We start from the raw sequence: 55766 nt of genomic DNA, 5'->3' as shown, positions 1-55766 counted from the left end.
GGCATCCCGCTGATCATCGACAACACCACGGCGACGCCGTATCTGTGCAACCCGATTGCGCTTGGCGCGACGCTGGTTGTGCATTCGGCGACGAAATACCTCACCGGCAATGGCACCGTCACCGGCGGCATCGTCCTCGATTCGGGCAAGTTCAACTGGTCGGAAAGCGATAAGTTTCCCTCGCTCTCGCAGCCCGAGCCCGCCTATCATGGCCTCGTGTTCCACCCGACTTTGGGCGGCATGGCCTATACCTTCCACTCCATCGCAGTCGGGCTCAGGGATCTGGGCATGACGATGAACCCGCAGGGCGCGCATTACACGCTGATGGGGATCGAGACGCTGGGTCTGCGGATGGAGCGTCATGTCGCCAATGCGAAGAAGGTCGCGGAATGGCTGGAGGCCGACCCCCGTGTCGAATTCGTCACCTGGGCCGGGCTGAAATCTTCGCCCTCGTATAAGAAGGTGAAGAAGATCACGCCGAAAGGCGCCGGGGCGCTGTTCACCTTCGCGCTGAAGGATGGCTACGACGCCTGTGTCAGCCTGATCAACAACCTGAAACTGTTCCGCCATGTGGCGAATCTCGGTGATACGCGGTCGCTGGTCATCCATTCCGCCTCGACCACCCATCGCCAGCTGACCGAAGAACAGCAGGTCAAGGCGGGGGCTGCGCCGAATGTGGTGCGGGTCTCGATCGGGATCGAGAATGCCGATGACATCATCGCCGATCTCGACCAGGCGATCACCGCCGCCACCGGCAAGAGCCGCTGACGTAAAGCCCTGCGGCGGGTTATCCCCGCCGCAGGATATTTGACAGGATCAGCCGCCGATTTCCCAGGTGATGGTGACGGTCGCCTGATAGCTGACATCGCCTTTTTGCACCGGGACCGAGGCGGCATCCGCCTTGAACATCGGCGCCGGGCCACCGCTATAGCCGCCGCCATCGGTCAGCGAGACCAGGTCACCCAGCTTGACCCCTGCCGCTTCTGCCAGGAGTTCGGCCCGCGCGCGCGCATCGGCCACGGCGAGCTTGCGCGCCTCGTCCAGCGCCGGGCGCGGGTCGACCAGGGCGAAGGTGACGCCGTTAAGGGTATTCGCCCCATCGGTCACAACCTGATCAAGGGTCGCGCCCAGCTTATCCAGATCGCGGATGCCCACCGTCAGGTAGTTCATCGCGGTAAAGCCGTCGATCTTCTGTGTACCCGAAGACGAATAGGAATTCGACCAGTTCGGATTGACCGAAAGACCCGAGGTCTGCATGTCACCCTCGGCCACGCCCAGCTCTTTCAGGCGCGCAATCACCTTCTCCATTTCGGCCGAGTTCAGCTTCAGCGCCGAACCCGCATTTTCCCCGACCGAGGTGACCCCGACCGAAATCGTCGCCATATCAGGCGCCTTCGAAACCGAGGCCTCACCATTGACGGTGATGACCGCCTTACCATCGGCCAGCACCGGCGAGGCCGCGATCAGCGCCGCGCCAAAGGCCGCGGCCGAAAGGGAGGTTTTGAACAAAGACCGCATACGCATGGAAGACTCCTTATCACTGCGACTGCTTACAGAACATTAACGCATGTCGAAGACCATTCCCTGGTCTGCTCACGGGTCTTTTTCTTTTATTCGGCGAAAAGCTGCTATAGGTAGGAGTGATCCCGTCCGGGCGCGTTTCCGCGCCCAGTTGTCCTGTGCTAGGCCTGTGGAATGAAACCAGATTTTGCCCTCAATTTCACCGATACCAGCATCGCGCTTCTGCACCGGACGGCGAAGGGCTGGCTGAAGATTGGTGAAACACCCTTCGACGCATCCGATCTTGAGGATGCGCTTGATTACATGCGCAAGACCGCTCTTGGCCTCTCGCCGGGCGGTTTTACAACCAAGCTGGTGATTCCGGCCTCGCAGATCCTTTATACCGAGGTGGATATCTCTGGCGGCGATGACGCCCGCACCGCGCAGGAAATCACCAATGCGCTTGTGTCGCGGACGCCGTACCGCCCGGATGAAATCGTCTGGGACTGGTTGCGGGGCGAAGGTCGCACCGCCCGGGTCGCCGCCGTGGCGCGCGAAACCCTGGCCGAGGCGGAAGCCTTTGCAACCACACATAAATTCAGCCCTGTTGCCTTTGTTGCTATCCCGGACGAGAGCGAATTCGACGGCGAGCCCTGGTTTGGCGAGACAGCGGATGCCCGCAATTTCCTCGCAGATGGCGAGGAGATCGAGCGCGACAGTGCCGCCATTTTGCTGATCGACGAGGCCCGCGCCGCCCGCCGCCGCGCGAAAGCCGCACGCCAGGCCGAGATCGAAGCCGCAAGCCAGAGCGAATCGCACCCCGAAGCCGAAGCGGAAAGCACTGGTGCCGCAGCCGCTGAACAGGACTGGTCTGCGACCGGCGCTCCTGCGACCGCCGAAGCAGAGCTGCCACTTGCGGCGCAACCGGCGGCAGAATCACTCCCCGAAGAGCCCAAAGCCTTCCCTTCTGTGGAAGAGGCACCGGAAGTCGCCTTTGGCGGGGCTCCGGCTGCTGCGGCTGATGCGGCTGCTCCACCGGCTGCGGCTGTTTCGACTGCCGCGCGCGAGGCGCAGGCTGAATTGCCCCTGCATTCCGACAAAGGCTTTGACGAACCAGCCCCCTTTGTCCGGGCGGCCGCGCCGGCACATGCCTCACCCCCCGTGGCTCAGGCGCCAGGCCCGCGCGTCACGATCACAGAAATCACGCCGCTTGGCAGTGTAGCCACCCCCGCCGTTGAGCCTTCGGCCGCGCCGGTCCCCCCCGCTGCCGCGTCGCCGCGGGTCAGCCTGACTGCCGGAGTGGTCCAGGCCCCCGTCACGCCAGCCGTTTCCGCCCCAGCCCCGGCTCCGGCCGCACCGGCGGCGTCCCCTGTTGAGGCGGACCCTGTCGAGGCGGACCCGGACGAGGCGCCCTTCGCGCATGTGCCGGAAAACACGTCCTTCCCCGAGACCGACGAGGCCCCGGATCTGCCCCCGCTGCCGCATCTGGCGCGCCGCATGGCAGGGCTTGCACCGGCGACAGGGCAACCGGCAGCGCCCGGGCCGCTCGCGCGGGCCTCGGCGCTGAACCAGGCTTCGGGGGGCCAGGCTTCGGGCCCGGCCTCCTCCCCACGTGTGCACCCCGCGGGTCAGACCGGTGTTGCCGGCAAATCGGCAGCTCCGATCGGCACCATTGACGACGACCTGCCGCCCGCGCCTTCGGCCGCAACCCTTGCCGCCTATGGCCGCTCGGGCAGGAACGCCCCCGTCAATGCACCGCGTACCGCCATTTCTTCCGCTCCGCCGGTGATGGCCGGAGATGACGCGCGGGCGGCTCCGACCGCCACACCGGCTGCGATACCGGGCGATCCTGTCGGGTTCGCAGCGCCAGTCCGCAACGGCGCAGCAACAGGCGCCGCTGCCAAGACCGCGCGCGGAGTTGGCAGCCTTGCCGGCCTTATCACCGCGCCATCAATCCCCGGCACCCGCAAGACCCGCGCGCAATCCGCTGCCGCAGGCCAGATGCCGGCCGGTGCCAGGCCCCGTGCGACCGACGGCACTGATGACGCAGCCCGCAGCCTCAGCCAGTCGCCCTTTGCCCCCCGCAACAGCAAGGGCAAACCGCGCTTTCTGGGCCTCATCCTGACCGCTATCCTGTTGCTTTGCCTTGCTCTTGTTGCGGCCTGGTCGTCTTTCTACCTCTCCTCCAACCGCACCTCCGGCGAGGAGGAGACCCAGTTCGCCGGCGCCTCTGCAGGCGAGGGCTCAACGGTCAGCGTGGATGACGAGATGCTGGCCGACGGGCTTGACCCCGAGGCAGAAGGCGAGACGGCGCACCAGGTTGCGACCGCCACCGAAGCCGCCGACGTGCCTGATGCAGCCACGGATCCGGCACCGGAAACCGCGCTGGAGAGCGAAAGCCCCGCAGCGGTTGCCTTGCTTGATGCCGAGGATGAGATCTTCCTTTCCAGCTCGGATGCGCCGCCGCCTGCCTTTGATGCGCTCTCGCTGCCCGGGCCCGACACCTCGGCCGAAGCGCCACCGGGGGCTCCGATGCCGCCGCCGCCCTTTGGCACTGTCTATCGTTATGACGAAAACCAGATGCTGATGCCAACCGCTGCGGGGCTGCCAACCCCCGGCGGTTATATGCTTTTCGAAGGTAAGCCGCCGCGCGTGCCACCGCCGCGCAGCGCCGCAGCCACCGCCGCAGCTGAAGCCGCCCGTGCCGCCACCGCAGCCGCCTCTGCCCCCGCAGCGGAAGCCGCCTCCGGAACCACTTCCGAATCCGCGCCGGGCACCGCCGCCACGACGCCTTTGGGCGAGACCACTGCCGCCCCGGCCGGAGCGGCGGGCAATCCGTCTCTGGCCGGAGGGGCTGTCGGCACCGCTGCGGCAACCGTCACCGCCGCCACGACGGAACCCGCAGCCCAGCCCGATCCCGAACTTGCCGACCGCCGCCCCCGCGCCCGTCCGGACCGGCCCGCAACCGATGATGACGCGGCTCTGCAGCCCGCAACCGCTCCGGTTGATTTCGCCAGCCTGCGCCCCCGGCAGCGCCCCGCCCTTGTCGAAGCCGCAAGTGCAAAGGCCCGTGCCGATACGGCTGCCGCTTCGCTTGCCAATGAAGAAGACGTCCAGCTTGCCTCGGCCACTGTCCCTGCGACAGCCGGGCTCAGCGCGGCCGAGTTGGCCAACCCGTCGCTCATGACAATCTCGCGGCGCCCCGCGGCGCGCCCGCAGGATTTCAGCCGTGCCATCGAGGCGGCAGTTGCCGCTGCAGTTCGTGCCCCGGAGCCCGCGCCCGCGCCGGTCGAGACCGCCTCTGCCCCTGCGCCCCAGCCGGCGCCAAAGGGCAAGGCCGCCGCGAAACCCGAAGAGCATGATGAGATTGACGAGCCGGAAGTTGCATCCGGCCCGGCACCGAGTATCCCGACCAAGGCCAGCGTCGCGAAACAGGCAACCTATGCCAAGGCAATCAATCTGTCGAAAATCAATCTGATCGGCGTCTATGGCCAGCCCTCCAAACGCTACGCTCTGGTGCGGACCGCGAATGGCAAATATCACAAGGTCTCGGTCGGCGACCGGATCGACGGTGGTCAGGTCAGGGCGATCACCCAGAATGAGGTGCGCTATCAGAAAGGTGGCCGGCTGGTCGCGCTGGAAATGCCCAAAGGCTGACAGCGCCAGACTGTTTAAGAACTGAAAAAGGGGCCGGATGATCCGGCCCCTTTTTCATGTCAGATGTTCGAAAAGGGCAAGCTCAGGCGCCGCTGACCCCGGCCTCGGCAAAGGTCGCCATGCCGGAATGGCAGGCCAGCGCCGCCCGGATCAGGCCAAGCGCGACCCCTGCGCCCGAACCTTCGCCAAGCCGCAGCCCCAGGGACAACAGCGGCTCTTTGCCAATCGCCTGCAAAAGCCTGCCATGCGCGCCCTCGGCGCTTTGATGCGCGGCCATACAGTGATCCAGCGCCCCTGGCTGCGCGCGTTCCAGCACCGCCGCCGCCGCACAGGCGATAAACCCGTCAAGCAGCACCGGCACCCGCAATAGCCGGGCATGCAGCACGGCACCGGTCATCGCGGCCACTTCCCGCCCGCCAAGCCGGCGCAGCGCTTCGAAAGGGTCGGCCAGATGACCGTCATGCAGAGCAAGCGCCAGTGCCACGGCGGCCTCTTTGCGCCGCAAACCGGCATCATCCAGCCCGGTGCCGCGACCGCACCAGCCCGCAATCCCGCCATCATGTCCGAAAAGCGCCGCTGACAGCGCCGCCGCCGATGTCGTATTGCCGATCCCCATTTCGCCCGCGATGTAAAGATCGGTGCCGGGCCGCACAGATTGCCAGCCGGCCTGCAGCGCAGCGACGAACTCCGCCTCCTCCATCGCGGGGGCTGCACAAAAATCCCGGGTCGGGCGGTCCAGATCCAGCGCGATCACCTCAAGCTCTGCGCCGAAGGTCCGGGCGAGCTGGTTGATCGCGGCCCCGCCCTGGCGGAAATTCTCGACCATCTGCACCGTCACCTCGGCCGGAAAGGCCGAAATGCCGCGCGCCGTCACACCGTGATTGCCGGCGAAAACCGTGATCTGCACCCGCCCGGCCTCGGGCACTGCCCGGCCCTGCCATGCGGCAAGCCAGCGGGTGATCTCCTCCAGCCGGCCAAGCGCGCCGGGGGGTTTTGTCAGAACGGCATCACGCGCCCTGGCCGCAGCAACGGCGCCCGCATCCGGGGCCGGCAGTACGGCACAAAGGGCACGAAACTCAGCGAGGGTGACCGGATCCGGGCTTTGCATGGAATTCTCCGGGAAAGCGGCGCCATTACAAGACGCCGGAAAAGGCGCAGGACAGGAGCGGGAGTTGATCCCGCCGCGCCCAGCGGTTACCCCATGATGATGCGCCGTTCCAGCCGGAAAGCCCCGATGACCAAAAACAGCCCGCAACCCGCGCGCTTCCCCGCCGGGCGTATCCTCCAGGACCTGCCTTCGGCCTTTGCGCTCCTGACCCGGCTGCCGGTTCCGGCGCATCGCCACAGCGGCGCGTCAAGCGCCTGGGCCTGGCCGCTGGTCGGCCTTATATGCGGGGCGATCGGCGTGGCAGTGATCTGGCTTGGAGAGGCGGCAAGGCTCTCGCCGGGTGTGATCGCCGCGATGGCGATGGCCGTGATGGCGATGGCGACCGGCGGGCTGCATGAAGACGGTCTCGCCGATACCGCCGACGGGCTTTTCGGGGGCCGCACGCGGGAACGCCGGCTCGAGATCATGAAAGACAGCCATATCGGCAGCTTTGGAACCCTCGCGCTGCTGCTGGTGACGCTGGCCGTCTGGTCGGCGCTCACCGCGCTGATCCGCACCGGGCAGGCGGTGCCGGCGCTGCTGGTGGCTGCCGCATTGTCGCGCGCGCCGATGGCAGCGATCATGGCGGCCTTGCCGCCGGCACGCCAGACCGGGCTTTCGGCAGCAAGCGGCCGTCCGGGGCTTGCTACGGCGCTGATGGCGGTGGTGATCGGGTGCGGGCTCGCGCTGGCGATTGGCGGGCGTCAGGCGCTCCCCGCGCTGCCGGCGGTGCTGATCATCTGCGGGCTGCTGGCCGCCTCGGCCGCACGACGCATCGGCGGCCAGACCGGCGATATCCTTGGCGCAAGTCAGCAGCTGGCCTTTGCCGCCAGCCTTGCGGTCTTCGCCTGACGCCACGAGAACAACCGCGCTGGCTCTTGCGTCTGCGCCCACATTGGCGCAAATGACCCGCCTGTGTTAAGAAGCCAAATGAACAGCGGAACGGCCCCATGACCTCGCGCGAAGAAAAACGCCAGATGAAATCGGCCGCGAGGCTCTACGCGGTTCAGGCCCTCTACCAGATGGAGATCTCTGGCCAGACGGTCAAAGCCGTGAGCCGGGAGTTCGAAGCTCATCGCTTCGGTGCCAGCTATGAAGAGGGCGATTTCGCCGAAGGCGATACCGATCTGTTCCGCAGCCTCGTCGAACATGCGGTCAACTGGCAGGCGCTGGTCGATCAGATGACCGATCGCGCGCTGGTGGCAAAATGGCCGATTGACCGGATTGATCCGGTGATCCGGGCGCTGTTCCGCGCCGCCGGGGCCGAACTGACCCAGATGGACACGCCGCCGAAAGTGGTGATCAACGAATTCGTCGACATTGCCCGCGCCTTCTTCCCCGAAGGCCGCGAGCCGGCTTTCGTCAATGCGGTCCTTGATCATATGGCGCGTGAGGCAAAGCCCGCGTCCTTCTGATCGGGCGCCCCCGGGCTTTCAGGAGCGGGTACTTCATGCCAGGCTGGAACCTGTCATGAGACCGGGAATCACCCGGAAGGAGATCAGATGCGCCCCTTCACTGCCTTGTCCCTTGTCCTGGCCACCAGCCTTACTTTCGCCGCAGGAGGTGCCATGGCCGCCGAAACCATAACCGGCGGCGAATGGCTTGTGATCGCCCAGGACGGCGTGCGGGTCAGCTATGAGGCCAGCTTTGCGATCGATGCAGACGGCCAGATCACCGGAAAAGCGCCCTGCAACCGCTATTTCGGGCCGAACCAGGCCGAGCTGCCGGCGCTTGCGCTGACCGCGATTGCCTCGACACGGATGGCCTGTGACCGGATGGCGGATGAGCATGCCTATCTGACAGCCCTTGGCGCGATGACCGGTGCCGAGATCCGGGGCGAGACACTGGTCCTGACCGGGCCCGATGACAGCAGCCTGGAATTTGCCCGTGATCCTGGGTCGAAATCACTGGTCTGTGATACCTGCGGCGGCTGATCCTGTCGTCCTGACCTCAGCCGAGCGCCGCCGAAAACAGGTCATGCGCGCTGTCATAGAACCGCGCGCGATGCTCGGGCGTCTCCATCGGAACCTCGTGACGCGCGCCGGGATAGAGATCCAGCCGCCCGCCCTGCCAGGCCCGCATCCGCCGCAGGATCGGGCCGGGCAAGACGATATGTTCACGGCTGCCAAGCGCCACCAGCGAGGGCAAAGCCGGCGCAGGGATCCGCGTCATCCGGGCGCATTCGCGCAACGCATCGCGCAACCAGCCCAGCGATGGCCCCCCAAGCCGCAGCCCCGGCTCGGTTTCCAGCTGCCGGCGCAGCCAGGACCAGGTGGGCGCATCTCCGGTCAGGTGATTCTTCTCGAAACTGGTGCGCAGGATATAGCTTTGCGCCGAGGTGCTGGGCGCATAGCCGCGATCCTGCGGCAAAGCGAGCGGCAGGCGTTGCATCAGCCCGGCCAGCGGCTTGCCCCAGATCGGGATGCGTATCCCCCACATCGGCGCCGAAAAGGCCGTGGCCCGGAACGGCAACCCCCGTGTCAGCGCCCGGAGCCCGATCAGCCCGCCCATAGAATGCGACATCTGCATCAAAGGGCCGCTCACACCCAGCCCTGCGCCCTCTGCGGCAATCCAGCTCAGCACAGCATCCAGATCGCGCTGATAATCGGTAAAATGCTCGACATGGCCCAGCATGGGATCAGGCAGCGCACGCGGCGACAGACCCTGGCCGCGCCAGTCCAGCGTGACCATCGACCAGCCACGCTGCTGCATCTCGCGCGCGGCGGGCCCGTATTTCTCGACATATTCGGTGCGCCCGGGCAGCAAAACCACCGTTCCAAGCGCCCCACCCGGCCAGTAACCAAGCCTTATCCGCACCCCGTCCGATGCCCGGAGCCAGACCGCGCGCCCCCCTTCGGGCCCATCGGCAAGACTGTCGAACAGGGGTGCTGCTTCGCTCACGACAGGGCGGATCCGAGCTTCATCGCCATGCCCATCGCGCCGTCAACCGAAAGCTTGCCGGTCATAAAGGCCATGGTCGGGTTCATATCGCCTTCGAGGATCGCCCGGAAGGTCTCGGCGCTGGCGGTCAGCGTGACATCCGCCTCTTCATCGCCTGCCCGCACCCCCTGGCCGTCCAGCATGATCGCCCCCTCGCCTGTGATGACGAATTTCGCCACGCCATCGAACCCGCCCGACAGTTTCGCTGCCAGCTTTTCGATAGCCTTGTCGATGAGGTCGCTCATGTCACGTCTCCCTTTCGTTACCCGGAGACCGCTGGCATTTTGCCACCGATCGGTTACGATCCCCTATATGAAAGCGCAGTTCCGGTTTCACAATCATATCGTTGCGGCAATATTTCCGCTGGTCCTGTCGCTTTTCGCGGCCCAGAGCGGATTTGCCCAGGATGCAGGCAAGCTCGACGATCTCTATAACCGGCTGAAGGACGCCGATGAAGGCGCCGCCCTCAGGATCGAAGGTGAGATATTCACCGAATCGGGCAAATCTGGCTCGGCAACCATCGACATCCTGATGCGGCGCGGCTCCGAGGCGCTGGAGGCCGGCAAGAGTGCCGCCGCAATCGAACATCTGACCGCAGCGGTCGATCATGCGCCGGATTTCATCGAGGCCCGCGCCACCCGCGCGGTGGCCTATTATTCCGATGGCGAGATCGGCCCGGCTATTGCAGATCTCGGCTGGGTGTTGGAACATGAGCCACGCCATTTCGTGGCCTGGTCCATCCTTGGCACCATTCTCGAGGAATCGAATATGCCGGAACGCGCCCTTGCCGCCTATCGGTCGGCTGCGGCCATTCATCCGCATATCCCCGAGGTGAAGGACGCCATCGGCCGGCTGGAAAAACAACTCGAGGGCCAGGCCCTCTGACTGCGGGAAACCTGATCTGATGGATGCCCGTAGTAAAGACGAGCGTGGCCGGGTAACGGCGCTGCTCGGACCGACCAATACCGGCAAGACCCACCACGCGATCGAGCGGATGCTGACGCACCGGACCGGTGTGATCGGGCTGCCGCTGCGTCTGCTGGCGCGCGAAGTCTATGAGCGTGTCGTGGCAAAAGCGGGCGTCAGCCGGGTGGCGCTGGTCACCGGCGAAGAGCGCATCATCCCCGATCGCACCCAGTACTGGGTCGCCACAACCGAGGCGATGCCGCTGGAGATCGGCGCCGATTTCGTCTGTGTCGATGAGATCCAGCTGGCCTCCGACCCCGAACGCGGTCACGTCTTCACCCACCGCCTGCTCCATGCGCGCGGCCTGATCGAGACGCTGTTTCTGGGATCTGACACGATGCGCGGCGCGATTGCCGGGCTGGTGCAGAACCACTCTTACGTCAAACGCGACCGTTTCTCGACTTTGACCTGGTCAGGTTCGAAAAAGATAAGCCGGATGCCGGAAAGATCGGCAATCGTCGGGTTTTCTGTTGAAAATGTATATGCGATTGCCGAGCTGATCCGCCGCCAGAAGGGCGGCTGCGCGGTGGTGATGGGCGCGCTTTCGCCCCGCACCCGCAACGCCCAGGTCGAACTTTATCAAAATGGCGATGTCGATTACCTGGTTGCAACCGATGCCATCGGCATGGGGCTGAACCTCGACATCAAACATGTGGCCTTTTCCTCGACCTCGAAATTCGACGGGCGGCGGATGCGGGCGCTCTTGCCGCAGGAGATCGCCCAGATCGCAGGCCGCGCAGGGCGCCATACCGAGAATGGCACTTTCGGCGTCACCGGCGAGGCGCGGCCGTTTTCTTCGGAACTGATCGACCAGATCGAGGCACATAAGTTCGCCCCCGTCAAAAAACTGATGTGGAGGAATGCCGATCTCGATTTCGGATCGGCCAGCCATCTGATCCGCTCGCTGGAGCAGCCAACCTTCAATGACTGGCTGTCGCGCGCCCGCGATGCCGATGACGTCGTGGCGTTGAAGGCCCTGTCTGCAATGCCTGAGGTCCAGGACAGACTGACCAGTCCGAAACGGGTGATGCTCCTCTGGGATGTCTGCCGCATCCCCGATTTCCGCAATATTTCGGAAACCGATCACCACACCCTGCTGGCGCGGATTTTCGACTTTCTCGTCGGGCGCGGCATTGGCGGCGGGCGCATCCCGTCGGACTGGCTGGCAAAGGCCGTGGCCCGGATCGACAAAACCGATGGCGATATCGACCAGATTTCGCGCCGCCTGGCACATATCCGCACCTGGACCTACGTTGCGCAGCGCAAAAACTGGGTGGATGACGAATCCCATTGGCGGGGAGAGACCCGCGCGGTAGAAGACCGCCTGTCAGATGCGCTGCACCAGCGGCTGACGCAACGATTTGTCGACCGGCGGACAAGCGTATTGCTTCGCCGGTTGAAGCAGAAGGAGGACCTCGTGGCAGAGGTGAATGACAAAGGCGAAGTGACCATCGAGGGCCAGTTCACCGGCAAGCTCGAAGGGTTCCGCTTCCAGCAGGACGCAAGCGCATCGGCAGATGAGGGCAAGACCCTCCGTCAGGCCGCAATCCAGGCGCTGAGGCCTGAATTCAGCCTGCGCGCGGACCGCTTTTACAACGCGCCCGACACCGAGATGGATTTCACCGAGCAGGGGGGCCTGATGTGGGGCAACTCGGCGGTGGGCAAGCTCGTGAAGGGCGCCGATCCGCTGAAGCCCTCGGTCGAGGCTTTCGTTGATGAGGAAGCCGGCGATGACGTGATCGAAAAGGTCCGCCGCCGGTTGCAGCATTTCATCGACCGCAAAGTCGCCGCGCTTTATGAGCCGCTGCTGGCGCTTGGCCGCGACGAGACGCTGACCGGGCTGGCGCGGGGCTTTGCCTTCCGCCTGACCGAAGCGCTTGGCGTCATCCCGCGCGAGCAGGTCGCGAATGAGGTCAAGGAGCTTGACCAGGAAGCCCGTGGTGCTTTGCGCAAGCATGGCATCCGGTTCGGCCAGTACACGATCTTCCAGCAGGCTTTGCTGAAACCGGCGCCGACCCGGCTGCGGCTTGTGCTCTGGTCCTTGTGGAACGGCCTCTCGGAATTCCCCGAAAGCCCGCCCCCGGGCCTCGTGACCATTCCGAACATCGCCGAAGTGCCGAAGGAGCATTATGCACTTTCGGGCTACCGCCCGGCGGGAACCCGCGCCATCCGCATCGACATGCTGGAACGCCTCGCCGATATCCTGCGCCAGAAAGACAGCCGCGCAGGCTTTGAAGCGGTGCCGGACATGCTCTCGATCACCGGCATGACGCTGGAGCAGTTTTCGGATCTGATGGGTGGTCTGGGCTATAAGGCCGAAAAGGGCGAGCGCCCGCGCGTAAAGGCGGCAACGCCTGCCGTGGCGCCGGAGGCCGAGGTGGCCGCCGCGCTGGAGGCCGCGATTGCCTCCGGTCAGCCGATCCCGGAAGAGGTCTCGCTGCTGGCGCCCGCGCCTGAGCCGGAGCCGGAGCCTGCCCCCGAGGCAGAGGTCGGGGCAGAAGGTGAGGCATCGGCCGAAGCCGCCGCACCCGAGATGGAGGTCTATTACACCTTCACCTGGGCCCCGAAGCCGCGCTTCCAGCGCCCTGAACGTGGTGCGCCGCGCGGGGATCGTCCGCAGGGGGACCGCCCGCAAGGGGATCGTCCGCAGGGCGAACGCCGCGAGCGTCCGCAGGGTGAGCGGCGGGACCGCCCGCAAGGCGAGCGCCGTGACGGCGAGAAGTCCGGTGAGCGTGGCCCCCGCAAGGAGTTCGGCAATCGCGACGGCGGCCGTGACAACAATCGTGGTGGCAAGCCGGATGGCAAGCATGGCGGCAAACACGGCAAACCGGGCCAGCGTCACGAAGGCGCCAAATCCTTCGAGGCCCGCCCGCCCCGGAAAGACAAGCCGATCGACCCCGACAACCCCTTCGCCGCGCTGCTGGCACTGAAGGGCAAGGTCTGAGCCTTGGCGAAGACCGGTGGCGGCAGATCGGGGGCCGGCAAAACTAAAGGAGGCCGGGGCGGAGACGCTCCGGCTTCGCTCGTTCCGGCCTCCGGGATCCGCGCGGGAAGCGAGCCGAAACTGCGGCTCGACAAATGGCTCTGGCAGGCCCGATTCTTCAAAACCAGGACCCTGGCGGCGCTGGTGATCGAAGAGGGCCATATAAGGGTGAACGGAACCCCGGTTTCGCGCCCGTCGCGAGAGGTCGGGCCGGGGGATGTGCTGACATTCCCGCAGGGAAGAAATATCCGCCTGATCCGTGTATTGGGAACAGGTGTTCGCCGCGGACCGGCCTCCGAGGCACAGGCGCTCTTTCTTGACCTCGATGCCCCTGTCGTGACACCTCAACGCCTTGAATGATCCGGCCCACTGGCTTAACTGACGCCTCAGAGAGTGTTCCGGAACCGTCCCATGACCTATGTCGTCACAGACAATTGCATCGCCTGCAAATTCACCGATTGCGTCGAAGTCTGCCCGGTGGACTGCTTCTACGAGGGCGTGAACACTCTGGTCATCCATCCGGATGAATGTATCGATTGCGGCGTGTGCGAACCGGAATGCCCGGCAGATGCGATCCGCCCCGATACTGAACCGGATATGGAGGAATGGGTCGCCTTCAACCGTAAATATGCCGAGATCTGGCCGGTGATCACCGAGAAACGCGATCCGTTGCCGGGCTATGCCGACCGGGATGGCGAGGCCGGCAAGCTGGAGAAGTACTTCGACCCGGCACCGGGCGAAGGCAGCTGAGACGCCAGGTCAATCCAGGCTTCATCCCGCAGGCTCACATTAAATCCCGATATATCCCGATCGCGTGAAATTCGGGCAGATCCTTCGCGTTTCGCGGCGTGGTGCTCTGACCTGACCGCTCAGGACGGTTGGAATCGGGGCGATTCTGTGTTATGGTTCTTTCATAAACCATCATGGATGCCTGATTCTGCCTCAGGACTGCTCGCCTGAGACAGCTATTCTTGTGACAATATTGCCCTTCACCACAGGCCCCCGGCAGCGGGCGCTGCCTGGGAAGGGTCTTGTTCGTCATGACGAATGGTTGTGCGTGCGGAATACCTGCATCTGACCGAGGAAGCGTCTGAATGACCAAGTCGAAGAAGCCTGATTTCCGCCCCAACGAGTTCGTTGTCTACCCTGCTCACGGTGTTGGCAAGATCATCTCTATCGAAGAGCAGGAGATTGCCGGTTTCAAACTGGAACTCTTCGTCATCACCTTCGAAAAGGACAAGATGACCCTGCGGGTTCCGACCAATAAGGCGACCGATGTGGGGATGCGCGCCCTCTCGGCCCCTGATGTGGTGACCAGGGCGCTGGAAACGCTGAAGGGCAAGGCCCGGGTGAAGCGCGCCATGTGGTCGCGCCGCGCGCAGGAATATGAGCAAAAGATCAACTCGGGCGATCTGATGGCGATTGCCGAAGTGGTGCGCGACCTGCACCGCACCGATGATCAGCGCGAGCAAAGCTATTCCGAGCGTCAGCTCTATGAAGCAGCACTTGAGCGCCTGACCCGCGAAGTCGCCGCTGTTTCGGGCGTAGACGAGGCCGGCGCACAGAAGAAAGTCGAAGAAGTCCTGGTTTCGCGCGCAGCCTGACCTCTCGGACTGAAATCGGTCAGAAATGCCAAACGGCGGCCTCATCCGGGGCCGCCGTTTTCAATCACCCGGCTCAGTCATGGGGGCGCCGAAATCTGTACAGATTTCGGGCCGGTTTCTGATCAGAAACCGGGGGCCAGGCGGAAAGTTTTGATCCCCTGCCCCGTTTCAGCGCCACTCTGCCAGTCGGGCTACATAGCGCGCCATCGTATCGACCTCGAGATTGACCAGATCACCCTCGGCCAGCTTGCCCCAGGTCGTGACCTTGCGCGTATGGGGGATGAAATTCACCCCGAAGTCACGCCCCTCGACTTCGTTCACCGTCAGGGACGTACCGTTCAGCGCCACCGAGCCCTTCTGCGCGATGTATTTGGCCAGCTCCTCAGGTGCGCGGAAGGTCACCCGCAGGCTGTCGCCCTCCGGGGCCATCCGCACCACCTCGGCCACGCCGTCGACATGGCCCGAGACGATATGCCCGCCAAGCTCATCGCCCACTTTCAGCGCCCGCTCCAGGTTGAGCCGCGCGCCCACATGCCAGCCGGAGAGATTGGTCTTCGAAACCGACTCGGCGCTGATTTCGACATCGAACCAGTTGCGCGGCTCTGTCCCTTTCTCGATGACCGTCAGGCAGACGCCCTCGCAGGCGATTGATGCGCCAAGGTCGATCCCCGCAGCCGGATAGGCGGTCGCGATTCTCGCACGCAGATCACCGCGTTGCTCCAGTTCGATGATTTCGCCAATATCGGTCACGATTCCGGTGAACATCGCCATCCCTCTTTGCCGCTTAAATCCTGACTGCAGGTCTATCCCCGCCGGCTTCCCGCTGGCAAGCCCCGCCACTGCCACCGGCGATTTAGGCCCATAGCTGCGACCATGACCGCGGCATGGCCCAGGCCGCGCCCTAATCCTGCCGCAAGCACCGGTAGAATTGCCCCATAGGCAAGTGCGGCAACACCGGATATCCGGGCCAGAGCAGCAGCGAAGTTCACAGATGACTGGTGGGTATGAAACCGGAAGAGACCAAACATTTTCTGTTGCTGCAGGGTCCGCATGGGCCCTTCTTCTCACGTCTTGGAAAGATGCTCAGCCATTCCGGCGCAAAGGTCTGGCGCGTCGGCTTCAACCGGGGCGACCGCGCGCTCTGGCATGACGGCGCGAGCTATATTCCCTGGCGCGGCCGCCCGGAAGACTGGCCGGCAGGGTTTGCCGCCATCATCGAGGAAAAGGGCATCACCGACCTGGTGCTTTATGGCGACACCCGCCCCAATCATGCCAAAGCCATCGCCGTCGCGCGCGCGATGGGCGTGACCATCCATGTCTTCGAAGAGGGCTATCTGCGCCCCTATTGGGTGACATATGAGCGCAATGGCTCGAACGGCAATTCCCGGCTGATGGATACGAGCGTCGATGAGATGCGCGCCGCCCTTGCACGTACAGATACCGATCTGCCCGATGCTCCGGCACGGTGGGGCGATATGCGCCAGCATATGTTCTGGGGCGCGCTCTATCACTGGTTCGTCTGGGCCGGGTTCTGGGATTATCGCAATTTCCGCCCGCATCGCGCCCTTACCGTGCGCCAGGAATTCCTGCTCTATGTAAAGCGGCTCTGCCTCCTGCCCTTCCACGCGCTGGAACGCCGCCTGGCCACCTGGCGCATCCGCTATGGTGGTTTCCCCTATCATCTGGCGATCCTGCAGCTGGAACATGATGCCAGCTTCCGTGACCATTCGCCCTTCACCACCATGGGCGAGTTTCTCGATGTGGTGATCCAGGGCTTTTCTGAGGGCGCGCCGAAACACCACCATCTCGTCTTCAAAGCGCATCCGCTGGAAGACGGGCGCATCGCGGTGAAATCGACCATCCGGCGGCTCGCGCAACAATATGGTGTGGCCAGACGCGTGCATTTCGTGCGCGGCGGCAAACTCGCCGCATTGCTGAACCATGCGAGGTCTGCGGTGACAGTGAATTCGACCGCCGGGCAACAGGCGCTCTGGCGCGGATTGCCGCTGCGCACCTTTGGGCGTGCGGTCTATTCCAAGCCGGAATTCGTCTCTTCCCAGCCTGCCGCGCAGTTTTTTGCCGAAGGAAAACGCCCCGATACCCGCGCCTATCGCGATTACCGGCATTATTTGCTCGAGACCAGTCAGGTCGCCGGTGGCTTCTACTCCTCGCGTGGACGGCGTGAATTACTACGACAGGTTGTGGATATGCTGCTCTCCGGGCAGGATCCCTATGATGCTTTGACCAGCGGAAACGCGGCACCAAGGCAACAGTTGCGGCTGGTGACCTGAATTTCCGAAAACCAGAGACTTTCAATTTCCGTGATATTCCGTATTGTTGCGGTCAAAACTTGAGGCAAATCCGCTAAAGGAGCCCGAGCAGTGATCGGACATACCACGAGGGGGGCGAAAGCCCTGGCCTTGATCGCCATTGTCGCCGTGACCGCGAGTTGCGGCCTGCCGCGGTCTGGGCCGAACAAGAAAGAGATATTTGCAGGCTCGGTCCTGAAAGAGGGCGATGCCTTTATCGTCAGCGTCAATCCAAGGGTCACGCGCGCCACCGCCGTGCTGCCGTCTTTCGGGTTTTCAGACAGCTTCCAGAAGGCGGGCAAGATGGGGTCGGACACGATCTCGAATGGCGACCTGCTGTCGATCACCGTGTTTGAAAACGTCCGCGACGATCCGCTTCTGGGCAATACCGGCCAGCGCGTCTCGCAGCTGACCGAGGTCCAGGTCGACGGCCAGGGCTTTGTCTTCATCCCTTATGCCGGCCGGATCAAAGCCGCCGGCACTTCGGTCGAGGCCGTGCGCTCCGCCATCACCCGCAAGCTTGATGCGCAAACGCCGGACCCGCAGGTCCAGGTGGCGCGCGTGGCCGGCGACGGCTCGACCGTGACGATCAACGGCTCGGTCACCGCCCCGGGTGTCTTCCCGATCGAACAGCCGACCCGCACGCTGGCCTCCATGCTGGCCCGTGCCGGCGGTGTCGTGATCGACCCGTCAACTGCGCTTGTGCGCGTGACCCGTGGTGGTCAGACCGGCAAGATCTGGCTGAAAGATCTCTGGGCCAATCCGAAAATGGATATCGCGCTTCGTCCCGGCGACCGGATCGTGATCGAGGAAGATGAACGCAAGTTTACCGCCCTTGGTGCGACCGGCACGCAAACCGTGGTCCCGTTCGAGAGCGAAAGCCTCTCGGCCATCGAGGCCCTGGCCACGGTGGGCGGATTGCAGACCATGGCCGCCGACCCGACCGGTGTCTTCGTCTTCCGCAACGAGCCCGAAGCCATCGCCAATGCCGTGCTCGGCCGCAGCGATCTCAGGGGCGATCAGCGGGTGGTCTATGTGCTCGACCTGACCGCGCCGACCGGCATGTTCGAGGCACGCGACTTCCTCGTCCGCGATGGCGACACCGTCTATGTCACCGAAGCGCCCTATGTTCAGTGGCAGAAATCGCTTTCTGTGCTGACGGGATCCGCCGGGGCCGCGGCGAGCATCAACTCCGCCGCCGGCAACTGAGGCCAGCATTGGCCGTCGAACGTGACCCGAAACCAGAGGCCGCCGTGGTGATCCCACGGCGGCTTTTCCATCAGAACCTGTCCTTCCTGCGCGACCGCCGGCTGAAGCGGATCCTTGCCCTGGCCGGGCATGAGCTGCGCTTCGGCCTCCCGAAACCGGGCGACGGCGTCGTGGTCTGGGGTGCCAGCCCCACCGCCTGGCGCGGCGAGAAAGTGGCGGCAAAACGCGGTGTGCCGCTGGTGCGGCTGGAGGATGCGTTTCTGCGCTCGATCCGGCCGGGGCGGATGGGCGAACCCGGGCTGGGCCTGCTGATCGACGCAGAAGGGATCCATTTCGACCCTTCGGATATCTCGCTGACCGAGCGGATTCTCTCGACTGATCCCTTAGACAATTCGAACATTCTGAGCCGCGCAAAGGTCGGAATCGAGCGGCTTCGCGCGCTTGAATTGTCCAAATACAATCTGCACGACATTTCCCTTCCGCCACCACCGCCGGGCTATGTGCTGGTGGTTGATCAGACCGTGAACGATGCCTCGCTGCGGGCTTCGGGTGCGGATCGGGGATCTTTCGAGGAAATGCTCGAGACCGCGCGCCGCGACTGGCCGCATCTGCCGATCCTGATCCGCGCGCATCCTGAAACTGCCAGGGGGCTGCGCCCCGGTCATTACGGGCCCGAGCACCTGCGCGACCCGGACGGGCCGGGGATCAGCTTTTCCGACCCCGCCATCCCGCCTTACGCGCTGCTGGAAGGCGCGGTGGCGGTCTATACCGTGTCGTCACAGCTTGGGTTTGAGGCGATCCTTGCCGGGCATCGCCCCCGCGTCTGGGGACTGCCCTTCTATGCCGGCTGGGGGCTGACTGAAGACCGCACCCCGCCGTCCCGCCGCAAGCGCAAGCTGACACGGGCGCAGCTCTTTGCCGGCGTGATGATCATCGCGCCCCGCTGGTATGACCCATGCCGCGACCGGCTGTGCAGCTTTGAAGAGGTGGTCGATCAGCTGGAGGCCGAGCTGCGCGCCTTTCGTCAGGATCGCCACGGCCATAGCGCCCTGGGGATGCGCTTGTGGAAGCGCGGGCGGTTGCAGGCATTTTTCGGGCGGGAAAAGCCGCTGAGGTTCATCAACCGGGCGGTGCAGGCAAAGGCGGAAAGCCTGCTGGTCTGGGCCGGGAAAGCGCCGGCCACGCTGCCGCCAGGCGCGCTCAGGGTCGAGGATGGGTTCCTGCGTTCACGCGGGCTCGGGGCCGAGCTGGTGCCGCCTTTGTCGCTGGTCGCCGATGACCTCGGGATCTATTACGACCCAGCGCATCCCTCGCGGCTGGAAGAGCTGATCAAGGCGCCGCTGCCCCCCGGCGGACATGCCCGTGCAACGCGGCTGATCGAAAGGCTGCGCGCGGCCAACCTGACAAAATACAACATTGAAGGTGCCGTTCCGGCGCTTCCTGACCGCGAGACCGACCAGAGATCCCGCATTCTGGTTCCGGGCCAGGTCGAAGACGACGCCTCGATCCTGAGGGGCGCCGGTGCCATCCGGACCAATCTCGATCTGCTGAAAGCGACCCGCGCAGCCAACCCGGACGCGCTGATCCTTTATAAACCGCATCCCGATGTCGAGGCCGGTCTGCGCCCCGGTGTGATCCCCGCTGATCGGACTGCACCGCTGGCCGATCTGGTCCTGACCCATGCCAGTATGGCGGCCGCGCTGGATGAGGTGGACGAGGTCTGGACGATGACCTCGCTCACCGGGTTCGAGGCGCTGATCCGGGGCAAGGCGGTCACGACCTTCGGTGCGCCCTTCTATGCCGGCTGGGGGCTGACCCGCGATCTGGGCGAGATCCCGGAACGCCGGCTCCGCCGGGCCGATGGCGCGTTGCTGCCCCGGCCCGATCTGGCGCAGCTCGTCCATGCCAGCCTGATCGCCTATCCGCGCTACTGGGATCCGGTCTCGCGTCGCCCCTGCCCGGTCGAGGTGGCCCTTGACCGGCTGGCCAGCGGCACGATCCCGCATCCCGGCCTCATCAACCGGCTGATCGCGAAGTTACAGGGCCGCTTTGCCAGCCATGCCCGGCTTTGGCGCTAACCGCCAGAAGCGGATCATCAGGCTCACCGCCGCCCCGACCAGGCCGATCACCAGCCCCGACCACAGCCCGACCCCGCCAAAGCCCAGTGGGAAAGCCAGCACATAGCTGACCGGAATACCGATCACCCAATAACTCATGGTGGCGAGCCACATCGGCACCGCCGTATCCTGAATACCGCGCAACAGGCCAAGCGCCATCACCTGCATCGCATCTGCAAGCTGGAACAAGGCCGCCAGCGCCAGCAGCGTCATCCCGAATTGCAGCACAAAATCAGACCCCGGCTTCTCAAGGTCAAGGAACTGCCGCACCAGCAATTCCGGCACGCTCAGAAAGACAATGATCACCACAACCGCAACCAGGAAAGAGATCAGCAGCGCCGCGCCAGAGGCCAGCCGTATCCCCGCCGGATCCGCGCGCCCCGAGGCCTCGGCCACCCGGATCGTTGCAGCATTCGACAGGCCGACATGGCACATGAAGGCCAGCGCGGTGATTTCCAGTGCAATGCCATGCGCGGCCAGCTGACGGGTGCCGATCCAGCCCATCATGAGCGCACTGGCCTGGAAGAGCCCGCTTTCCGCAAGCCCGGTCAGCCCTATCGGCAGGCCCAGTCGCCAGACCTCGCGCAGCGCCGCCACGTCGATGCGCCAGAACCGGCGGAAGAGCTGAAACTGCCGCAGCGCCGGCAACAGCCCGGCATAAAGCCCCAGCCCCAGCAGCGAAAAGACCTGCACCACCAGCGTCGCCACGCCTGCGCCCCCGACCCCCATCTCGGGCGCGCCGCCATTGCCGAAGATCAGGAACCAGTTGACGATGATATTGACCACCACTGCCGCCACCGTGACCCAGAGCACGATCTGCGTCCGCCCAAGCGCTGCGAGCCAGGCCTGCAACACCGCCACGCCAAGCGTCGGCACCATGCCAAGCCCGGCGATGCGCAGGTAGTATTGCGCCTCGGCGGCGACTTCGGGCTTTTGTCCAAGCGCCAGCATGATCGGCCCGGCAAACCAGAATATCGGGTAGACCAGCAGACCAAAGCCGATGGACAACCAAAGTCCCATCCGCGCCGCGCGCCGGAGCTCGGTATCATCGCCGCGCGCCCTTGCGCTCGCGGCCAGCGGCATCACCGCGCGTGCAAAGCCCGAGCCCACGACGAAGAGAATGAAAAAGCTCGACGCCGCGATCACCAGCGCACCTTGTTGCACCACGCCATACCAGCCGACCATGGCGGTATTGACCACATGCAGCGAGAATTGCGCGATGGAAGATCCCGCCAGCGGCAAGCCAAGCCGCAGCGTCTCACGCAGATGCCTGGCGAATGTGAGCGGACGGGCGGGCTGCGACAAATTATCCATGCCGCAGGTCTATCCTTTGATCAAATTAGCAGCAAGGCGCCGCGAGATGCGGCATCTCAGCCATTCCGCACAGCCGGATGTCTGGCGCTGCCCGGGATTTGCCCCGCCCCCCGCAAAACCTGCGCAGCCGAGCCGATGATCAGCGGATCTGGCTGCATCACCAGCGCGTGATCCTTGCCGGGATAGTCCAGCGAGGCGAGGAAATGCTTCATACAATTCAGCCGGGCGCGTTTCTTGTCATTCGACTTCACAATGGTCCAGGGCGCGTCTGCGGTGTCGGTGTAGAAGAACATCGCCTCTTTGGCCTCGGTGTAGTCATCCCATTTGTCGAGGCTCGCCTTGTCGATGGGCGAGAGCTTCCACATCTTCAGAGGATCGGTCTCGCGCGCCCTGAAGCGTTTCAACTGTTCGCCTTTGGTGACCGAGAACCAGTATTTGTAAAGCCGGATCCCCGAACGGACCAGCATCCGTTCCAGCTCTGGCGCCTCGCGCATGAATTCGAGATATTCCGGCGGGGTGCAAAAGCCCATCACCCGCTCGACCCCGGCCCGGTTGTACCAGGACCGGTCAAAGAAGACGATCTCGCCGGCGGTGGGCAGATGCTGGATATAGCGCTGAAAGAACCATTCGCCTTTTTCTTTGTCCGAGGGTTTGGTCAGCGCCACCACCCGTGCATATCGCGGATTAAGATGTTCCATGAACCGCTTGATGGTGCCGCCCTTGCCGGCCGCATCGCGCCCTTCCATCAGAAGAACGAATTTCTGCCCGGTTTCCTGCGCCCAGATCTGCACTTTCAGCAACTCGGCCTGAAGCTGCGCCTTTTCCCGCTCATAGGTGACGCGCCCCATCAGGCGCCCATAGGGGTAGCGCCCGCTTTCGAAAGCCTCGCGAATTTCATCCTGGGTCACGGCGGGAAAATGACGCGGCGGCGCGAGAGTGTCGCCGGTCTCAAGCGGCAGCACCCGCAGGGCCAGGCTATCTCCCGGGACAGCCTCTGGCTCAGACGGTTGTTCATTGCCGCTGACATGCAGATCTGTGCTCATGAGGAACTCCTTCACCATAATGCAAAACGACACCCGTCTTGTCGGGGCTGCGCGCGCGCCGGACCGAAAGGGGCAGGCCAGAGCATAATCCTGGCCGCAGCATCTGACCTTGATCCTGGACAAACGCGGCGCGCGGTCAGGCCTGCATACCAGGAGAAACCGGCAAAGTCAGCCGCAGAACCCTGGCGGAGCTCCCCGCCTTTCCCCGCAAACCCCACCCGCGCGAAAAACCCTCCTGCCTGGCGGGCACTCGCAGGAAATCTCTTCCCAATCGGGTGAGCGACCCCGGCAGCCAGTGGATTTTCGTCCCGCTTCTGTTATTGGGGCCGGGTTATTTCAGGCAGTATCTGCCCGGCTTTGGGGACCCCGCCATGATCACCCTTTACGGCGTCTATCGTTCACGCGCCTCGCGCCCGCTCTGGCTTCTTGGCGAGATCGGCTGCGATTTCACCCATGTGCCGGTGATCCAGGCCTATCGCCTCAAGGATGCGAAGGCAGAGGATGCGGTCCTGAACACCGCCTCGCCCGATTATCTCGCCGTCAATCCGCAGGGCCAGATCCCCGCGATGGAGGATGATGGGCTATTGCTGACCGAGTCGCTGGCAATCACCCTCCATATCGCGCGCCGCCATGGGGGCGGCTTTGGCCCGGCCGACGGGTCCGAGCAATCACTGATGGAGCAATGGGCGCTTTACGCGGCAACCTCGCTGGAGCCGCCGGCGCTCGAAATCCTGCTTGCCGTCGAATCCGGCGGCGACACCCTGCCCGAGACCCGCGCCGCGATCCGGGTCAGCGCTGAAAAACTGCGCCGGCCGCTGAACCGGCTGGAACGGCATCTGAGCGCACATGACTGGCTGGTGGGCGACCGCTTTACCGCAGCCGATATCAATACTGCCGAATGCCTGCGCTATGCCCAGGGCTATCCCGCGCTTCTGGCGGAATACCCGCATGTGAGCGACTGGCTCGCCCGCTGCCAGGCCCGCCCGGCGTTCCAGACCTTCTGGGCCAGGCGCGAGGCAGAGCCCGCCTGACCCCGGGAACGGGCACCTGCGCACAGTGGTTGCGCGCCGCTGCTTCTGGCATTGGCGCGCCGATCGCCCCATCTTTCCGTCAAACGATCCGGTGAGGCCACTGGCCCGGCCCGGATCTCAGGATCAGGGGATTTGAACCATGAAGAAAATCGGCTTTCTGTCTTTCGGCCATTGGTCGACCCAGCAGGGCTCGGCCACCCGTTCGGCCCAGGATGTGCTGCTCCAGAGCATCGAACTCGCTGAGGCCGCCGAAGAGCTTGGCGCGGACGGCGCCTATTACCGGGTTCACCATTTCGCCCGTCAGCTGTCTTCGCCCTTCCCGCTGCTCGCCGCCATCGGCGCCCGCACGCAGAAGATCGAGATCGGCACCGGCGTGATCGATATGCGCTATGAGAACCCGCATTACATGATCGAGGATGCCGGCTCTGCCGATCTGATCTCCGGCGGCAGGCTGCAACTGGGGATCTCCCGCGGCTCACCCGAACAGGTGATCGATGGCTGGCGCCATTTCGGCTATACGCCTGACGAGGGCGAGACCGACCAGGATCTGGCCCGCGAACACGCGCTGACCTTTCTGAGCCTCCTCGAAGGCCAGGGCTTCGCCAAACCCAATCCGCGCCCGATGTTCCCGAACCCGCCGGGCCTCTTGCGGCTGGAGCCGCATTCCGAAGGGCTGAGGAACCGCATCTGGTGGGGGGCAGCCTCGGATCAGACCGCGATCTGGGCGGCGCAGCTGGGGATGAATCTGCAAAGCTCGACCCTGAAATGGGACGAAACCGGCGAGCCTTTCCATGTCCAGCAGGCCAACCAGATCCGCAAATATCGCGCGGCCTGGAAAGAGGCGGGTCATAAGCATACGCCCCGCGTCTCGGTCAGCCGCTCGATCTTCGCGATCACCACGGCGCAGGATCAGATGTATTTCGGGCAATCGCGCCCCGACCAGGACCAGGTCGGTGTGATCGACGATCAGCGCGCGGTCTTCGGCCGCTCCTACGCCGCCGAGCCGCAAAAGCTGATCGAGGAGCTGCGCCAGGACGAAGCCATCGCCGAGGCCGATACCCTGCTGCTGACGGTGCCGAACACCCTGGGCGTCGATTACAACGCCCATGTGATCGAAAGCATCCTGAAACATGTCGCCCCGGCGCTAGGCTGGCGCTGAGGAAAAGACGTCCGGCCCCCTAACAGGGGCCGGATGCCTCCGGCGGGGATATTTAAGGACAGAAAATATTGAAAAGAGTCGCGAACATTTTCTGTCTCTAAATATCCCGGGGGAGGCTCCGCCAGGAGCCGGGGGCAGCGCCCCCTTCCCGGCCTCCACAGGAAAATCCCCCCTGGATCTTGCGCGCCTGCCCCTCGCAGTGGTCTAATGCTGTGCTACAAACCATAAGAGCAGCGCATGGCCCCGAATGATTCCGGCGATCTTCTCGCCGCGCCGAACCAGCAAACCTATGACGCATCCTCGATCGAGGTGCTTGAACCGCTTGAAGCGGTGCGGATGCGGCCCGGCATGTATATCGGCGGCATTGACGAGCGCGCCTATCACCATCTTGCCGCAGAGATCCTCGACAATTCGATGGACGAGGCGGTTGCCGGCCATGCCAATCGGATCGAGGTCGAGCTGATGGCCGATGGCTCGGTCTCGATCAAAGATAACGGGCGCGGCATTCCGGTCGACCCACATCCGAAATTCCCCGACAAATCCGCGCTGGAGGTGATCCTCTGCACGCTGCATGCCGGTGGCAAGTTCAATGGCGACGCCTATGAAACCTCAGGCGGGCTGAACGGCGTTGGCTCGTCTGTGGTCAATGCGCTGTCCGACCATATGCGGGTCGAGGTGGCGCGGAACAAAGAGCTCTACGTCCAGGAATTCTCGCGCGGGAAGCCCCAGGGTCCGGTCGTCAAGGTCGGCCCGGCGCCGAACCGTCGCGGCACGACGGTGATCTTCCACCCCGATGCCGAGATCTTCGGCCATCAGACCTTCCGTCCGGCGCGGCTGATGAAGATGGTCCGTTCCAAGGCCTATCTCTATTCCGGAGTCGAGATCCGCTGGAAATCCGCCATCCCGGATGGGGACATGCCGCTGGAGGCGACCTTCCATTACCCCGGCGGCCTTGGCGAATATCTTTCCGAACAGCTGCAATCCGATCAGACCTATGCTGAGCGGCCTTTCGCGGGCAAAGTCAGCTTCAGGGAAAAATTCGGCGTGCCGGGCTCGGTCGAATGGGCGATCAACTGGACGCCGATGCGCGACGGGTTCATCTCCTCTTACACCAACACGGTTCCAACCCCCGAGGGCGGCACGCATGAGACCGGCTTCTGGGCCGCGACCCTGAAAGGCATCCGCGCCTATGGCGAGCGGGTCAAGAACCGTAAGGCCGATCAGATCACCCGCGAGGATATGCTGACCGGCGGCTGCGCGCTGATCTCGGTCTTTATCCGCGAGCCGCAATTTGTCGGCCAGACCAAGGACCGGCTGGCCACGGAAGAGGCCGCGAAATGGGTGGAAAACGCCGTCCGCGACCATTTCGACACCTGGCTGGCCAGTGATCCGAAATCTGCCGGCGCGATCCTCGATTTCCTGGTGCAGCGCGCTGAGGAACGGCTCAAGCGCCGCGCCGAAAAGGAAACGCAGCGCAAGACCGCGACCAAGCGGCTGCGGCTCCCGGGTAAACTTGTCGATTGTTCGGCCTCGAACCGGAGGGGCACCGAGCTGTTCCTCGTCGAGGGCGATTCGGCGGGCGGCAGCGGCAAGGGCGCGCGCGACCGCAAATTCCAGGCGCTGCTGCCCTTGCGCGGCAAGGTGCTCAATGTGCTGGGGGCTGCGGCGAGCAAGCTCTCGGACAATGCCGAGATCCGCGACATTTGCGAGGCGCTTGGCGTTGGCATGAAAGAGCGCTTCCGCATCGACGACCTGCGCTATGACAAGATCATCATCATGACCGATGCCGATGTGGACGGCGCCCATATCGCCTCGCTGCTGATGACGTTCTTCTATGAACAGATGCCGCAGCTGATTCTGAAAGGGCATCTCTACCTTGCCTGCCCGCCGCTTTACCGCCTGACCCAGGGGCCAAAACGGCTCTATGTCTCGAATGATGCCGAGAAAGAGGCCTGGATGGCCAAGGGTCTCGGCGGGCGCGGCAAGATCGATGTGCAGCGGTTCAAGGGGCTGGGCGAGATGGATGCCAAGGATCTGAAAGACACGACGATGAACCCGGCAACGCGCAAGCTGATCCAGGTCTCGATCAATGAGGAAGAGCGCGAATCGACGAAAACCCTGGTCAATGACCTGATGGGCAAAAAGCCCGAGCTGCGCTTTCAGTTCATTCAGGAAAAAGCCCGCTTCGCCAATACCGAAGAGCTCGATATCTGAGGCTGGCAGCAGACCTGTACCAGGTCCGCGCGCCCCGGCGCTATTTCCAGCGCGCCGGGCGCCAGCCTGCGGCCTGGGCCTCGGCCTCGTCGCAGAACCAGCGCTCGCCCTGATCCTCGCGGATCACCGTCTTCGCATAGGCCGGTGACCAGGGCAGGTGGTAGATCCGCTCGCCTGATTTTGAGATATTGCCTTTGATCGGACAGCCCTCGAGCGGCGTATCCTGATCGGCCGCCCTCCAGCGCGCGGCGCGAAACTCCCAGGCGGGTTGTGACGGTGCGGCCCAGATGCCGTGACCGCCCGCCTGCGCCAGGGTCTGCTGCGGCAAATAGGCATCGGAATAGGCGATATAGGCCCAGGCGAGGCCATCCGAAACCATCGCGGCGCCAAGATCCTCGCCGCCGGCCTCACAGCGCGCGACCACACGTCCATAGCGGTCGCGGTCGAGCGCCTCGCAGGTCACGGCCTTGCCGGCGATCAGAGCCTCCAGCCGCCTCGTCGCCGCCAGGCCGCAGGCCCAGCTGCCACCACCGGCACTGGCACAGCTTTGGCCGGTTTCCGGAGCGTCGATGCCATGAAGCCGCACCACGACCGGTCCGAACCGCAGCGTATCACCATCACTGACCTGGGGCGCGCCTGAGATCAGTGGCGCTGCAGCAACAGAGGTTACGAAGGCAAGTTGTAAAATGAGACCGGACATCAGACGGGCCTGGCCGATGCCGCCGGCTTTGTCCAGCGCCTGCGTTAACAAAGGTTAACGGAAGCGCCGCAGCCATTTCCCCGCTGTGGCCGCGCCGCGCTTCATCCTGGTGTTCGCGCCCCTGGTGCCCCCCGGCGCCCGACCTGGCCCTGCCGAACCCGCTCCCATGAACATCGGCTTGCCCGCGCCGCGCGTTCCCGGCATGAAACACGCCATGAGTGAGATCCACCACCCCTTCCCCGATGCCCCCGCAGCCGGTTCCGCGACCGAGGTCGCGCCGGGTGTTTTATGGATGCGGCTGTCGCTGCCCTGGGCGCTGGACCATGTGAATGTCTATGCGATCGACGAGGGCGATGGCTGGACGCTGATCGATACCGGCATCAGTTCGCGCCGCGCCCTTGCGGCCTGGCAGGATTTGTTGGCCGGGCCGCTGGCCGGCAGGCCGGTAAAGCGGCTGATCGTCACCCATCATCACCCGGATCATATCGGCATGGCGGGCTGGTTCATCGAACAGGGCGCAGCCCTGCTGATCACCCGCACCGCCTGGCTTTATGCAAGGATGCTGTTCAACACAGCCGAAGACCGCCCCGCTGCCGAGACGGTCACATTCTGGAAACGCGCAGGCATGCTGCCCGCCGATCTGGAGCGGCGGATGAATGAGCGCCCGTTCAACGCCTCGGATTGCATGGCGCCGCTGCCTCTGGGCTTTACCCGGATCAGCGAGGGCCAGACCCTGCGGCTGGGCGGGCGCGACTGGCAAATCCGCATCGGTCACGGCCATGCCCCCGCCCATGCGACGCTCTGGACGGATGGCCTGGTTCTTGGTGGCGATCAGCTGCTGCCCGGGATCTCTGCCAATATCGGCGTTTATCCGGCGGAACCCGAGGCCGATCCGCTGGGGGAATGGCTGGAAAGCTGCACCCGGCTCAGCGTTTTCGCGCGCGAGGATCAACTGGTGCTGCCGGGCCATAAGCTTCCTTTCACCGGCCTGCCGTTCCGGCTGCGCCAGATGGTGGAAAACCATCTCTCGGCCCTGGACCGGCTGCGCGATTTCCTCACCGTGCCCAATACGGCGGTGGGTTGCTTCCCGCTGCTGTTCCGCCGCAGGATCGGCGAAAGCGAGCTTGGCCACGCTCTGGTTGAGGCGGTGGCGCATCTGAACCACCTGCTGCATCGTGGCGAGGTCACCCGTTCCCCCGGCCCCGATGGGGCATGGCTCTGGCAGAAGACATGACCGAGAAAACCCTGACCAAAGCCGCCGCCGCCGGCAGCACCGCAATCCCCGCGAAACGCAAAACGACGGCAAAGGCTACGGCCATTGCCCCGCGCAGCCCTGCGGCAACGGCCCCAAAGACCAGGAAAGCAGCGGCGCATAAGACCCCGGCCGAATCGGCCTGTGAGCGGCTGGTGCTCTATATCCGTCAGTTCGAAAGCCAGCTCGATCAGAGCCAGGAGATCGCCATGGGCTTTACCGGCAGCGCCGCCGGGGTGCTCCGGATAGAGGGGCTGGGCTGGTCGGCGCCGGACCTGCTCACCTTCTTCGGCCGGGATGAAGACGGCATCCGCACCCAGATGGTGCAGCATGTCAGCCAGCTTTCGGTTTTGCTGCGCGCGGTGCCGAAACTTGCTCCCGAAGCGCCGCCGGTCCGGATCGGCTTTCGGCTCCTGCAGGGCTGGGACGGCGGCGAATCCGGGGACGCGTCTGTCTGGCCGGCCACGGGCGGCTGATCGTCCCCCCGACTGAACCAGCCCCGATCAGCCCCCGAGGCGCGGGAAAGATACATCAAAGCCGCATCTTCCTGCATCAGAGGCCACGCCCGATGGGTGACAGCGGGCGGTGAATCGGCTAACAGGCGGAAAAGCATCTGTTCCCGGGGAATGAAGAATGGCCGATGATCAGCACGTCAAACACGAACATGGCAGCATGGATATCCGCACTCAGGAAAAGTCCTTTGCCGCATTCGTCAAAGTGGCAACCTGGACGGTCGTTGTCTGCGCCGTGATTCTGGTTTTCCTGGCCCTCGCCCGGACCTGATATCGCCGCTCTGATATCTCCGCCCCGAATTGCCGCCCTGGAACCGGCCCGATACGGGGCGGCACAGGGCAGGGAGAGGTTACATGTATCGCCTTCTTGCCGCGCTCGCGGTGCTGCTGACGCTTTCGGCCTGTGCGGAACCGGTCTGGGCGCCTGATGACCAGGTGTCGCGCGCCAGCTACGTCGCCGGACCGCCGACCGAAATCACGCTTTTTACCACCATCAATGACCGCACGGGATCAGGCTCGCATTCGGCTTTGCTGATCAATGCGTCGCAACGTGTGCTGTTCGATCCCGCCGGAACCTGGCATCATGATACCGCGCCCGAACGCAATGACGTGCATTTCGGCATGACCGACCGGATGGTGAATTTCTACCTCGACTACCATGCGCGCGATTCCGAGAAAGAAAAGTTCCACGTCATCGAGCGCAAGCTGCAGGTCTCGCCCGCCGTGGCCGAGGCGATCTTGCAAAAAGCGCTGGCGAATGGCGCGGTGCCCAAGGCGCATTGTGCCAGCTCGATCGCCGGGATCCTGCGGTCTGTGCCAGGCTTTGAGGGCGTGACCTCGACTTACTTCCCGAAAAAGCTGGATGCGTCCTTCGCGGAACTGCCGGGCGTCACCACCCGTATCGTAACCGAGGAAAACGACAATCCCGGCGCCGGGCATGGCGTGATCCTCGTCGACAAAAAGGGCCAGCGGGTCAATTGATCCGCTGGCACCGGCCGAATTCCAGTCCTGCATAAGGTGCATTCGCGCGTGAGCCTCTTCGCCGTCATTCTCGCTGGGGGACAGGGGCGCCGGATGGGCGGGGCGGATAAGGCGCTTTTGCCCCTCGCCGGCCAGCCGCTGATCGCCCATGTGATCGCGCGTCTGCAGCCCCAGGCCGGGCGACTTCTGATTTCGGCCAATGGCGATGCCGCGCGCTTTGCCTTTACCGGACTTAAGGTGTTGCCCGATGAAACGTCACTCGGGCCGCTGGCCGGGATCCTCGCCGGGTTGCGGGCAGCACAGGCGGCAGGTGCCACCGCGCTGGTCTCGGCCCCGGTTGATGCGCCTTTCCTCCCCGGGGATCTGATCACACGCCTTGCCGCTGCACTGCCGGGGCCGGCATTTGCCCGGGCCGGCGGGCGCGACCATAATGCGACCGCGATTTGGCCGGTCGCACTCGCGGATCCGCTGGCCGAATTCCTTGCTTCGGGCGCGAAACCGAAAATCGCCGATTTCGCCGCCCGCCATGGCGGGCATGCCGTCGATTTCCCCGATGCGGCGGCCTTCGACAATCTCAACACACCCGAAGACCTCGCCCGTGCCAATAGCCGCAGTGAGGGCCGCCCCGCATGAAGATCTATGGTGTGATCGGCTGGCAAAACAGCGGCAAGACCACGCTGATGGAGCGTCTGGTCGCCACCCTTACCCGGCGCGGATTGTCGGTTTCGACGGTCAAGCATGTGCATCATGATGTCGATCTCGACCAGCCCGGCAAAGATACCTGGCGCCACCGCGAAGCCGGCGCGCAGGAAGTCGTGCTGGCCTCGGCGAAACGCTTCGCCATCCTGCGTGAACATCGCGGGCCCGAGCCGGAGCTGACAGAGGTGCTGGCCCGCCTCGCCCCGGTCGATCTGGTATTGGTCGAGGGTTACAAGCGCGACGCCCATCCGAAAATCGAAGTCTGGCGCGAGGGCGTGGCCGACCGCCCGATGATCCAGACCGGCGATCCGCTGGTGCGGGCGGTGGCGTCCGACGCAGCCCTGAAGGGGCTGAGCGTGCCGGTGCTCGACCTGAATGACGCCGGGGCAATTGCCGCTTTCATCCTGAAGGATTGCGGGCTTGCGCCCTGAGCACTTCTCTATCCGGCGCGGCTTTCCCCTGGACCAGCGCGACGAGGCCGCCCGCATCTATTGGGAGGCTTTCGGCGCCAAACTTGGCCGCGTCATGGGGCCTGACGCGCGTGCGCTGGCTTTCCTGACAAGTGGGCTCAGGCCCGATCACTGCTTTTCTGCGCTGGACGACAGCGGCCGGCTGATCGGGCTTGCCGGCTTCAAATCGGTGCAGGGCAGCTTTTCGGGCGGGACCAGTCGTGATCTGCGCCGGGTTTACGGTGTGTTCGGATCGGCCTGGCGCGCGGGGCTGTTGCGGCTTTTAAGCCACGAGGTCGATAATGAACGATTTCTGATCGACGGCATCGCGGTCGCGGCGCAGGCCCGCGGCCTCGGTATCGGTACCGCGCTGATCACCACGCTGTGCCGCGAGGCAAAGCGGCGGGGCTACCCTTCGGTGCGCCTGGAGGTGATCGAGGGCAACCCCCGCGCCCGTGCCCTCTACGAGCGCGAAGGCTTTGCTGCGACCCATACCGATCAGCTTGGTCTTTTGCGTTTTGCCTTCGGCTTTGCCGCCGCGACGACAATGGTACGGCAACTCGACGATTTCCCTGCGGATCAGGCCCCGCCCCCGATGGCCCCCGATGGGCCGCGGTGATCAGTCGAAGACGCCCGCCACACGTCCCAGCACCATGAAGGCGCGCGCGGTGCGGGTATCGGCGAAATGGATCAGCTCATTGTCGCTGGCATTTTGTTCAAACACCTGGAAGACCCGGTCAAAGGTGCGCAGGAAGTGATGCGACGCATCGCGGAAAATCGTGTCCTCGCGCAGCCGTCCGGCGGCCAGTGCCAGCGACGAGCGATCCCGGATACCGCCAATCGCCGCGATGCCGCGCCCCCGCTCGCCGGCCGAGAACCGGCGCCAGATATCGGGATGGCAAAGCTCGGGCCGCAGGTCATCCATATAGATGCCCTCCTGGCTCAGAAGCGTCAGCACATCCTGGGCCGCGCGGATCAGCTTTGCGACCTCGCGATCCTCAAGCGCCAGACGCAGGGCGCGGAAACCGGCCTTGTCATCGGGGCTTTCGGGGAATTGCAGGGCGGTGATGAAATCTTCGATCGAGAGCGGCTGACGCGCCATATCGCCGGGCGTGCCAAGCGCCAGGGCCGGCTGTTCGGCCTCGGGTTCCGGGCGCGCCGGCGTCAGCGCGACCTTGCGGTCTGCCGAAGGCACCGAAAGCGAATGATCGCGGCGCGATGAGAAACTGGCGGGTCCGGCCATCGCATTCCCCGCAGGCTCCGCCATCTGGGCCGCCGCAACCGGCGCCTCGGGGCGGGTGATCACACTGCGGATCTCCTGGCGCGCCTCAAGGAAAGAGCCCCGCATACCGTCAATCGCGGCTTTCAGGCTGGCCGCCTCAGAGCGCAGATCGGCAACAAGCCGCAATGTCACCACCGCGACCCAGATCAGGGCCAGCGGCAGGAACAGAATCAGCAAGGTCATCACAAGGCCCGGCAGCCGCGATTCGGCGCCTTCCGGCGCGGTGAAGACCCAGGTCAGCACCGCGACAACCCAGATCCCCGACATCACGCCGGCGGCAATCTCGGTCACCGGCGAGCCGCCGAGCCCCCCCGCCCGCAGCCTCGTTACATTCATATCCTCGGGCATGTCCTCAGGATCTTTCGCCATGGCGGCTCCGGCTCAGATATAGCGCACCGACAGGATTTCGTAGCTCTTCTGCCCGCCCGGAGTGGTGACATCAACGCTGTCGCCCTCTTCCTTGCCGATCAGCGCACGCGCAATCGGAGACCGGATGTTCAGAAGCCCAAGCTCGATATTGGCCTCGACCTCGCCGACGATCTGCCAGGTCTTTTCCTCATCGCTGTCTTCATCGACCACGGTGACCGTCGCCCCGAATTTGATCGAGCCCGACAGCGAGGTCGGATCGATCACTTCGGCAAGCGAAATGATGCCTTCGAGTTCCTTGATCCGGCCTTCGATAAAGCCCTGCTTTTCACGCGCCGCATGGTATTCTGCATTTTCAGACAGGTCGCCATGCGCCCGGGCCTCGGCAATGTCGCGGATGATCGCGGGCCGCGCCTCACTTTTCAATTGCCGCAGTTCCGCGTCCAGCACTTCAAAGCCGCGCCTCGTAACCGGAATTTTTTCCATATCGCTGTCGTCACTTTAAAAAAACAGAAGCCACGAACCGGTCACCCGGGTCATGACTTCGCGCCTCGTGTTCCGGCAACCTCACCCGATGGGCAAAGAAAAAGCAAGGGCCATGGCGTCCTGCATGCGCGCCCTGTCGCTTAACGGCAAGAATATTGCCGCGGGCTGCGTCCCAATGGGATGATGCTGCAGCATGGTTGACGCGCGCCTGCCCATAGGGCAATCACGAGACGCCCGGCCAAACGGGGCCCAACAGGACTTCCCAGCCAGAATTTGCGGCGCCGACAGACCGCAGCAAGGAGCGAGAAAAAAGCCGATGACCGATCCCAACACAGCGATCACCCGCGAGTCGATGGAATATGACGTTGTGATCGTGGGCGCAGGGCCTTCGGGTCTTTCGGCGGCGATCCGTCTGAAACAGCTTGATCCCGATCTGAGCGTGGTCGTGCTGGAAAAAGGCTCTGAAGTCGGCGCGCATATTCTCTCAGGCGCGGTGCTGGATCCCGTCGGCCTCGATGCCCTGCTGCCTGACTGGCGCGAGATGGATGCACCGGTCAGGGTGCCGGTGAAAGAGGATAATTTCTATATCCTCGGCCCGGCCGGCAAGATCCGCATTCCGAATTTCCCGATGCCGCCTCTGATGAACAATCACGGCAATTACATCGTCTCGATGGCGAATGTCTGCCGCTGGATGGCAGGAGTGGCCGAGGGTCTCGGCGTCGAAATTTTCCCCGGCATGGCCTGCTCGCAGCTGGTCTGGTCCGAAGATGGCAAGAGGGTCGCCGGCGTCGTTGCCGGTGAATTCGGCCTTGATCCTGAAACCGCCCTTCCCGGCCCTGCCTATGAGCCCGGGATGGAGCTGCGCGGCAAATATGTCTTCCTCTCGGAGGGCGTGCGCGGCAGCCTCGCGAAAGAGGTGATCAAGAAGTTCGACCTCTCGCAGGGCCATTGTCCGCAGAAATTCGGCCTCGGCATGAAAGAGATCTGGGAGATTGACCCCGAAAAGCACCGCGAGGGCACCGTCACCCATACGATGGGCTGGCCTCTGGGTGGCAATGCGGGCGGTGGCTCCTTCATCTACCATCTTGAAAACAATCAGGTTTATGTCGGTTTCGTGGTTCACCTGAACTACAAGAACCCCCACCTTTACCCTTACATGGAATTCCAGCGTTTCAAGCATCACCCGATGGTGGCGGAACTGCTGAAAGGCGGCAAACGCGTGGCTTACGGCGCGCGGGCGATCTCGGAAGGTGGCTTCCAGTCGATCCCGAAAATGGTGGCGCCTGGCGTGGCGCTGCTGGGCTGCTCGGCCGGTCTCGTCAATGTGCCGCGCATCAAGGGCAACCATAACGCGATGCTCTCGGGCAAAGCCGCCGCGGAGGCCGCTTATGCGGCGATCAGCGCGGGACGCCAGGGCGATGAGCTGACCGATTACGAAACCGAGGTGCGGGCCGGCGCCATCGGGAAGGATCTGAAAAAGGTCCGCAATGTCAAACCGATGTGGTCGAAATGGGGTCTAAAGGCCTCGCTCACTCTCGGCGGGCTTGATATGTGGACCAACACGCTCGGCTTCTCGCTGTTCGGAACGCTGAAACATGGCAAGAACGATGCGGATTCGACCGGGAAGGCCAAGGATTACAAAAAGATCGACTATCCGAAACCGGATGGCGTTCTCTCCTTTGACCGGCTGACCAATGTGTCCTACAGCTTCACCAACCATGACGAGAACCAGCCCGCCCATCTGCGGCTGAAAGATCCTTCGGTGCCGATCCGCGTCAACCTGCCCGAATATGACGAGCCCGCGCAGCGCTACTGCCCGGCCGGCGTCTATGAGGTGCTGGGCGAAGGCCAGGATGCCAGCTTCCGCATCAATTTTCAGAACTGCGTCCATTGCAAAACCTGCGACATCAAAGACCCGTCGCAAAACATCAACTGGACCACGCCGATGGGCGGGGGCGGGCCGAACTATCCGAATATGTAAGGACCGGGCGCTGCGGTCAGCGAAGCCGAAATCCTCGCCTGACCGCCGCCCCTTATCCGCCGCACAGACTTGTAAAGAGCCTCGCCTGCACAACAGGGCCGTCATGATGCGGACCTCCTGCAAGGCTGTGGTGTAATTCCTGGCAGTCGGTTTCTTTTTTCCGGCTCATGGCGTGAACACCGTTTCACGAAGAGTTCACCCGCCAGCCCACTATGACAGGCAATCCTCACCCCGAACCGCTCCGCCCTGCATTGCGTGTTGCAAAACGGGGCGTTAGCTTCGGTCCCAGCACGGGCGCGTCCGAAAAGCCCGGCGGGGGTGGGCCAGGTCAGACGGGCTCCGCCAGAGGCAGTCCAGGGGGTATTCCGCAATGATCCGTTCTCTCCTTACGCTGACCACCGCGCTTGGTCTCAGCCTTTCGGGGCTTTCACCGGTGGTCGCGCAAGAGGCCTCTGCCACAGCGCAACCCGCTGATGTCACGACCGGAACTCCCGTCGACTCAGGCGCTTTCCTTGCCGCCCGCAATGCCGAAACCGCCGGTGATTTCCGCTCCGCCTCCGCCTGGTTCACCCAGGCGCTCAGCGTTGATCCCGACAACCGGCTGCTGATGGACGGCTCGATCTTCGCCCTGCTCAGCCTTGGCAAGATCGCCGATGCGGCGAGCATCGCCGAACATCGCCACGCCCTTATGCAAGAGGGCGACCAGCCCGCCCAGCTCGCCGATCTGGCGCAGATCAGCCAGGCTGGTCTGAACAGCGATTTCGCCGCCATCAGATCGGCGCTGGATGACGGGAAATCGATTGGCCCGCTGGTCGATGGACTTGCCCGCGCCTGGGCCGATATCGGTCAGGGCCGCATGACCGAGGCTCTGGGCGAATTTGACGAGATTGCCGAACGCCGCGGGCTCGAGGCGCATGGCATCTATCACAAAGCACTGGCGCTCGCACTGGCAGGCGATTTCGAGGGCGCCGACAAGGCGCTGTCGGCACCCGGTCTGGGGCTGAACCGGCGCGGGGTGCTGGCGCATGTGCAGATCCTGTCGCAGCTTGAGCGCAATGACGACGCCATCGCGCTGATCGACAAGACCTGGGGCACCACGCCCGAGCCCTTGGCCGAGGTGTTGCGCGCCCGGCTTGTCGCCGGCGAGACCATCCCCTTCGACACGGTGAAAGACGCGCGCGAAGGCATGGCCGAGGTGTTCTGGTCACTGGCCACCCTGCTGAGTGGCGAGGCGGAGCCGGCTTTTGTCCAGCTGAACTGCCGCATCGCCGTTGCGCTGAAACCCGATCATGACGATGCGATCCTGCTCGGGGCGGCGATGCTCGACCAGATGGGAGAATACGACCTGGCCGAAGCGGCCTATGATGAGTTTTCGCCCGATCACCCGTCCTGGTATGATGCCCAGCTCGGCCGCGCCAATGCGCTTTATTCCGCCGGTCGCAAAGAGGCGGCGATCGAAGTGCTGAAACAGCTGACCCGCAGCCATGGCAAGCTGCTGGTCGTCCAGGTCGCGCTTGGCGACATGCTGCGCAATGAACAACGCTGGGCCGAATCAGAGGCGGCCTATAGCGTGGCAATCGGCCTTCTGCCAGATCCGCCGCCGCGCGCGGCCTGGCTGCTTTACTTCAGCCGGGGGGCGATGCGGGAACGTCAGAACCTCCATACCGGCGCCGATCTCGATTTCCGCGAGGCGCTGCGCATCAATCCGGGTCAGCCGGAAGTGCTCAATTATCTCGGATACAGCCTGCTGGAACGGCGCCAGGACCTTGATGAGGCGCTGGCCATGATCAAACAGGCCGTGGCCGGAGCGCCCGATTCGGGCATGATCCTCGACAGTCTCGCCTGGGCCTATTTCATGCTTGGTCGCTATCAGGAGGCATTGCAGCCGATTGAACAGGCCTCGCTGCTGGAACCCCTTGAGGCCGAGATCACCGATCATCTCGGCGATATCTACTGGATGAACGGGCGCAAGCGGGAAGCCGAATTCCAGTGGCACCGGGCGCTGTCTTACGGACCGGAAGCCGCCGACGCGATCCGTATCCGGCGCAAGCTGGAGATCGGCCTTGATGCGGTGATGGCCGAAGAGGCCGCCCGGGCCCCTGCGCGCCCCGCCTCCCCCCCGGGTGCTCCTGCCCCGGCTACGGCTCCCGCCCCGGCGGACGGCACCGCCGTCGCGCCAGATGGCGATAGTGAGGGCGACGTCGAGGGCAGCCCGCCGGAGGATGCCCCTGCCGAGAATTGAGCCCATCCGCGAATTCGCGCCTGCGAAGGTCAATCTCTGCCTGCATGTCACCGGGCAGCGGGCCGATGGCTATCACCTGCTGGACAGCCTGGTGATTTTTGCAGGCATCGGCGACTGGCTGGAGACGGCGCCGGCCGCTGGCCCCGCGCTTGAGCTGACCGGCCCCTTCGGACCGGCATTGCCCGGTGGTGCGGAGAACCTTGTCTCGCGCGCCGCAGCAGCGATCCTGCCGGGGCTGTCCCTGGCGTTCCGGCTGGAAAAGCACCTGCCGCCGGCCTCAGGCATCGGCGGCGGATCTTCGGATGCGGCGGCTGCGATCCGTGCCGCCCTGCGGCTGGCCCCGCCCGGGGCGCGGCCTGACCCGGCGGAGATTGCCCGTATCGCGGCGCGGCTTGGTGCAGATGTGCCGGTCTGCCTGAGCCCTGGCCCTGCCAGGATGCGCGGCATCGGCGAAATCATCGAACCACTGACCGGCTTCCCCTCGGGCGGGATTCTCCTCGTCAATCCTGGTGTCGGGGTCCCCACGCCGGCGGTATTTCGTGCCCTGACCCGCCGCGAGAACCCGCCTTTGCCGCCGCGACTTCCCTCCTGGCCCGATATCACCACGCTTGCCGCCTGGGCCAGGAACCAGCGCAATGACCTGGAGAAGCCCGCGCGCGAGGTCGCCCCGGTGATCGGCGCGGTGCTGGACCAGCTCAACGCGCTTCCTGGCACACTGATGGCGCGGATGTCCGGCTCGGGCGCCACCTGTTTCGCGCTTTTTGCCGATGAAGCAGCAGCCAGTGCCGCGCTGCCGATGATCGCCCGCGCCAATCCCGGCTGGTGGGCAAAGGCAGGCCCGATCCTGCCCGGGCCCGGCTGAGCACCCGACAGGATCTGCCCGGTCTGCCCCCGACCTGCCCCGCAGGGCGAAATGAAAAAGACCCGCCAGAGGCGGGTCTTTTCCTGTTTCACAAGGCATGCCCCGCGGAACGTTTCTGCAGGCTTGCCTCAGCCCTCTTCGTCGCTTCCGGCCACATCGGCCAGCTCGTCGAGCGAGACATTGTCATCGGCATCATCTTCGAGCAGATCATCGTCGATATCATCATCGCCGCCTTCTGCCGTTTCCAGCAGATCTTCTTCGGCTTCGAGATCGTCGACCAGAACCTCATCGTCCTTCTCGGGCGAAACGCGCGAGATCACCGCAGCCGCCAGCTTGCGGCGGGCCGATTCGATATCCACAACCTCGCCGGTATAGGGGCTGACCACCGGCGTCCGGTTCAGGTCATAGAACCGTTTACCGGTCGTCGGGCACAGTCGCTTGGTGCCCCAGTCTTCCTTGGCCATGGGTTGTCCCTTCACTTTCGCCCTGATGACAGGGTAATCCGAACGCTGCCCCTTGCCACAGGCCGGGGCGGCTGTCAAAGCCTTTTGCATAAGCCGTCAGATGCGCCTCTACCGGCGCGGAATCAAGCCGGACGGCGTGTGAATTGTGGCCTCTGGAACGAGAATTTGATGCTGTTGCTGCCCGGACCGCCGCCGGTCGAGATCAATATGCGCCGCTCGGCCCGGGCCAGGCGGTTCTCGCTCAGGGTTTCGCGACTCGATGGCAAGGTGACGCTGACGCTGCCGCCGCGCGCAAAAGACCGCGACGCGCTGAGTTTTTTGCGTGATCAGGAAGGCTGGCTGAGGAATGTGCTGGCTTCGATGCCGATGGCACGGCTGGTGCCGGTCAGCCATGGGGCAGAGCTGCCGGTTTTGGGCCGGATGATGCGAATCACGCCCTCCGAAGGGCGCGGCGTCCGGGTCGAGGGCGACAGCCTCCTGGTGCCGGGTCGGCCGGATCAGGCCGGCGCGAAGGTGGCGGCCTGGCTCAAGGCGCTGGCGCGCGACCGGCTGGCCTATAGTTCAACCCATTACGCGGGACTTGTCGGGCGCAGCTATACGCGGCTGGTTTTGCGCGACACACGGTCCCGCTGGGGATCTTGCAGCCATGACGGCACGCTGATGTATTCCTGGCGCCTTGCCATGGCGCCGCGCGAGGTGCTTGACTATGTCGCAGCGCATGAGGTCGCGCATCTGGTCGAAATGAACCATTCCGCCGATTTCTGGGCAGTGGTCACAAAAATCCGCCCCGGCTGGAAGGCCGAACGCGACTGGCTGAAACGCGACGGCCAGACGCTGCACCGCTACAGTTTCGCGGGCTGAACACACCATGCCCGCCCCCGTTCCCGTCCCGATACCGGTTGACCCCGCTTTGCGCAGGATGTTCCGATGCCCGCCATGATCATTCCTGCCGGCCCCCGTCCGCCCGACCCCAATGCCGCCGCGCATGAGCGGCTCTACCGTGTCCTGCGCCAGCAGGTGATGCATGGTGAACTGGCGCCCGGCCAGTCGCTGACGCTGCGCGGGCTCGCGAAAGATTTCGGCGTCTCGATGACGCCCGCGCGCGAGGCTTTGCGCCGCCTTGTGGCCGAAGGCGCGCTGACGCTGTCCTCCTCGGGGCGGGTGTCCACGCCGGAGCTGACACCCGAGCGGATCGAGGAACTGGCGGCGATCCGCGCCATGCTGGAGCCGGAACTGGCCGCCCGCGCCCTGCCCCGCGCGCATTTCGCGCTGATCGAGCGGCTGGCGGCGATCAACACCGCCAATACCGAGGCCGTCGCGCGCCACGATGCGGTCGCCTATGTCCGGACCAATCTGGAATTTCACCGCACCCTGTATCTGCGCGCCCAGGCCCCCGCGATGCTCGCGATGTGCGAGACGGTCTGGCTGCAGCTGGGCCCCACGATGCGGGCGCTTTACGCGCGTCTGCGGCGGCGCGAGGCGCCGCCCTATCACCGGATGATCCTTGCGGCGCTGAAGGCCGGTGACGAGCCGGGGCTGCGCCTTGCCGTCAGAACCGATGTGACCCAGGGGCTGCGCCACCTCGCCGGATAAGGCTCAGCCGAGCATCGCGACCGGCACCGCGTAAAGATCCGCCGCGCGCTGGCGCGCCGCGGAAAGCAGGAAGAGCGCATCCTCTGTGAGACGGGTGAGCATCACCCGCGCCAGCGGCAGACGCTTCGGATCGGCCTGCGCTGCGCGCAGATGTGCATCCGCCCCCAGCACCAGCGCGAAAGCGCGCAGATAGGGCACCGCACCAGCGAAACGGTCGTTCATCTCCATCTCAAGCAGCGCGCCGGTCGCCTCCCGCAACGATCTCGCCACCGTGCCGAGGCTCGCCGCGAGCTCCGGCCAGTGTTCCTCCGCCGCGATGCCGCGGGCGATGACCCCGTCGATCAGCTCAAAGGCCACCGCACCGCCATCGGCCAGTTTGCGCCCGACCAGATCCATCGCCTGGATGCCATTGGTGCCCTCGTAGATCGCGGTGATCCTGGCATCGCGCAGATACTGCGCGGCGCCGGTTTCCTCAATGTAGCCCATGCCACCATGCACCTGCACCCCCATATCGGCGACCTCAATGCCGATATCCGTGCCAAAGGCCTTGGCGATGGGCGTCAGGAACGCTGCCCGCGCCGCCCAGGCGGCATCGCCGGTCGCGCTGGCCATATCGATCGCTTTGGCACAGGTAAGGCCGATCGCCCGCGCCGCAAAGATTTTGGCGCGCGCCTCAGTCAGCATGCGGCGGATATCGGCATGGCCAATGATCGTGGCAGAGCCATCCGGTGTCCGGCCCTGCACCCGCTCCTGCGCGAAACCCACGGCTTTTTGCAGCGCCGCCTCGGCCACGCCGACGCCTTGCATTCCCACACCCAGGCGGGCGTTGTTCATCATGGTGAACATGGCAGCCATGCCCTTGCCCGGCCCGCCCACCATCCAGCCTGTGGCCTGATCGAATTCCATCACGCAGGTCGGGCTGCCATGAATGCCGAGCTTATGTTCCAGGCTGACCACCCGCAGATTATTCGCCTGCCCCGGATTTCCCGCCGCATCCGGCAGGTATTTCGGAACCAGGAACAGCGAGATGCCCTTCACCCCCGGCGCCGCATCCGGCAGCCGCGCCAACACCAGATGGCAGACATTCGACACCAGATCCGAATCGCCCCAGGTGATAAAGATCTTCTGGCCACTGATCCGGTAGCTGCCATCCTCTGCCGGCACCGCGCGCGTGGTCAGGGCACCGACATCCGACCCGGCCTGCGGCTCGGTCAGGTTCATCGTGCCCGACCATTCGCCCGAAATCAGCTTCGGCAGATAAAGCGCTTTCAGCGCGTCCGAAGCGTGATGCTCCAGCGCTTCGATCTGCCCCTGGCTCAGGAGCGGTTTCAGCTGCAAGGACAGGCAGGCGCCGGCAAGCATCTCGTTGACGCAGGTCGCCAGCACATGCGGCAGCCCCATACCGCCATATTCCGCACTGGCCGAGACCCCGACCCAACCGCCCCCGGCGACGGCACGGTAGGCGCGATCAAAGCCGGGCGAGGCGCGCAGCACACCGTTTTCCAGCCGCGCAGGTGTCAGGTCGCCATTGCGGTTGACCGGCGCCACCACTTCATCGCAAAGCCGCGCCGCACCATCAAGGATCGCGCTCACCATGTCGGGCGAGGCCTCGGCAAAATGATCTGTCGCGGAAATTTCGGCAAAATCAATGATGTGATCCAGAATGAATCGCTGATCCGCAGCGGGTGCATGGCGCATAGTCTGGTCTCCGGCGGGCCGCTGCGCCGGGGCCGGAGCCCGGGAACGGTCTTGTCTGATCTGTCGAGGTCCAATATGCGCAAAAGCATAACAAATGCCCCTCACCCGCAAGACAGACGCTGCGTCACAATCGCCGGACGTCACATGCCAGGATCAGGAATGCGCCAGACCGAACTCCTTGCTGCCACCGATCACGGCATCGCCCGCGCGGCCCGGCTCCTGCGTGAGGGCGAGTTGGTCGCCTTCCCTTCCGAGACGGTCTACGGGCTCGGGGGGGATGCGCGTCTCGACAGCACAGTCGCGCGGATTTTCGAGGCCAAGGGACGGCCCTCTTTCAACCCGCTGATCGCGCATCTGCCGGATCTGGCGGCGGCAGAGCATTATGTGACCTTCACGCCAGAGGCGCTTTTGCTGGCGGAACATTTCTGGCCGGGGCCTCTGACGCTCGTACTGCCGCTCAGATCCGGTGCGGGGATCTCGCCGCTGGCGACCGCCGGTCTTTCCACCCTTGCCGTCCGGGTGCCGGCGCATCCGGTGGCGCGGGCCCTCCTGCGCGCGTTCGGCGGTCCGCTGGCAGGGCCCTCGGCCAATCCCTCGGGCAGGGTCTCACCGACCAGGGCCTCGCATGTGATGGCAGGGCTGGAAGGCCGGATCGCGGCGGTGCTGGATGGCGGCGCCTGCGAGGTGGGGGTGGAATCGACGATCCTGGGCTTTGGCGACGGGGTTCAGCTTTTGCGGCCCGGCGGCGTGCCCGTCGAAGCTCTGGAAACCGTGCTGGGGCAGCGGATTGCACCGCATATGACGCCGAAAGCACCTGACCGCCCCACGGCGCCGGGCCAGCTCGGATCGCATTACGCGCCGGGCGCGCTGGTGCGGCTGGAGGCAAGAGCAGCCGAAACCGGCGAGATTCTCATAGGCTTCGGCGAGGTAAAAGGCGATCTGACCCTGTCCGAACATGGTGACCTCGTGGAGGCTGCGGCGCGGCTCTTTCACATCCTGCGCGAAGCCGATGTGCTTGCAGGTACAGAAGGCCGCATCGCCTTTGCGCCGATCCCGGAAACCGGTCTTGGCCAGGCCATCAATGATCGCCTGCGCCGGGCCGCCGCGCCCCGCCCGTAACGTGCGCCGGTTTCTTCATCAAGAAACCGGACCGGAATTCGTCACGAATTCCGGCGCCAGCGGCAGCCGGTTGCCGAAAGCGACGCCTGTGCTTAGATTGAGCCAGAGCCACAGGAGGCCAGATGTCCGACCAATCGCCGCAGGCTTATAAAGTTCTCGCCCGCAAATACCGCCCCGAGACCTTCGCCGATCTTGTCGGCCAGGAGGCGATGGTCCGCACCCTGAAAAACGCCTTCGCCGCCGGCCGCATTGCCCAGGCTTTCGTGATGACCGGCATTCGTGGCACCGGTAAGACCACCACCGCCCGTATCATCGCCAAGGGGCTGAACTGCATCGGCGCTGACGGCCAGGGAGGCCCCACGACCGAGCCCTGCGGCAAATGCGAGCATTGCGTCTCGATCTCGGAGGGCCGCCATGTCGATGTGATGGAGATGGACGCGGCCTCAAACACCGGTGTCGGCGATATCCGCGAGATCATCGATTCGGTGCATTACCGGGCGGCCTCGGCCCGCTACAAGATCTACATCATCGACGAAGTGCATATGCTTTCCGTCAACGCCTTCAACGCGCTCCTGAAGACGCTTGAAGAGCCGCCCGCCCATGTGAAATTCATCTTCGCCACCACCGAGATCCGCAAGGTTCCGGTCACCGTCCTGTCGCGCTGCCAGCGGTTTGATCTGCGTCGGATCGAACCCGAGGTGATGATGGCCCTCCTGCGCCGTATCGCAGGCGCTGAGGGTGCTGATATTTCCGAGGATGCGCTGGCGCTAATCACCCGCGCAGCCGAGGGCTCTGCCCGCGACGCGACCTCGATCCTCGACCAGGCGATCAGCCATGGCCAGGGCGAGACGACCGCGCCCGCCGTCCGCGCCATGCTGGGCCTCGCCGACCGCGGCCGCACGCTGGATCTCTTTGACATGGTGATGAAGGGCCAGGCCTCTGATGCGCTGGCAGAACTTGCGCAGCAATATGCCGAAGGCGCCGATCCGATGGCCGTCCTGCGCGATCTGGCCGAGATCACCCACTGGATTTCGGTGATCAAGGTCACGCCCCAGACCGCCGAAGACCCGACTGTGCCGCCGGACGAGCGCAGCCGGGGCCTTGAAATGGCCGAAAAACTGCCAATGCGGGCGCTGACCCGGATGTGGCAGATGCTCCTGAAAGCGCTGGAAGAGGTCGGACAGGCCCCCAATGCGATGATGGCGGCTGAGATGGCGATCATCCGCCTTACCCATGTGGCCGAGCTTCCCGATCCGGCGACCCTGATGCGGCGGCTGAATGACGGGCCGCGCCCCCCGGGCAATGGACCGGGCGGCTCTGGCCCCGGTGGTGGTGGCATGGCAGGCGGCGCTCCGGCGGGCGGCGGCGCGGTGCATGGCGCGATGCGGCTCGCCCCGATGGCGCGCGGCCCGGCCCATGGAGCGATGATGGCGGCGGCGCCCGCGCTGAATGGCCAGCCCGAGGTGATCTATACCTCGTTTGATCAGATCGTGGCGCTGATCCGCGAGAAACGCGATATGCAGCTGCTGGTCGAGGTCGAGACCGGCCTGCGCCTCGTGCAATATGCGCCCGGCCGGATCGAGTTCGAACCCGCCCCCGGTGCTTCGCGCGATCTGGCGGCCAAACTCTCGCAACGCCTCCAGGGCTGGACCCGCAGCCGCTGGGGCGTCTCGGTGGTCGCCAGCGGCGGCGCCCCCACCATCGCCGAAATCCGCGAGGAAGAACGGCGTGAGGCGGAAACCGGCGCCTTGCAAAACCCGCTGGTGAAAGCGGTGCTGACGGCCTTCCCCAAAGCGAAAATCACCGATATCCGGACGGCAAGCTCTGCCGAAGCGGAGGCCGCGCTCGAGGCCCTGCCCGAGGTCGAGGCGGCGGATGGCGATGACTGGGACCCGTTCGAGGAATAACCCTGCCCGCAGCCCTGGGCGCAGCAGTCAGCGGTAAACACAAAGGAAGAAACCGATGTTCAAAGGTCTTGGTGGTCTCGGCGGGATTGGCGATATGGCCAAAATGATGAAAGCCGCCCAGGAAATGCAGACGAAAATGGCCGATCTGCAGGAGAGCCTCGCAAACAGCGTAGTGGTGGGCGAAAGCGGCGCCGGCCTCGTGAAGGCGCGCGCGACCTGCAAGGGCGATGTGACCGGGCTTGATATCGACCCGTCAATCCTGGTGCCTTCGGAAAAGGAAGTGCTGGAGGATCTGATTCTCGCCGCGATCCGCGATGCACAGTCGCGCGCCGCCACGAAATCCGCAGACGAGATGCGCCGCCTGACCGAACAGCTCGGGCTGCCGGCCGATATGAAACTTCCGTTCTGATGCCGGCGCCCCAGTGACGCGCGCGCCTGACGAGACCGGGATCGAAACGCTGATCCAGCTGATGTCGCGGCTGCCGGGCCTCGGCCCGCGCTCGGCCCGGCGCGCGGTCCTGGCCATGCTGAAACGCCGCGCTCAGGTCATGGCGCCGCTGGCACAATCGCTGGCCGAAGTGGCACTGAACGCCCGCGACTGCCGGATTTGCGGCAATATCTCGACCGCCGATCTCTGCCCGATCTGCCAGGACCCGTCCCGCGCCACCGGAGAGCTTTGCGTGGTCGAAGATGTCGCCGATCTCTGGGCCCTGGAACGCGCAGGCGTGTTTCGCGGCCGCTACCAGGTGCTCGGAGGCACGCTTTCGGCGCTGGACGGGCTTGGTCCCGAAGAGCTGGGCATCCCGCGACTTGTCGCAAGGGTCTCGGACGAGGCGGTCACCGAAGTGATCCTCGCGCTGAGCGCAACCATCGACGCACAAACCACCGCGCATTACATCGCCGATGCGCTGACGGTCACCACAGCGCAGATCACCACGCTTGCCCAGGGCGTGCCGGTCGGCGGCGAACTCGACCATCTCGATGACGGCACGCTCGGAGCCGCTTTGCGGGCGCGGCGCAAACTCTGAAATCGCAAGGCTTTTTGCAGGCTGCGGATGCCTCCGGCGGGGATATTTAAGGACAGAAAATTCAGCAATTCTTCTGCCTCATTTTCTGTCTCTAAATATCCCGGGGGTGAGCGGCAAAGCCGCGAGGGGGCTGGCCCCCTCTTCGCCGCCAGGCCCAGGCCTTTGCATTGCATTCAGGGCGCCGGGGCCTTATCTCGGAACCCAAACCTCAGACCCCCGAAACGTCCCCGGTGGAAAGGCCTGCATATGAACTGGATCACCAATTACGTCCGCCCGAAGATCAACTCGCTCTTCTCGCGGCGCGAGGTGCCCGAGAACCTGTGGACCAAATGTCCGGAATGCGGAACCATGCTGTTCCATCGTGAGCTCGAGGCCAATCTCAATGTCTGCTCGAATTGTGATCACCATATGGCGATCAGCCCGCGGGATCGCTTTACCGCGCTGTTCGACGGCGGCATTTTCACGGAAGTGAAGGTTCCCGAACCGATCTCCGATCCGCTGCATTTCCGCGACCAGAAGAAATATCCTGACCGCCTGAAGGCCGCACAGAAATCGACCGGCGAGAAAGAGGCGATGCTGGTCGCCGAGGGCGAGATCGGCCGCACCCCCATCGTTGCCGCCGCGCAGGATTTCGCCTTTATCGGCGGCTCGCTGTCGATGTATGTCGGCAATGCCTTCATCGCCGGCGCCGAGCGCGCGGTTCAGATGAAGAAGCCCTTCGTGGTCTTTTCCGCCGCCGGCGGCGCCCGGATGCAGGAGGGGATCCTTGCCCTTATGCAGATGCCGCGCACGACCGTGGCGATCCAGATGCTGAAAGAGGCGGGGCTTCCCTATATCGTGGTGCTGACGCATCCGACCACCGGCGGTGTCACGGCCTCTTACGCGATGCTGGGCGATGTGCAGATCGCCGAACCCAATGCGCTGATCTGCTTCGCCGGGCCGCGCGTGATCGAGCAGACCATCCGCGAAAAGCTCCCCGAAGGGTTCCAGCGCGCAGAATATCTGCTGGATCACGGCATGCTTGACCGCGTCACCCATCGCAAATCCATGCGGGAAGAGCTGATCACCATCCTCAGGATGCTCACCGGCCAGCCTCCGGCAATACGCGCCGATCTTGCCGCCCCCGAGCCGGCCCAGGTCGGGACCACTGCTCCGGCCCCCGAAACACCCCAAAGCTGATCTAGGAAAGGCATTCGCAATGTCTGTCACACTTCTTCAGTTCGATTTCCCCTTCACGGGCCCCTGGGGGGCTGGGATGACTGCGGCAATGGAGGACCTGGCACAGGATATCGCCGGAGAGCCGGGGCTTTTGTGGAAGATCTGGACCGAGAACCAGGACAACAGCCGCGCAGGCGGAATCTACCTCTTCGCCTCGGCTGACGCGGCAGAAGCATACCGCGAAAAACATTCGGCCCGGCTCGCAGCCTTCGGCATCACCGGCATCGTCGCGCATGCTTTTGCGGTGAATGACGCGCTGTCCGCCATCACGCGCGCGCCGCTCTGACATGACCATGCCAGACAGCACCGGATCGGACGCGATCCTCGAGCGGATGATGAGCTTTCATCCAAAAATCATCGACCTGACGCTTGACCGCGTGCATCGTCTTCTGGCCGCTCTCGGCCACCCGGAGCGTAACCTGCCGCCGGTGATCCATCTCGCGGGAACCAATGGCAAGGGCTCGACCCAGGCGATGATCCGCGCCGGGCTCGAGGCCTCGGGCGCAAAGGTCCATGCCTATACCTCGCCGCATCTGGCCCGGTTCCACGAGCGGATCCGGCTCGCGGGCGAGCTGATTTCGGAACCGGCTCTGATGGCACTGCTGGATGAATGCATTGCCGCCAATAGCGGTGAGCCGATCACATTTTTTGAAATCACCACCGTCGCGGCGATGCTCGCTTTTTCGCGGGTTCCGGCGGATTTCACGCTGCTTGAGGTCGGGCTTGGCGGGCGGCTTGATGCCACCAATGTCGTAGACCAGCCGCGGCTGTCGATCATCACGCCGGTCTCGATCGACCATCAGCAATATCTCGGCGAGACGCTGCCCGAAATCGCCGGCGAGAAAGCCGGGATCATCAAGCGCGGTGTGCCTGTCGTGGTCGGCCCCCAGGAAGAGGCGGGCCTCGCGGTGATCGAGGCAAAGGCCGCCCGTCTTGGCGCACCGGTCTTTGCCTTCGGTCAGCACTGGCAGATCGCCGAAGAACGCGGCCGGATGGTTTACCAGGACGAAAACGGCCTGCTGGATCTGCCCCTGCCCAATCTGCCGGGGCCGCATCAGATCCAGAATGCCGGGGCGGCGATTGCCGCGCTGCGCCATCTCGGCCGGGATGAGGCCGCCTGCGAGGCCGCCGTCACCCGCGCCATCTGGCCCGCCCGGATGCAACGTCTGACGCAAGGCCCGCTTGCGGCATCGGCGCCGGGCATCGAGCTCTGGCTTGATGGGGGTCACAATCCGGCAGGCGGCGATGCAGTGGCGGCAACGCTTGCCCGCATGCCCGCGCGCGACACTTACGCGATTTGCGGCATGCTCAACACCAAGGATGTGACGGGCTATATGCGCCCGCTCGCCCCCGCGCTGCGGCGCCTGATCGCGGTCGAGATCCCGGGCGAGCCGAACACCCTGCCGGCCACGGCAACGCGCGATGCAGCTGCAACCGCCGGGATCCCTGCCGCAGTTGCAGGATCCGTCCAGGCCGCGCTTGACGAAATTGCCGCCGGGGCGCCCGAAGCACGGGTGTTGATCTGCGGCTCGCTCTATCTCGCGGGGCAGATCCTCAAAGAGAATGGCTGAGCCAGGCGCCCGGCCATTTCTTTGCAAAGTACTGTGCCAGAGGACCGTTTTGCGTTTCGGCCGCAGCGGATGCCAACCCGCCATCCTCGCATAATTGCCGGGGTGGTCTTCAGGCTCCTTAACGGGACCGGGGTGCCATTGGTCTGATTGACTGACCAAAGGACCGGACACGGCCATAAGCCCAGGAAAGGGTGCAACCCTGATAACCCGAATTGCCGACGCCCAGGACCTGCCGGCTTTGCGGGACCTGTTCCTGCGATCCAGACGCTCGGCCTTCGTCTGGGAGGAACGGTCCTCGCTGCGTGCCGAGGATTTCGACATTCAGACAGTCGATGAACTGAAATATGTCGCAGTGGATGCCGGTCGGATTCTGGGGTTCATCTCGGTCTGGGAGCCCGACAGTTTCATCCATCACCTGCATGTTAACCCGGGGCTTCCACGCCGTGGCATCGGGTCAGCCCTTCTCAGGGCCTTGCCCGGCTGGCCAACCGCCCCCTACCGTCTCAAATGCGTCGCAGTGAACACCCCGGCACTTGCTTTCTATCGGGCAAATCAGTTCACGCAGGCAGGTGATGGCCATGCGGATGGTCAGGATTATCTGCTGCTTCAGTCGGGCGGCATCCCGTAACCTTAAGCGGTGCCCGGGCCCAGCCTGAGATCCTGCACAACGCAACCCTGCGTCCCTCAGGGAATGGCTGGCCTTGGCTCTTTGCGTTGACAGATTGCCGCCGAGGCGGGCTGGCCTGCCGGTCATGGCCGGCCCAGAGGACGCCCGGAGAGCGCGCGCCTCAGCCTTTCGCCCCGTAGCGCGCCATGAACATCTCCACCGTGGCCGTGACCGCGCGCTCGATCTCTTCGGGATGGATATCATCGACGAGGTTCAGCATCGCCCGGTCATGGACTGTCGATTTCGCCAGCTGCACGAACTGATCCACCGCCAGGTCGAAATCCGCGATCTCCAGCTCGCCGCGTGCCGCCAGTTCGCGCAGGCGGATCTCCAGCCGGCCCCTGACCATCCCCGGTCCATTCACATAGAACTGCCGCGCCAGCTCGGGAAAGCGCGACACTTCGCCAACCACAAGCCGGAAGAGCTGCCGCCCGAAATCCGACAGCGCAAAGCGGATCACCCGCCGCGAGGACTGAGCCAGAAACTCGCGCGCCGGGGGCGTCTGCGTCATATCCGCCTCGGCAAGGCTGGCCTGGCGCTGGCATTCGACGCTGAACACCTCGGCAAACATCACGCGTTTGTCGGGGAAGTAGGAATAGAGCGTGGCCTTGGAAACCCCGGCCTCGCGGGCGATCTCATCGACCGATGCGCCTTCAAACCCATCGCGCAGGAAAACACGCAATGCGCCTTCCTGAACCTGATCAAATTTTCGGCCTCTGCGGACCTCGGAGTCGGAAATACATGTCATAACAGCAGCATCATGGCCGCGGGTCGGGCAGTTGGCAACCATGAGGCTTGTCAATTCGCCCCCGGGCCAGATTTTCCGGCTGGCCTTCCGGCAGCGCAGCAGGCTAGCTGACCGCAATGCAGCATATCGCGCAAAGATGGTGCAGGGGTGCTTTAGTGATGCCGCTGTGATGGAGGTCCGAGATGTTGACCGCGCTCTCATCCCGCCGCCGGCTCCGGGATCTCTCGGAGAAAGAGATCCTCGCTCTGGCGATCTCGTCAGAAGAAGATGACGCGCGCATTTACCGCCATTACGCCGACCGTCTCCGGGAGGAATACCCCGCCAGCGCAGCGGTGTTTGACGGGATGGCGCTTGAGGAAGATGGCCATCGCCGCGCGCTGATCGACCTTTTCACCAGCCGGTTCGGCCAGGTGATCCCACTGATCCGGCGCGAACATGTGGCAGGGTTCCATATGCGCAGGCCGGTCTGGCTGAAGACGCAGATGTCGCTGGACGTGATCCGGGCAGAGGCGGCAAAAATGGAACGCGAGGCCGGCGCCTTCTATGAAAGCGCCGCCGCCCATGCCACCGATGCCGCGACGCGCAAATTGCTGGGCGATCTGGCCCAGGCGGAATCGGCCCATGAACGGGCGGCCGATCAGCTGACAAAGACCCATCTGAGCGACGATGCCAGTGCTGCCGAAAGCCAGACGGAAAAGCGCCAGTTCATCCTGACCTGGGTACAGCCAGGCCTTGCCGGGCTGATGGATGGCTCGGTCTCGACGCTCGCGCCGATCTTCGCCACGGCTTTCGCGACGCAAGACACCCATACGACCTTTCTGGTGGGGCTGGCCGCTTCGGTCGGCGCCGGGATCTCGATGGGCTTTACCGAAGCCGCGGCGGATGATGGCCGGATCTCGGGGCGCGGCAGCCCACTCAAGCGCGGGATCGCGACCGGAGTGATGACGGCGCTTGGCGGGCTTGGCCATGCGCTGCCTTATCTGATCCCGAACTTCCACCTGGCCACCACCATCGCGATGATCGTGGTGTTCTTCGAGCTCTGGGCCATCGCCTGGATCCAGAACCGCTATATGGAGACGCCTTTCCTGCGTGCGGCCTTCCAGGTCGTGCTGGGCGGCGCGCTGGTCTTCGCCGCCGGTGTGCTGATCGGCGGCGGATAGCCGCGCCCGCGCCCCTTGCTCCGGCGCGGCAATAACTCCATGGTGGCGCCAAAGCCGGAGGAGGCCGGGATCCTCCTCATCCGGAGACGAAAGAGGAGAGACCATGAAGACGATTTCGGAAAACCGCTGCTTTGGAGGGGTGCAGGGCGTCTATAGCCATGCCTCGGAGACCACGCGGACCGATATGACCTTTGGCCTTTTCCTGCCGGAAGGGGCCGAAGACGGGCCCGTGCCGCTGTTATGGTATCTCTCGGGCCTGACCTGCACGCATGAGAATGCGATGGTGAAAGCCGGCGCGCAACGCTGGGCCGCAGAGGCCGGCATCGCTTTGATCTTCCCCGATACCAGCCCGCGCGGCGAGGCAGTCGCCAATGACGAGGCCTATGATCTGGGTCAGGGCGCCGGCTTCTATGTGAATGCGACCGAAGGCCCCTGGGCCAGGCATTACAAGATGTGGGATTATGTGACGGATGAGCTGCCGGACCTCGTGTTCCGCGCCTTCCCGCTGGAGGAGGGCCTTCAGGCGATCACCGGCCATTCGATGGGCGGCCATGGCGCGCTGACCATCGCGATGAGTCTCCCGGGTCGCTTTTCCTCGGTCTCGGCCTTTGCGCCGATTTGCAACCCGATGGCGTCAGACTGGGGCCGCAAACAGTTTACCGCCTATCTGGGCGCGGATGAGAGCACATGGGCGCCGCATGACGCCTCGGCGCTGATGCGCAAACGTGGCTTTGACGGGCCGGTGCTGATCGACCAGGGCACCTCTGATCAGTTCATCGACCTGCTGAAACCCGAAGCCCTTGCCGCCGCGATGACCGAACGCCGCCAGGGCGGCACCTTCCGGATGCAGAAAGGCTATGACCACAGCTATTTCTTCGTGTCCTCCTTCATCGAAGATCACATCTCCTTCCATGTCGACGCGCTGAGGGGCTGAAGACAAAGAGGGGGCCCTGCCCCCTCGGCCCTTTCAGGGCCTCTCCCCCGGGATATTTAGAGACAGATGAAAATATCCGTGTTTCATCTGTCCTTAAATATCCCCGCCGGAGGCTTCCCCGGCCAGCCAGAGATGACAACGCATGTCAGGAATGCCCGATGACGCTCTATATCGACGCTGATGCCTGCCCGGTGAAAGCCGAGGCCGAACAGGTTGCAACCCGGCTGCGCCAGCCGATGGTGCTCGTTTCGAATGGCGGCATCCGGCCCTCAGCCAATCCACTGGTTTCGTCTGTCTATGTCGGTCAGGGTCTGGATGAGGCAGATCGCTGGATTGCGGATCACGCGGGGCGCGGTGATGTGGTGGTGACCTCGGATATCCCGCTGGCCGCGCGCGTGATCGAAGGTGGCGCCTTTGTCGTCAAACCCAATGGGGAAGAGTTGCATGAGCGCAATATCGGCTCGGTTCTGGCCACCCGCGATCTGATGGCAGACCTGCGCTCGGCTGATCCGTTCCGGCAGGGGGGTGGCCGCGCCTTCTCGAAAGCCGACCGCTCGCGGTTTCTGGAATCGCTGGATCGCGTGATGCGCCGCGCCGATGTCGCGGGCAGGACAGACGCCGGCGGAAAAGCAGGCTGAACCTGCTGCCATCATGTCTGAGCCCATACACCATGCCGGCCCATCCGGCCCCTCGCCGGTTCTGACCGGCATCCTGCTCGCCGCAGGAGGCACCGCGCTTTACTCGGTCAATGATATGGCGATCAAGCAGCTGTCCAGCGGCTATGCGCTGCATCAGATCATCCTAATCCGCTCGCTGATCGGGATGACGGTCCTGCTGTTCCTGATCGCGCGCTCCGGGCGCGGCTTTGCGCAGCTGCGCACCCGCAGGCCACTGGGCCACCTGATCCGCGTTCTCGTCATCCTGATCTCGAACTCGGTATATTACACCGGCCTCGCGGTGATGCCGATGGCCGATGCGGCGGCGGTGTCGTATACGAGCCCGCTGATGGTGACCGCGCTTTCCGTCCTTGCGCTGCATGAACGTGTCGGACCAAGGCGCTGGTTTGCGGTATTCCTCGGTCTGATCGGCACCATCCTGATCCTGCGACCCGGCGCCGGGGTCATCCAGATCGCCGCCTTCCTTGTGCTCCTGTCTTCGCTGCTCTATGCGATCGGCAATCTGATGACCCGATCAATGCGCGAAACCGAGACGGCGATGACATTTTCTTTCTATGTCATCTCGGGTTTCATCATCCTGTCATCGCTCATGGGTCTTATCTGCGGTGATGGCCGGTTCGACACCGGCGATGAGCTCTGGAGCTTTCTGTTGCGCCCCTGGATCTGGCCGCCGCTTGCCGATATCCCCTGGCTTTTGCTGACCGGCTGCTGCGTGGTGACCGGCGGGCTTATGGTCGCTCAGGCCTATCGCACCACCGAAGCCGCCATCCTCGCCCCTTTCGACTATACCGGGATGCCGATGGCGATTTTCTGGGGCGTCACCATTTTTGGCACCTGGCCCGACCTCACCTCCTGGGGCGGCATCGCGCTGATCTGCGGCTCGGGCATCTATATCGTCTGGCGCGAGGCGATCATCGGCAAAAGGAAAAAGACGTGACACCCGAAGCCGTCATCTTCGACATCGGTAATGTGCTGCTCCGCTGGGATCCCGAGGGTTTCTATGACCGCGAGATCGGCGAGGACCGCCGCCGCGCGCTTTTTGCCGAGACCGGCGTGATGGAAGTGAATGACGAAGTGGACGCCGGCGCGCCGTTCCGCGCCTCGATCGAGGAGCTCGCTGCACGCCATCCGGCCTGGGCGGCCGAGATCATGATGTGGCATGACCGCTGGCATGATCTCGCCTCGCCGCCGATCACCGGAGCAATCCGGCTGCGTGACACTTTGCGCGCAAAAGGCATCCCCGTCTTTGCTTTGACGAATTTCGGCGACGGTTCCTGGGACCATGCCCTGCTGCGCTACGGCTTCCTCGCCGATTTCGACCGGCTCTATATCTCGGGCCGCCTGCGGCTGGTGAAACCAGACCCCGCGCTCTACGCGCATGTCGAGGCGGATTGCGGCATTGCCCCCGACCGGCTGCTCTTTGCCGATGACCGCGCCGACAATATCGCGGCCGCCGCCAGGCGCGGCTGGCGCACCCATCAGGTCGAAAGCTGGGAAGGCCTCGCCCGTCGTCTCGTCGCGGAAGACCTGCTGACCGAGGATGAGGCCGGGCTCTGATCGCCCCTGCCTCCTGATCAAAATACTACCGGGGATGCGGAGGGAAATGCCCCCCGCTTCCGTCACCGGCCAGCCAGCACTCGTGCCAGCATGGCGCGGTCACCCTCGCTGCCCAAAAGCTCCAGCGCCTCTCCCGGGGTCAGCCAGACTGCCGTATGGCCCGGCTCGCCTGGCGGCCCGTGCCGCAGGACCGGCCGCGCCAGCCAGACCGTGCAGACCTTCTCGGCCCAGAAGTCATAATCCGGCATGAAGGTGAACCGCCGATAGGTCCCGATCCGGCGCGGCGCGTCAATCTTCCAGCCGGTCTCCTCAAAGACCTCGCGATGCAATGCCGCCAGAGGGTTCTCGCCCGGATCTATTCCGCCGCCCGGCAGCTGAAACTCCGGCACCGGACTTTGCTGAAAGGTGGTCAGGATCCGG

General features: G+C 64.4%; 55 protein-coding genes (2 of these 55 only partly in view). 41 read left to right on the top strand and 14 right to left on the bottom strand.

What is annotated here, in order from left to right; all coding sequences use genetic code 11:
- Positions 1–768 carry the 3' portion of an O-acetylhomoserine aminocarboxypropyltransferase/cysteine synthase family protein gene (locus AC4FS3_RS18305; protein ID WP_283177193.1) on the top strand. Its footprint begins 543 nt before the window's first position, so only the last 768 of its 1311 coding nucleotides appear in the window; its start codon lies off the left edge, out of view; its stop codon occupies positions 766–768.
- Positions 769–816: 48 nt separating this feature from the next.
- On the opposite strand, the gene AC4FS3_RS18300 is transcribed toward AC4FS3_RS18305, so the two are convergent.
- A complete protein-coding gene (locus AC4FS3_RS18300) occupies positions 817–1524 on the bottom strand; it encodes an SIMPL domain-containing protein (RefSeq protein WP_233092810.1) in 708 nt (235 codons plus the stop codon).
- A gap of 171 nt (positions 1525–1695) precedes the next feature.
- Here AC4FS3_RS18300 and AC4FS3_RS18295 point away from each other — a divergent pair, with 171 nt between their 5' ends.
- On the top strand, positions 1696–5157 hold the full coding sequence (locus AC4FS3_RS18295; RefSeq protein ID WP_491021716.1) for a hypothetical protein: 3462 nt from the start codon (positions 1696–1698) through the stop codon (positions 5155–5157).
- An 82-nt stretch (positions 5158–5239) separates the two neighbouring features.
- Here AC4FS3_RS18295 and cobT read toward each other — a convergent pair whose 3' ends face one another.
- Complete coding sequence (cobT, locus tag AC4FS3_RS18290) at positions 5240–6265, bottom strand: nicotinate-nucleotide--dimethylbenzimidazole phosphoribosyltransferase (RefSeq protein ID WP_491021715.1); 1026 nt, start codon at positions 6263–6265, stop codon at positions 5240–5242.
- 126 nt (positions 6266–6391) lie between these two features.
- Between cobT and cobS the strand changes: the two genes are divergently transcribed.
- The 3 genes from cobS (at position 6392) to AC4FS3_RS18275 (ending at position 8238) form a co-directional block, all read left to right on the top strand.
- Positions 6392–7156 carry an adenosylcobinamide-GDP ribazoletransferase gene (gene cobS, locus AC4FS3_RS18285; protein WP_491021714.1) on the top strand — a complete coding sequence of 255 codons (765 nt, stop codon included), beginning with the start codon at positions 6392–6394 and terminating at the stop codon, positions 7154–7156.
- 98 nt (positions 7157–7254) lie between these two features.
- Positions 7255–7719: a transcription antitermination factor NusB gene (gene nusB, locus AC4FS3_RS18280; protein ID WP_092895816.1), complete on the top strand. Its 465-nt coding sequence runs from the start codon at positions 7255–7257 to the stop codon at positions 7717–7719.
- 87 nt (positions 7720–7806) lie between these two features.
- Complete coding sequence (locus AC4FS3_RS18275; protein ID WP_491021713.1) at positions 7807–8238, top strand: META domain-containing protein; 432 nt, start codon at positions 7807–7809, stop codon at positions 8236–8238.
- A gap of 16 nt (positions 8239–8254) precedes the next feature.
- Here the strand turns inward: AC4FS3_RS18275 and AC4FS3_RS18270 are convergent, their stop codons facing one another.
- The gene (locus AC4FS3_RS18270; RefSeq protein WP_491021712.1) at positions 8255–9205 is read right to left on the bottom strand and encodes an alpha/beta fold hydrolase; all 951 of its coding nucleotides are present in this window, start codon (positions 9203–9205) and stop codon (positions 8255–8257) included.
- The gene (locus AC4FS3_RS18265; RefSeq protein WP_491021711.1) at positions 9202–9489 is read right to left on the bottom strand and encodes an SCP2 sterol-binding domain-containing protein; all 288 of its coding nucleotides are present in this window, start codon (positions 9487–9489) and stop codon (positions 9202–9204) included. Before AC4FS3_RS18265 ends, AC4FS3_RS18270 begins: the two co-directional genes overlap by 4 nt.
- Here AC4FS3_RS18265 and AC4FS3_RS18260 point away from each other — a divergent pair.
- From AC4FS3_RS18260 to AC4FS3_RS18240, 5 genes are all read left to right on the top strand, one after another.
- Positions 9488–10129, top strand: a complete 642-nt coding sequence (locus AC4FS3_RS18260; RefSeq protein ID WP_491021710.1) for a tetratricopeptide repeat protein — start codon at positions 9488–9490, stop codon at positions 10127–10129. The two genes, AC4FS3_RS18265 and AC4FS3_RS18260, sit on opposite strands and share 2 nt — an antisense overlap.
- A gap of 19 nt (positions 10130–10148) precedes the next feature.
- Positions 10149–13154, top strand: a complete 3006-nt coding sequence (locus tag AC4FS3_RS18255) for a helicase-related protein (protein WP_491021709.1) — start codon at positions 10149–10151, stop codon at positions 13152–13154.
- 3 nt (positions 13155–13157) lie between these two features.
- Positions 13158–13553: an RNA-binding S4 domain-containing protein gene (locus AC4FS3_RS18250; protein ID WP_491021708.1), complete on the top strand. Its 396-nt coding sequence runs from the start codon at positions 13158–13160 to the stop codon at positions 13551–13553.
- Positions 13554–13604: 51 nt separating this feature from the next.
- Positions 13605–13943: a ferredoxin FdxA gene (gene fdxA / locus AC4FS3_RS18245; RefSeq protein WP_283177181.1), complete on the top strand. Its 339-nt coding sequence runs from the start codon at positions 13605–13607 to the stop codon at positions 13941–13943.
- A gap of 344 nt (positions 13944–14287) precedes the next feature.
- A complete protein-coding gene (locus AC4FS3_RS18240) occupies positions 14288–14797 on the top strand; it encodes a CarD family transcriptional regulator (RefSeq protein ID WP_092895804.1) in 510 nt (169 codons plus the stop codon).
- Between the two features lie 168 nt (positions 14798–14965).
- Here AC4FS3_RS18240 and AC4FS3_RS18235 read toward each other — a convergent pair whose 3' ends face one another.
- Entirely contained in the window at positions 14966–15562 is a 597-nt protein-coding gene (locus AC4FS3_RS18235; protein WP_491021707.1) for a riboflavin synthase, read from the bottom strand.
- A gap of 239 nt (positions 15563–15801) precedes the next feature.
- On the opposite strand from AC4FS3_RS18235, the gene AC4FS3_RS18230 reads away from it, so the two are divergent.
- From AC4FS3_RS18230 to AC4FS3_RS18220, 3 genes are all read left to right on the top strand, one after another.
- Positions 15802–17088 (top strand): capsule polysaccharide biogenesis protein, encoded by a 1287-nt coding sequence (locus tag AC4FS3_RS18230; protein ID WP_198836758.1) that lies wholly within the window; start codon positions 15802–15804, stop codon positions 17086–17088.
- A gap of 90 nt (positions 17089–17178) precedes the next feature.
- A complete protein-coding gene (locus tag AC4FS3_RS18225; protein WP_283177179.1) occupies positions 17179–18315 on the top strand; it encodes a polysaccharide biosynthesis/export family protein in 1137 nt (378 codons plus the stop codon).
- Positions 18316–18323: 8 nt separating this feature from the next.
- Positions 18324–20393 carry a capsule polysaccharide biogenesis protein gene (locus AC4FS3_RS18220; RefSeq protein WP_491021706.1) on the top strand — a complete coding sequence of 690 codons (2070 nt, stop codon included), beginning with the start codon at positions 18324–18326 and terminating at the stop codon, positions 20391–20393.
- On the opposite strand, the gene AC4FS3_RS18215 is transcribed toward AC4FS3_RS18220, so the two are convergent.
- Positions 20352–21746, bottom strand: a complete 1395-nt coding sequence (locus tag AC4FS3_RS18215; RefSeq protein ID WP_491021705.1) for an MATE family efflux transporter — start codon at positions 21744–21746, stop codon at positions 20352–20354. The genes AC4FS3_RS18220 and AC4FS3_RS18215 overlap by 42 nt on opposite strands.
- Before the next feature lie 56 nt (positions 21747–21802).
- The gene (gene ppk2 / locus AC4FS3_RS18210) at positions 21803–22789 is read right to left on the bottom strand and encodes a polyphosphate kinase 2 (protein WP_491021704.1); all 987 of its coding nucleotides are present in this window, start codon (positions 22787–22789) and stop codon (positions 21803–21805) included.
- Positions 22790–23160: 371 nt separating this feature from the next.
- On the opposite strand from ppk2, the gene AC4FS3_RS18205 reads away from it, so the two are divergent.
- The 3 genes from AC4FS3_RS18205 (at position 23161) to AC4FS3_RS18195 (ending at position 27193) form a co-directional block, all read left to right on the top strand.
- The gene (locus tag AC4FS3_RS18205) at positions 23161–23820 is read left to right on the top strand and encodes a glutathione S-transferase family protein (protein ID WP_491021703.1); all 660 of its coding nucleotides are present in this window, start codon (positions 23161–23163) and stop codon (positions 23818–23820) included.
- A gap of 139 nt (positions 23821–23959) precedes the next feature.
- Complete coding sequence (locus AC4FS3_RS18200; protein WP_491021702.1) at positions 23960–24979, top strand: LLM class flavin-dependent oxidoreductase; 1020 nt, start codon at positions 23960–23962, stop codon at positions 24977–24979.
- 237 nt (positions 24980–25216) lie between these two features.
- Entirely contained in the window at positions 25217–27193 is a 1977-nt protein-coding gene (locus AC4FS3_RS18195) for a DNA gyrase/topoisomerase IV subunit B (protein ID WP_491021701.1), read from the top strand.
- A 40-nt stretch (positions 27194–27233) separates the two neighbouring features.
- Here AC4FS3_RS18195 and AC4FS3_RS18190 read toward each other — a convergent pair whose 3' ends face one another.
- Positions 27234–27893 (bottom strand): thermonuclease family protein, encoded by a 660-nt coding sequence (locus AC4FS3_RS18190; protein WP_491021700.1) that lies wholly within the window; start codon positions 27891–27893, stop codon positions 27234–27236.
- A gap of 214 nt (positions 27894–28107) precedes the next feature.
- Between AC4FS3_RS18190 and AC4FS3_RS18185 the strand changes: the two genes are divergently transcribed.
- The 7 genes from AC4FS3_RS18185 (at position 28108) to AC4FS3_RS18155 (ending at position 32405) form a co-directional block, all read left to right on the top strand.
- Positions 28108–29127: an MBL fold metallo-hydrolase gene (locus tag AC4FS3_RS18185; protein WP_491021699.1), complete on the top strand. Its 1020-nt coding sequence runs from the start codon at positions 28108–28110 to the stop codon at positions 29125–29127.
- Positions 29124–29621: a DUF6173 family protein gene (locus tag AC4FS3_RS18180; protein ID WP_491021698.1), complete on the top strand. Its 498-nt coding sequence runs from the start codon at positions 29124–29126 to the stop codon at positions 29619–29621. Before AC4FS3_RS18185 ends, AC4FS3_RS18180 begins: the two co-directional genes overlap by 4 nt.
- Before the next feature lie 157 nt (positions 29622–29778).
- Positions 29779–29928 carry an aa3-type cytochrome c oxidase subunit IV gene (locus tag AC4FS3_RS18175; protein ID WP_198836684.1) on the top strand — a complete coding sequence of 50 codons (150 nt, stop codon included), beginning with the start codon at positions 29779–29781 and terminating at the stop codon, positions 29926–29928.
- A gap of 83 nt (positions 29929–30011) precedes the next feature.
- The gene (locus tag AC4FS3_RS18170) at positions 30012–30638 is read left to right on the top strand and encodes a hypothetical protein (RefSeq protein ID WP_283177169.1); all 627 of its coding nucleotides are present in this window, start codon (positions 30012–30014) and stop codon (positions 30636–30638) included.
- A gap of 48 nt (positions 30639–30686) precedes the next feature.
- The gene (mobA, locus tag AC4FS3_RS18165) at positions 30687–31271 is read left to right on the top strand and encodes a molybdenum cofactor guanylyltransferase MobA (RefSeq protein ID WP_283177168.1); all 585 of its coding nucleotides are present in this window, start codon (positions 30687–30689) and stop codon (positions 31269–31271) included.
- A complete protein-coding gene (gene mobB, locus AC4FS3_RS18160; RefSeq protein ID WP_491021697.1) occupies positions 31268–31768 on the top strand; it encodes a molybdopterin-guanine dinucleotide biosynthesis protein B in 501 nt (166 codons plus the stop codon). Before mobA ends, mobB begins: the two co-directional genes overlap by 4 nt.
- Positions 31758–32405, top strand: a complete 648-nt coding sequence (locus tag AC4FS3_RS18155; protein ID WP_491021696.1) for a GNAT family N-acetyltransferase — start codon at positions 31758–31760, stop codon at positions 32403–32405. Before mobB ends, AC4FS3_RS18155 begins: the two co-directional genes overlap by 11 nt.
- On the opposite strand, the gene AC4FS3_RS18150 is transcribed toward AC4FS3_RS18155, so the two are convergent.
- Positions 32406–33437, bottom strand: a complete 1032-nt coding sequence (locus AC4FS3_RS18150) for a hypothetical protein (protein WP_283177165.1) — start codon at positions 33435–33437, stop codon at positions 32406–32408. It abuts the gene before it with no gap.
- A 12-nt stretch (positions 33438–33449) separates the two neighbouring features.
- A complete protein-coding gene (gene greA, locus AC4FS3_RS18145; protein ID WP_198836689.1) occupies positions 33450–33920 on the bottom strand; it encodes a transcription elongation factor GreA in 471 nt (156 codons plus the stop codon).
- A 316-nt stretch (positions 33921–34236) separates the two neighbouring features.
- Here greA and AC4FS3_RS18140 point away from each other — a divergent pair, with 316 nt between their 5' ends.
- The 3 genes from AC4FS3_RS18140 to AC4FS3_RS18130 all read left to right on the top strand — a co-directional run bounded on the left by AC4FS3_RS18140 (position 34237) and on the right by AC4FS3_RS18130 (position 39005).
- Positions 34237–35901 carry an electron transfer flavoprotein-ubiquinone oxidoreductase gene (locus AC4FS3_RS18140; RefSeq protein ID WP_491021695.1) on the top strand — a complete coding sequence of 555 codons (1665 nt, stop codon included), beginning with the start codon at positions 34237–34239 and terminating at the stop codon, positions 35899–35901.
- A 370-nt stretch (positions 35902–36271) separates the two neighbouring features.
- Positions 36272–38143: a tetratricopeptide repeat protein gene (locus AC4FS3_RS18135; protein ID WP_491021694.1), complete on the top strand. Its 1872-nt coding sequence runs from the start codon at positions 36272–36274 to the stop codon at positions 38141–38143.
- Positions 38124–39005, top strand: coding sequence for a 4-(cytidine 5'-diphospho)-2-C-methyl-D-erythritol kinase (locus AC4FS3_RS18130; protein WP_491021693.1), 882 nt, complete (start codon positions 38124–38126; stop codon positions 39003–39005). Before AC4FS3_RS18135 ends, AC4FS3_RS18130 begins: the two co-directional genes overlap by 20 nt.
- A gap of 128 nt (positions 39006–39133) precedes the next feature.
- On the opposite strand, the gene AC4FS3_RS18125 is transcribed toward AC4FS3_RS18130, so the two are convergent.
- Positions 39134–39469 carry a TIGR02300 family protein gene (locus tag AC4FS3_RS18125; protein WP_092895770.1) on the bottom strand — a complete coding sequence of 112 codons (336 nt, stop codon included), beginning with the start codon at positions 39467–39469 and terminating at the stop codon, positions 39134–39136.
- A gap of 168 nt (positions 39470–39637) precedes the next feature.
- On the opposite strand from AC4FS3_RS18125, the gene AC4FS3_RS18120 reads away from it, so the two are divergent.
- Both AC4FS3_RS18120 and AC4FS3_RS18115 read left to right on the top strand, forming a co-directional pair.
- Complete coding sequence (locus AC4FS3_RS18120) at positions 39638–40330, top strand: M48 family metallopeptidase (protein ID WP_491021692.1); 693 nt, start codon at positions 39638–39640, stop codon at positions 40328–40330.
- 75 nt (positions 40331–40405) lie between these two features.
- Positions 40406–41062 carry a GntR family transcriptional regulator gene (locus tag AC4FS3_RS18115; RefSeq protein ID WP_491021722.1) on the top strand — a complete coding sequence of 219 codons (657 nt, stop codon included), beginning with the start codon at positions 40406–40408 and terminating at the stop codon, positions 41060–41062.
- A 3-nt stretch (positions 41063–41065) separates the two neighbouring features.
- Here the strand turns inward: AC4FS3_RS18115 and AC4FS3_RS18110 are convergent, their stop codons facing one another.
- Complete coding sequence (locus AC4FS3_RS18110; protein WP_491021691.1) at positions 41066–42760, bottom strand: acyl-CoA dehydrogenase family protein; 1695 nt, start codon at positions 42758–42760, stop codon at positions 41066–41068.
- Positions 42761–42919: 159 nt separating this feature from the next.
- On the opposite strand from AC4FS3_RS18110, the gene AC4FS3_RS18105 reads away from it, so the two are divergent.
- The 8 genes from AC4FS3_RS18105 (at position 42920) to AC4FS3_RS18070 (ending at position 50231) form a co-directional block, all read left to right on the top strand.
- The gene (locus AC4FS3_RS18105; protein ID WP_491021690.1) at positions 42920–43879 is read left to right on the top strand and encodes an L-threonylcarbamoyladenylate synthase; all 960 of its coding nucleotides are present in this window, start codon (positions 42920–42922) and stop codon (positions 43877–43879) included.
- Positions 43880–44001: 122 nt separating this feature from the next.
- Positions 44002–45786 carry a DNA polymerase III subunit gamma/tau gene (locus AC4FS3_RS18100; protein ID WP_491021689.1) on the top strand — a complete coding sequence of 595 codons (1785 nt, stop codon included), beginning with the start codon at positions 44002–44004 and terminating at the stop codon, positions 45784–45786.
- A 55-nt stretch (positions 45787–45841) separates the two neighbouring features.
- Positions 45842–46195 carry a YbaB/EbfC family nucleoid-associated protein gene (locus AC4FS3_RS18095; RefSeq protein WP_092895762.1) on the top strand — a complete coding sequence of 118 codons (354 nt, stop codon included), beginning with the start codon at positions 45842–45844 and terminating at the stop codon, positions 46193–46195.
- A gap of 13 nt (positions 46196–46208) precedes the next feature.
- Positions 46209–46814, top strand: coding sequence for a recombination mediator RecR (recR, locus tag AC4FS3_RS18090; protein WP_491021688.1), 606 nt, complete (start codon positions 46209–46211; stop codon positions 46812–46814).
- A gap of 246 nt (positions 46815–47060) precedes the next feature.
- Complete coding sequence (accD, locus tag AC4FS3_RS18085; protein ID WP_491021687.1) at positions 47061–47993, top strand: acetyl-CoA carboxylase, carboxyltransferase subunit beta; 933 nt, start codon at positions 47061–47063, stop codon at positions 47991–47993.
- A gap of 19 nt (positions 47994–48012) precedes the next feature.
- Positions 48013–48318: a monooxygenase gene (locus tag AC4FS3_RS18080; RefSeq protein WP_491021686.1), complete on the top strand. Its 306-nt coding sequence runs from the start codon at positions 48013–48015 to the stop codon at positions 48316–48318.
- Position 48319: 1 nt separating this feature from the next.
- Positions 48320–49603 carry a bifunctional folylpolyglutamate synthase/dihydrofolate synthase gene (locus AC4FS3_RS18075; protein ID WP_491021685.1) on the top strand — a complete coding sequence of 428 codons (1284 nt, stop codon included), beginning with the start codon at positions 48320–48322 and terminating at the stop codon, positions 49601–49603.
- Positions 49604–49841: 238 nt separating this feature from the next.
- On the top strand, positions 49842–50231 hold the full coding sequence (locus AC4FS3_RS18070) for a GNAT family N-acetyltransferase (protein ID WP_491021684.1): 390 nt from the start codon (positions 49842–49844) through the stop codon (positions 50229–50231).
- Positions 50232–50391: 160 nt separating this feature from the next.
- Here AC4FS3_RS18070 and AC4FS3_RS18065 read toward each other — a convergent pair whose 3' ends face one another.
- On the bottom strand, positions 50392–50952 hold the full coding sequence (locus AC4FS3_RS18065) for a TetR/AcrR family transcriptional regulator (RefSeq protein WP_349293845.1): 561 nt from the start codon (positions 50950–50952) through the stop codon (positions 50392–50394).
- 248 nt (positions 50953–51200) lie between these two features.
- Here AC4FS3_RS18065 and mbfA point away from each other — a divergent pair, with 248 nt between their 5' ends.
- The 5 genes from mbfA (at position 51201) to AC4FS3_RS18040 (ending at position 55346) form a co-directional block, all read left to right on the top strand.
- Entirely contained in the window at positions 51201–52178 is a 978-nt protein-coding gene (mbfA, locus tag AC4FS3_RS18060) for an iron exporter MbfA (RefSeq protein ID WP_491021683.1), read from the top strand.
- 103 nt (positions 52179–52281) lie between these two features.
- Positions 52282–53112: an S-formylglutathione hydrolase gene (fghA, locus tag AC4FS3_RS18055; protein WP_491021682.1), complete on the top strand. Its 831-nt coding sequence runs from the start codon at positions 52282–52284 to the stop codon at positions 53110–53112.
- Between the two features lie 158 nt (positions 53113–53270).
- Positions 53271–53750, top strand: coding sequence for a YaiI/YqxD family protein (locus AC4FS3_RS18050; RefSeq protein ID WP_491021681.1), 480 nt, complete (start codon positions 53271–53273; stop codon positions 53748–53750).
- A gap of 13 nt (positions 53751–53763) precedes the next feature.
- Positions 53764–54726, top strand: a complete 963-nt coding sequence (locus AC4FS3_RS18045) for a DMT family transporter (protein WP_491021680.1) — start codon at positions 53764–53766, stop codon at positions 54724–54726.
- A complete protein-coding gene (locus AC4FS3_RS18040; protein WP_491021679.1) occupies positions 54723–55346 on the top strand; it encodes an HAD-IA family hydrolase in 624 nt (207 codons plus the stop codon). Before AC4FS3_RS18045 ends, AC4FS3_RS18040 begins: the two co-directional genes overlap by 4 nt.
- Positions 55347–55408: 62 nt before the next feature.
- Here AC4FS3_RS18040 and AC4FS3_RS18035 read toward each other — a convergent pair whose 3' ends face one another.
- Positions 55409–55766, bottom strand: the 3' portion of a protein-coding gene (locus AC4FS3_RS18035) for an NUDIX hydrolase (protein ID WP_491021678.1). 86 nt of this gene lie beyond the right edge of the window; only the last 358 of its 444 coding nucleotides appear in the window; the start codon falls outside the window, past its right edge; the stop codon is at positions 55409–55411.

Source organism: Pseudogemmobacter sp. TB195, assembly GCF_058313095.1.
The sequence above is the reverse complement of the archived record's forward strand: the minus strand, read 5'-3'. Positions and strand labels throughout refer to the sequence as shown.

What these genes read in the sequence shown, in the direction of transcription:
- cobT (WP_491021715.1), bottom strand. Translation starts at nt 6,265, where the DNA reads ATGCAAAGCCCGGATCCGGTCACCCTCGCTGAGTTTCGTGCCCTTTGT.
- AC4FS3_RS18195 (WP_491021701.1), top strand. Translation starts at nt 25,217, where the DNA reads ATGGCCCCGAATGATTCCGGCGATCTTCTCGCCGCGCCGAACCAGCAA.
- AC4FS3_RS18075 (WP_491021685.1), top strand. Translation starts at nt 48,320, where the DNA reads ATGACCATGCCAGACAGCACCGGATCGGACGCGATCCTCGAGCGGATG.
- AC4FS3_RS18115 (WP_491021722.1), top strand. Translation starts at nt 40,406, where the DNA reads ATGATCATTCCTGCCGGCCCCCGTCCGCCCGACCCCAATGCCGCCGCG.
- AC4FS3_RS18190 (WP_491021700.1), bottom strand. Translation starts at nt 27,893, where the DNA reads ATGTCCGGTCTCATTTTACAACTTGCCTTCGTAACCTCTGTTGCTGCA.
- AC4FS3_RS18140 (WP_491021695.1), top strand. Translation starts at nt 34,237, where the DNA reads ATGACCGATCCCAACACAGCGATCACCCGCGAGTCGATGGAATATGAC.
- AC4FS3_RS18170 (WP_283177169.1), top strand. Translation starts at nt 30,012, where the DNA reads ATGTATCGCCTTCTTGCCGCGCTCGCGGTGCTGCTGACGCTTTCGGCC.
- cobS (WP_491021714.1), top strand. Translation starts at nt 6,392, where the DNA reads ATGACCAAAAACAGCCCGCAACCCGCGCGCTTCCCCGCCGGGCGTATC.
- AC4FS3_RS18175 (WP_198836684.1), top strand. Translation starts at nt 29,779, where the DNA reads ATGGCCGATGATCAGCACGTCAAACACGAACATGGCAGCATGGATATC.
- AC4FS3_RS18095 (WP_092895762.1), top strand. Translation starts at nt 45,842, where the DNA reads ATGTTCAAAGGTCTTGGTGGTCTCGGCGGGATTGGCGATATGGCCAAA.
- AC4FS3_RS18230 (WP_198836758.1), top strand. Translation starts at nt 15,802, where the DNA reads ATGAAACCGGAAGAGACCAAACATTTTCTGTTGCTGCAGGGTCCGCAT.
- AC4FS3_RS18185 (WP_491021699.1), top strand. Translation starts at nt 28,108, where the DNA reads ATGAGTGAGATCCACCACCCCTTCCCCGATGCCCCCGCAGCCGGTTCC.
- AC4FS3_RS18105 (WP_491021690.1), top strand. Translation starts at nt 42,920, where the DNA reads ATGCGCCAGACCGAACTCCTTGCTGCCACCGATCACGGCATCGCCCGC.
- AC4FS3_RS18295 (WP_491021716.1), top strand. Translation starts at nt 1,696, where the DNA reads ATGAAACCAGATTTTGCCCTCAATTTCACCGATACCAGCATCGCGCTT.
- greA (WP_198836689.1), bottom strand. Translation starts at nt 33,920, where the DNA reads ATGGAAAAAATTCCGGTTACGAGGCGCGGCTTTGAAGTGCTGGACGCG.
- AC4FS3_RS18135 (WP_491021694.1), top strand. Translation starts at nt 36,272, where the DNA reads ATGATCCGTTCTCTCCTTACGCTGACCACCGCGCTTGGTCTCAGCCTT.
- AC4FS3_RS18150 (WP_283177165.1), bottom strand. Translation starts at nt 33,437, where the DNA reads ATGGCGAAAGATCCTGAGGACATGCCCGAGGATATGAATGTAACGAGG.
- AC4FS3_RS18255 (WP_491021709.1), top strand. Translation starts at nt 10,149, where the DNA reads ATGGATGCCCGTAGTAAAGACGAGCGTGGCCGGGTAACGGCGCTGCTC.
- AC4FS3_RS18300 (WP_233092810.1), bottom strand. Translation starts at nt 1,524, where the DNA reads ATGCGTATGCGGTCTTTGTTCAAAACCTCCCTTTCGGCCGCGGCCTTT.
- nusB (WP_092895816.1), top strand. Translation starts at nt 7,255, where the DNA reads ATGACCTCGCGCGAAGAAAAACGCCAGATGAAATCGGCCGCGAGGCTC.
- AC4FS3_RS18260 (WP_491021710.1), top strand. Translation starts at nt 9,488, where the DNA reads ATGTCACGTCTCCCTTTCGTTACCCGGAGACCGCTGGCATTTTGCCAC.
- AC4FS3_RS18235 (WP_491021707.1), bottom strand. Translation starts at nt 15,562, where the DNA reads ATGTTCACCGGAATCGTGACCGATATTGGCGAAATCATCGAACTGGAG.
- AC4FS3_RS18205 (WP_491021703.1), top strand. Translation starts at nt 23,161, where the DNA reads ATGATCACCCTTTACGGCGTCTATCGTTCACGCGCCTCGCGCCCGCTC.
- AC4FS3_RS18110 (WP_491021691.1), bottom strand. Translation starts at nt 42,760, where the DNA reads ATGCGCCATGCACCCGCTGCGGATCAGCGATTCATTCTGGATCACATC.
- fghA (WP_491021682.1), top strand. Translation starts at nt 52,282, where the DNA reads ATGAAGACGATTTCGGAAAACCGCTGCTTTGGAGGGGTGCAGGGCGTC.
- AC4FS3_RS18045 (WP_491021680.1), top strand. Translation starts at nt 53,764, where the DNA reads ATGTCTGAGCCCATACACCATGCCGGCCCATCCGGCCCCTCGCCGGTT.
- AC4FS3_RS18180 (WP_491021698.1), top strand. Translation starts at nt 29,124, where the DNA reads ATGACCGAGAAAACCCTGACCAAAGCCGCCGCCGCCGGCAGCACCGCA.
- ppk2 (WP_491021704.1), bottom strand. Translation starts at nt 22,789, where the DNA reads ATGAGCACAGATCTGCATGTCAGCGGCAATGAACAACCGTCTGAGCCA.
- AC4FS3_RS18080 (WP_491021686.1), top strand. Translation starts at nt 48,013, where the DNA reads ATGTCTGTCACACTTCTTCAGTTCGATTTCCCCTTCACGGGCCCCTGG.
- fdxA (WP_283177181.1), top strand. Translation starts at nt 13,605, where the DNA reads ATGACCTATGTCGTCACAGACAATTGCATCGCCTGCAAATTCACCGAT.
- AC4FS3_RS18215 (WP_491021705.1), bottom strand. Translation starts at nt 21,746, where the DNA reads ATGGATAATTTGTCGCAGCCCGCCCGTCCGCTCACATTCGCCAGGCAT.
- AC4FS3_RS18050 (WP_491021681.1), top strand. Translation starts at nt 53,271, where the DNA reads ATGACGCTCTATATCGACGCTGATGCCTGCCCGGTGAAAGCCGAGGCC.
- AC4FS3_RS18200 (WP_491021702.1), top strand. Translation starts at nt 23,960, where the DNA reads ATGAAGAAAATCGGCTTTCTGTCTTTCGGCCATTGGTCGACCCAGCAG.
- AC4FS3_RS18275 (WP_491021713.1), top strand. Translation starts at nt 7,807, where the DNA reads ATGCGCCCCTTCACTGCCTTGTCCCTTGTCCTGGCCACCAGCCTTACT.
- AC4FS3_RS18130 (WP_491021693.1), top strand. Translation starts at nt 38,124, where the DNA reads ATGCCCCTGCCGAGAATTGAGCCCATCCGCGAATTCGCGCCTGCGAAG.
- AC4FS3_RS18100 (WP_491021689.1), top strand. Translation starts at nt 44,002, where the DNA reads ATGTCCGACCAATCGCCGCAGGCTTATAAAGTTCTCGCCCGCAAATAC.
- mbfA (WP_491021683.1), top strand. Translation starts at nt 51,201, where the DNA reads ATGTTGACCGCGCTCTCATCCCGCCGCCGGCTCCGGGATCTCTCGGAG.
- AC4FS3_RS18240 (WP_092895804.1), top strand. Translation starts at nt 14,288, where the DNA reads ATGACCAAGTCGAAGAAGCCTGATTTCCGCCCCAACGAGTTCGTTGTC.
- accD (WP_491021687.1), top strand. Translation starts at nt 47,061, where the DNA reads ATGAACTGGATCACCAATTACGTCCGCCCGAAGATCAACTCGCTCTTC.
- AC4FS3_RS18265 (WP_491021711.1), bottom strand. Translation starts at nt 9,489, where the DNA reads ATGAGCGACCTCATCGACAAGGCTATCGAAAAGCTGGCAGCGAAACTG.
- mobB (WP_491021697.1), top strand. Translation starts at nt 31,268, where the DNA reads ATGAAGATCTATGGTGTGATCGGCTGGCAAAACAGCGGCAAGACCACG.
- AC4FS3_RS18120 (WP_491021692.1), top strand. Translation starts at nt 39,638, where the DNA reads ATGCTGTTGCTGCCCGGACCGCCGCCGGTCGAGATCAATATGCGCCGC.
- AC4FS3_RS18125 (WP_092895770.1), bottom strand. Translation starts at nt 39,469, where the DNA reads ATGGCCAAGGAAGACTGGGGCACCAAGCGACTGTGCCCGACGACCGGT.